56 protein-coding genes (2 of these 56 cut by a window edge) are annotated in these 54,476 nt (G+C 67.8%); 31 read left to right on the forward strand and 25 right to left on the reverse strand.

The genetic code is table 11. The annotated features are described in order from the left end of the window. Positions 1-22, reverse strand: partial view of a PLP-dependent aminotransferase family protein gene (locus tag GYM46_RS07365; RefSeq protein ID WP_008263786.1) — the 5' portion only. Its footprint begins 1,436 nt before the window's first position; the window shows 22 of its 1,458 coding nt (coding positions 1-22); it begins with the start codon at positions 20-22; the stop codon falls past the left edge of the window. A gap of 42 nt (positions 23-64) precedes the next feature. On the opposite strand from GYM46_RS07365, the gene GYM46_RS07370 reads away from it, so the two are divergent. Beyond that, positions 65-766, forward strand: coding sequence for a YczE/YyaS/YitT family protein (locus tag GYM46_RS07370; protein ID WP_197019752.1), 702 nt, complete (start codon positions 65-67; stop codon positions 764-766). On the opposite strand, the gene GYM46_RS07375 is transcribed toward GYM46_RS07370, so the two are convergent. Beyond that, positions 679-1,365 carry a response regulator transcription factor gene (locus tag GYM46_RS07375; protein ID WP_008263939.1) on the reverse strand — a complete coding sequence of 229 codons (687 nt, stop codon included), beginning with the start codon at positions 1,363-1,365 and terminating at the stop codon, positions 679-681. The two genes, GYM46_RS07370 and GYM46_RS07375, sit on opposite strands and share 88 nt — an antisense overlap. A gap of 80 nt (positions 1,366-1,445) precedes the next feature. Continuing rightward, positions 1,446-2,144: a YggS family pyridoxal phosphate-dependent enzyme gene (locus GYM46_RS07380; RefSeq protein ID WP_008264309.1), complete on the reverse strand. Its 699-nt coding sequence runs from the start codon at positions 2,142-2,144 to the stop codon at positions 1,446-1,448. Here GYM46_RS07380 and GYM46_RS07385 point away from each other — a divergent pair. Continuing rightward, positions 2,143-2,790 carry a thiamine phosphate synthase gene (locus GYM46_RS07385; protein WP_008260325.1) on the forward strand — a complete coding sequence of 216 codons (648 nt, stop codon included), beginning with the start codon at positions 2,143-2,145 and terminating at the stop codon, positions 2,788-2,790. The genes GYM46_RS07380 and GYM46_RS07385 overlap by 2 nt on opposite strands. Positions 2,791-2,839: 49 nt before the next feature. Here GYM46_RS07385 and GYM46_RS07390 read toward each other — a convergent pair whose 3' ends face one another. Further along, the gene (locus GYM46_RS07390) at positions 2,840-3,235 is read right to left on the reverse strand and encodes an NtrZ family periplasmic regulatory protein (protein ID WP_008262093.1); all 396 of its coding nucleotides are present in this window, start codon (positions 3,233-3,235) and stop codon (positions 2,840-2,842) included. Between the two features lie 371 nt (positions 3,236-3,606). Between GYM46_RS07390 and GYM46_RS07395 the strand changes: the two genes are divergently transcribed. The 4 genes from GYM46_RS07395 (at position 3,607) to holA (ending at position 8,310) form a co-directional block, all read left to right on the forward strand. Further along, the gene (locus tag GYM46_RS07395) at positions 3,607-4,059 is read left to right on the forward strand and encodes a DUF3576 domain-containing protein (protein ID WP_008259790.1); all 453 of its coding nucleotides are present in this window, start codon (positions 3,607-3,609) and stop codon (positions 4,057-4,059) included. Positions 4,060-4,220: 161 nt separating this feature from the next. After that, the gene (leuS, locus tag GYM46_RS07400; protein WP_008259812.1) at positions 4,221-6,770 is read left to right on the forward strand and encodes a leucine--tRNA ligase; all 2,550 of its coding nucleotides are present in this window, start codon (positions 4,221-4,223) and stop codon (positions 6,768-6,770) included. Then, entirely contained in the window at positions 6,770-7,261 is a 492-nt protein-coding gene (gene lptE, locus GYM46_RS07405; protein ID WP_035308316.1) for an LPS assembly lipoprotein LptE, read from the forward strand. Before leuS ends, lptE begins: the two co-directional genes overlap by 1 nt. After that, on the forward strand, positions 7,258-8,310 hold the full coding sequence (holA, locus tag GYM46_RS07410; protein WP_008260001.1) for a DNA polymerase III subunit delta: 1,053 nt from the start codon (positions 7,258-7,260) through the stop codon (positions 8,308-8,310). Before lptE ends, holA begins: the two co-directional genes overlap by 4 nt. A gap of 36 nt (positions 8,311-8,346) precedes the next feature. Here the strand turns inward: holA and GYM46_RS07415 are convergent, their stop codons facing one another. From GYM46_RS07415 to hemE, 11 genes are all read right to left on the reverse strand, one after another. Then, on the reverse strand, positions 8,347-8,529 hold the full coding sequence (locus GYM46_RS07415; RefSeq protein WP_008258835.1) for a hypothetical protein: 183 nt from the start codon (positions 8,527-8,529) through the stop codon (positions 8,347-8,349). Positions 8,530-8,569: 40 nt separating this feature from the next. Beyond that, positions 8,570-9,451, reverse strand: a complete 882-nt coding sequence (locus tag GYM46_RS07420) for a ParB/RepB/Spo0J family partition protein (protein ID WP_198004257.1) — start codon at positions 9,449-9,451, stop codon at positions 8,570-8,572. Positions 9,452-9,499: 48 nt separating this feature from the next. Next, positions 9,500-10,297 carry a ParA family protein gene (locus tag GYM46_RS07425; protein ID WP_035308345.1) on the reverse strand — a complete coding sequence of 266 codons (798 nt, stop codon included), beginning with the start codon at positions 10,295-10,297 and terminating at the stop codon, positions 9,500-9,502. A 4-nt stretch (positions 10,298-10,301) separates the two neighbouring features. Then, complete coding sequence (gene rsmG, locus GYM46_RS07430; protein ID WP_008259488.1) at positions 10,302-10,934, reverse strand: 16S rRNA (guanine(527)-N(7))-methyltransferase RsmG; 633 nt, start codon at positions 10,932-10,934, stop codon at positions 10,302-10,304. Continuing rightward, positions 10,934-12,826, reverse strand: a complete 1,893-nt coding sequence (mnmG, locus tag GYM46_RS07435) for a tRNA uridine-5-carboxymethylaminomethyl(34) synthesis enzyme MnmG (RefSeq protein WP_008263004.1) — start codon at positions 12,824-12,826, stop codon at positions 10,934-10,936. Before mnmG ends, rsmG begins: the two co-directional genes overlap by 1 nt. Positions 12,827-12,930: 104 nt before the next feature. After that, positions 12,931-14,238: a tRNA uridine-5-carboxymethylaminomethyl(34) synthesis GTPase MnmE gene (gene mnmE, locus GYM46_RS07440; RefSeq protein ID WP_040349862.1), complete on the reverse strand. Its 1,308-nt coding sequence runs from the start codon at positions 14,236-14,238 to the stop codon at positions 12,931-12,933. Positions 14,239-14,283: 45 nt separating this feature from the next. Then, positions 14,284-14,508, reverse strand: a complete 225-nt coding sequence (locus tag GYM46_RS07445; protein ID WP_008262646.1) for a DUF6489 family protein — start codon at positions 14,506-14,508, stop codon at positions 14,284-14,286. 40 nt (positions 14,509-14,548) lie between these two features. Then, the gene (rho, locus tag GYM46_RS07450; RefSeq protein WP_008263632.1) at positions 14,549-15,982 is read right to left on the reverse strand and encodes a transcription termination factor Rho; all 1,434 of its coding nucleotides are present in this window, start codon (positions 15,980-15,982) and stop codon (positions 14,549-14,551) included. 203 nt (positions 15,983-16,185) lie between these two features. Beyond that, the gene (locus tag GYM46_RS07455) at positions 16,186-16,653 is read right to left on the reverse strand and encodes a CopD family protein (protein ID WP_008260975.1); all 468 of its coding nucleotides are present in this window, start codon (positions 16,651-16,653) and stop codon (positions 16,186-16,188) included. Beyond that, positions 16,650-17,711, reverse strand: coding sequence for a ferrochelatase (gene hemH, locus GYM46_RS07460; RefSeq protein WP_008264052.1), 1,062 nt, complete (start codon positions 17,709-17,711; stop codon positions 16,650-16,652). Before hemH ends, GYM46_RS07455 begins: the two co-directional genes overlap by 4 nt. Next, the gene (gene hemE, locus GYM46_RS07465; protein ID WP_008263212.1) at positions 17,708-18,766 is read right to left on the reverse strand and encodes a uroporphyrinogen decarboxylase; all 1,059 of its coding nucleotides are present in this window, start codon (positions 18,764-18,766) and stop codon (positions 17,708-17,710) included. The genes hemH and hemE overlap by 4 nt, the downstream gene beginning before the upstream one ends. Before the next feature lie 450 nt (positions 18,767-19,216). On the opposite strand from hemE, the gene GYM46_RS07470 reads away from it, so the two are divergent. From GYM46_RS07470 to dnaQ, 5 genes are read left to right on the forward strand one after another with little or no spacing between them, the layout of a single operon-like run. Beyond that, positions 19,217-20,098, forward strand: coding sequence for a pyruvate, water dikinase regulatory protein (locus GYM46_RS07470; protein ID WP_008262696.1), 882 nt, complete (start codon positions 19,217-19,219; stop codon positions 20,096-20,098). Then, a complete protein-coding gene (locus GYM46_RS07475) occupies positions 20,095-20,718 on the forward strand; it encodes a Maf family protein (RefSeq protein WP_008261380.1) in 624 nt (207 codons plus the stop codon). Before GYM46_RS07470 ends, GYM46_RS07475 begins: the two co-directional genes overlap by 4 nt. Then, the gene (locus tag GYM46_RS07480; protein ID WP_008260314.1) at positions 20,715-21,545 is read left to right on the forward strand and encodes a shikimate dehydrogenase family protein; all 831 of its coding nucleotides are present in this window, start codon (positions 20,715-20,717) and stop codon (positions 21,543-21,545) included. The genes GYM46_RS07475 and GYM46_RS07480 overlap by 4 nt, the downstream gene beginning before the upstream one ends. After that, positions 21,542-22,192, forward strand: coding sequence for a dephospho-CoA kinase (gene coaE / locus GYM46_RS07485; protein WP_008263609.1), 651 nt, complete (start codon positions 21,542-21,544; stop codon positions 22,190-22,192). The genes GYM46_RS07480 and coaE overlap by 4 nt, the downstream gene beginning before the upstream one ends. Before the next feature lie 6 nt (positions 22,193-22,198). Next, entirely contained in the window at positions 22,199-22,924 is a 726-nt protein-coding gene (gene dnaQ, locus GYM46_RS07490; RefSeq protein ID WP_008262038.1) for a DNA polymerase III subunit epsilon, read from the forward strand. Positions 22,925-22,959: 35 nt separating this feature from the next. Here the strand turns inward: dnaQ and secB are convergent, their stop codons facing one another. Continuing rightward, positions 22,960-23,490, reverse strand: coding sequence for a protein-export chaperone SecB (secB, locus tag GYM46_RS07495; protein ID WP_008264365.1), 531 nt, complete (start codon positions 23,488-23,490; stop codon positions 22,960-22,962). A 188-nt stretch (positions 23,491-23,678) separates the two neighbouring features. On the opposite strand from secB, the gene timA reads away from it, so the two are divergent. Together timA and GYM46_RS07505 are read left to right on the forward strand one after the other, a co-directional pair. Continuing rightward, positions 23,679-24,320: a TIM44-related membrane protein TimA gene (gene timA / locus GYM46_RS07500; protein ID WP_008259166.1), complete on the forward strand. Its 642-nt coding sequence runs from the start codon at positions 23,679-23,681 to the stop codon at positions 24,318-24,320. After that, positions 24,320-25,432 (forward strand): MltA domain-containing protein, encoded by a 1,113-nt coding sequence (locus GYM46_RS07505; RefSeq protein ID WP_008263705.1) that lies wholly within the window; start codon positions 24,320-24,322, stop codon positions 25,430-25,432. The genes timA and GYM46_RS07505 overlap by 1 nt, the downstream gene beginning before the upstream one ends. An 88-nt stretch (positions 25,433-25,520) precedes the next feature. Here GYM46_RS07505 and GYM46_RS07510 read toward each other — a convergent pair whose 3' ends face one another. From GYM46_RS07510 to GYM46_RS07520, 3 genes are all read right to left on the reverse strand, one after another. Further along, positions 25,521-25,988 (reverse strand): universal stress protein, encoded by a 468-nt coding sequence (locus GYM46_RS07510; RefSeq protein ID WP_008263601.1) that lies wholly within the window; start codon positions 25,986-25,988, stop codon positions 25,521-25,523. Positions 25,989-26,032: 44 nt separating this feature from the next. Next, the gene (locus tag GYM46_RS07515; RefSeq protein ID WP_008263991.1) at positions 26,033-30,904 is read right to left on the reverse strand and encodes an NAD-glutamate dehydrogenase; all 4,872 of its coding nucleotides are present in this window, start codon (positions 30,902-30,904) and stop codon (positions 26,033-26,035) included. 347 nt (positions 30,905-31,251) lie between these two features. Then, the gene (locus GYM46_RS07520; protein WP_035309423.1) at positions 31,252-32,382 is read right to left on the reverse strand and encodes an AI-2E family transporter; all 1,131 of its coding nucleotides are present in this window, start codon (positions 32,380-32,382) and stop codon (positions 31,252-31,254) included. 108 nt (positions 32,383-32,490) lie between these two features. On the opposite strand from GYM46_RS07520, the gene GYM46_RS07525 reads away from it, so the two are divergent. The 12 genes from GYM46_RS07525 to GYM46_RS07580 all read left to right on the forward strand — a co-directional run bounded on the left by GYM46_RS07525 (position 32,491) and on the right by GYM46_RS07580 (position 42,353). Beyond that, entirely contained in the window at positions 32,491-34,029 is a 1,539-nt protein-coding gene (locus tag GYM46_RS07525) for a helicase HerA-like domain-containing protein (protein WP_008264045.1), read from the forward strand. Positions 34,030-34,067: 38 nt separating this feature from the next. Then, positions 34,068-34,625 carry a NifU family protein gene (locus GYM46_RS07530; RefSeq protein WP_008263738.1) on the forward strand — a complete coding sequence of 186 codons (558 nt, stop codon included), beginning with the start codon at positions 34,068-34,070 and terminating at the stop codon, positions 34,623-34,625. Between the two features lie 56 nt (positions 34,626-34,681). Next, a complete protein-coding gene (locus tag GYM46_RS07535; protein WP_008260822.1) occupies positions 34,682-35,266 on the forward strand; it encodes a helix-turn-helix domain-containing protein in 585 nt (194 codons plus the stop codon). Positions 35,267-35,311: 45 nt separating this feature from the next. Further along, on the forward strand, positions 35,312-35,719 hold the full coding sequence (locus GYM46_RS07540; RefSeq protein WP_040349165.1) for a helix-turn-helix domain-containing protein: 408 nt from the start codon (positions 35,312-35,314) through the stop codon (positions 35,717-35,719). A gap of 10 nt (positions 35,720-35,729) precedes the next feature. Further along, positions 35,730-36,410, forward strand: a complete 681-nt coding sequence (tsaB, locus tag GYM46_RS07545; RefSeq protein WP_008263863.1) for a tRNA (adenosine(37)-N6)-threonylcarbamoyltransferase complex dimerization subunit type 1 TsaB — start codon at positions 35,730-35,732, stop codon at positions 36,408-36,410. Further along, the gene (locus GYM46_RS07550; protein WP_008261686.1) at positions 36,407-36,850 is read left to right on the forward strand and encodes a GNAT family N-acetyltransferase; all 444 of its coding nucleotides are present in this window, start codon (positions 36,407-36,409) and stop codon (positions 36,848-36,850) included. The genes tsaB and GYM46_RS07550 overlap by 4 nt, the downstream gene beginning before the upstream one ends. A 27-nt stretch (positions 36,851-36,877) precedes the next feature. Further along, positions 36,878-37,375 carry a Fur family transcriptional regulator gene (locus GYM46_RS07555; RefSeq protein WP_008259871.1) on the forward strand — a complete coding sequence of 166 codons (498 nt, stop codon included), beginning with the start codon at positions 36,878-36,880 and terminating at the stop codon, positions 37,373-37,375. Positions 37,376-37,452: 77 nt separating this feature from the next. Continuing rightward, positions 37,453-38,838 (forward strand): tRNA (N6-isopentenyl adenosine(37)-C2)-methylthiotransferase MiaB, encoded by a 1,386-nt coding sequence (miaB, locus tag GYM46_RS07560; RefSeq protein WP_040349164.1) that lies wholly within the window; start codon positions 37,453-37,455, stop codon positions 38,836-38,838. Beyond that, on the forward strand, positions 38,838-39,824 hold the full coding sequence (locus GYM46_RS07565) for a PhoH family protein (protein ID WP_008264329.1): 987 nt from the start codon (positions 38,838-38,840) through the stop codon (positions 39,822-39,824). Before miaB ends, GYM46_RS07565 begins: the two co-directional genes overlap by 1 nt. Continuing rightward, the gene (gene ybeY, locus GYM46_RS07570) at positions 39,821-40,285 is read left to right on the forward strand and encodes an rRNA maturation RNase YbeY (RefSeq protein ID WP_008262441.1); all 465 of its coding nucleotides are present in this window, start codon (positions 39,821-39,823) and stop codon (positions 40,283-40,285) included. The genes GYM46_RS07565 and ybeY overlap by 4 nt, the downstream gene beginning before the upstream one ends. A 2-nt stretch (positions 40,286-40,287) precedes the next feature. After that, positions 40,288-41,919: an apolipoprotein N-acyltransferase gene (lnt, locus tag GYM46_RS07575; protein ID WP_008261455.1), complete on the forward strand. Its 1,632-nt coding sequence runs from the start codon at positions 40,288-40,290 to the stop codon at positions 41,917-41,919. Between the two features lie 20 nt (positions 41,920-41,939). Beyond that, complete coding sequence (locus tag GYM46_RS07580; RefSeq protein ID WP_035310355.1) at positions 41,940-42,353, forward strand: helix-turn-helix domain-containing protein; 414 nt, start codon at positions 41,940-41,942, stop codon at positions 42,351-42,353. Between the two features lie 6 nt (positions 42,354-42,359). On the opposite strand, the gene greA is transcribed toward GYM46_RS07580, so the two are convergent. Continuing rightward, positions 42,360-42,839, reverse strand: coding sequence for a transcription elongation factor GreA (gene greA, locus GYM46_RS07585; RefSeq protein WP_035310353.1), 480 nt, complete (start codon positions 42,837-42,839; stop codon positions 42,360-42,362). Between the two features lie 63 nt (positions 42,840-42,902). On the opposite strand from greA, the gene GYM46_RS07590 reads away from it, so the two are divergent. Beyond that, positions 42,903-44,117, forward strand: coding sequence for a TIGR03862 family flavoprotein (locus tag GYM46_RS07590; RefSeq protein ID WP_008264096.1), 1,215 nt, complete (start codon positions 42,903-42,905; stop codon positions 44,115-44,117). Between the two features lie 38 nt (positions 44,118-44,155). After that, positions 44,156-45,805: a M28 family metallopeptidase gene (locus GYM46_RS07595; RefSeq protein ID WP_008261495.1), complete on the forward strand. Its 1,650-nt coding sequence runs from the start codon at positions 44,156-44,158 to the stop codon at positions 45,803-45,805. Here the strand turns inward: GYM46_RS07595 and GYM46_RS07600 are convergent. After that, on the reverse strand, positions 45,802-48,150 hold the full coding sequence (locus GYM46_RS07600; protein WP_008260927.1) for a sensor histidine kinase: 2,349 nt from the start codon (positions 48,148-48,150) through the stop codon (positions 45,802-45,804). The two genes, GYM46_RS07595 and GYM46_RS07600, sit on opposite strands and share 4 nt — an antisense overlap. Before the next feature lie 127 nt (positions 48,151-48,277). Between GYM46_RS07600 and GYM46_RS07605 the strand changes: the two genes are divergently transcribed. After that, positions 48,278-48,688, forward strand: a complete 411-nt coding sequence (locus GYM46_RS07605) for a metallopeptidase family protein (RefSeq protein ID WP_008263498.1) — start codon at positions 48,278-48,280, stop codon at positions 48,686-48,688. A 4-nt stretch (positions 48,689-48,692) separates the two neighbouring features. Here GYM46_RS07605 and GYM46_RS07610 read toward each other — a convergent pair whose 3' ends face one another. Then, positions 48,693-49,388 carry a MarC family protein gene (locus GYM46_RS07610; RefSeq protein ID WP_035310495.1) on the reverse strand — a complete coding sequence of 232 codons (696 nt, stop codon included), beginning with the start codon at positions 49,386-49,388 and terminating at the stop codon, positions 48,693-48,695. Between the two features lie 88 nt (positions 49,389-49,476). Here GYM46_RS07610 and pyrF point away from each other — a divergent pair, with 88 nt between their 5' ends. After that, positions 49,477-50,208 carry an orotidine-5'-phosphate decarboxylase gene (gene pyrF, locus GYM46_RS07615; RefSeq protein ID WP_050771580.1) on the forward strand — a complete coding sequence of 244 codons (732 nt, stop codon included), beginning with the start codon at positions 49,477-49,479 and terminating at the stop codon, positions 50,206-50,208. Here the strand turns inward: pyrF and GYM46_RS07620 are convergent, their stop codons facing one another. Together GYM46_RS07620 and GYM46_RS07625 are read right to left on the reverse strand one after the other, a co-directional pair. Continuing rightward, the gene (locus GYM46_RS07620; protein WP_008262453.1) at positions 50,209-51,120 is read right to left on the reverse strand and encodes a hypothetical protein; all 912 of its coding nucleotides are present in this window, start codon (positions 51,118-51,120) and stop codon (positions 50,209-50,211) included. A 64-nt stretch (positions 51,121-51,184) separates the two neighbouring features. Continuing rightward, the gene (locus GYM46_RS07625) at positions 51,185-51,442 is read right to left on the reverse strand and encodes a DUF1674 domain-containing protein (protein ID WP_008263466.1); all 258 of its coding nucleotides are present in this window, start codon (positions 51,440-51,442) and stop codon (positions 51,185-51,187) included. Positions 51,443-51,536: 94 nt separating this feature from the next. On the opposite strand from GYM46_RS07625, the gene htpX reads away from it, so the two are divergent. Next, a complete protein-coding gene (gene htpX / locus GYM46_RS07630) occupies positions 51,537-52,508 on the forward strand; it encodes a zinc metalloprotease HtpX (RefSeq protein WP_040349858.1) in 972 nt (323 codons plus the stop codon). A gap of 173 nt (positions 52,509-52,681) precedes the next feature. Here htpX and GYM46_RS07635 read toward each other — a convergent pair whose 3' ends face one another. Continuing rightward, on the reverse strand, positions 52,682-53,857 hold the full coding sequence (locus GYM46_RS07635; protein ID WP_008264253.1) for an acetyl-CoA C-acetyltransferase: 1,176 nt from the start codon (positions 53,855-53,857) through the stop codon (positions 52,682-52,684). 157 nt (positions 53,858-54,014) lie between these two features. Here GYM46_RS07635 and trhA point away from each other — a divergent pair, with 157 nt between their 5' ends. Continuing rightward, on the forward strand, positions 54,015-54,476 hold the 5' portion of the coding sequence (gene trhA, locus GYM46_RS07640) for a PAQR family membrane homeostasis protein TrhA (RefSeq protein ID WP_008261552.1). It continues 252 nt past the right edge of the window; 462 of the gene's 714 nt are visible here — the first part of the coding sequence; its start codon is at positions 54,015-54,017; its stop codon lies off the right edge, out of view.

The following is a 54,476-nucleotide window of genomic DNA, read 5'->3' on the forward strand; positions in this document are numbered from 1 at the left end:
GACTGATGGATCGCGGCGACATAAGGCCAGAATGGCATAACTGGACCTTTTTTTAATAGCCAGTTTGTCGCAATTCGACGAAATGACCCGTCGCCTGATCCAATTGTTCGTCGGCCTGATCCTCTACGGCCTGTCCATCGCCCTGATCGTGCGCGCCGATCTGGGGCTGGACCCGTGGGACGTCCTGACCCAGGGCGTATTCGAACGGTTCGCCGGCCCGGCGGGTATCAGCTTCGGCCTGGTCGTCAACCTGATCGGTATGGCGGTGCTGGTCCTGTGGATTCCGCTGCGCCAGCGGCCAGGAATCGGCACTCTGGCCAATGTTCTGGTCATCGGCGTGGTGGCGGGGTTTGGTCTGGACTGGCTGCCGACAGACCTGGGCCTACCCGTCAGGGCCGTTCTATTAGGTGCAGGAATCCTGCTGAACGGTGTGGCCAGCGGTGCCTATATCGGCGCGGGTCTCGGTCCGGGGCCGCGCGACGGCCTGATGACCGGGATTTTCGCGCGCACCGGCTGGCCGGTGAAATGGGTCAGGACGACGATAGAAGTGATCGTGGTGGCCGTCGGCTGGACCCTTGGCGGATCCGTGGGCCTGGGCACAGTGGTCTACGCCGTCAGCATCGGCCCGCTGGTCCACGTCTTCCTGCCGATGTTCACGATCCGGACGCCAGCTGAGCCTCAGGGCTGCAAACGGTACCCGCCGGCGTCGGTCAGCAGCAGGCGGGCCTGGCCGGGTTCGGGCTCGATCTTCTGGCGCAGGCGATAGATATGGGTTTCCAGCGTGTGGGTGGTGACGCCGGCGTTATAGCCCCAGACCTCGGTCAGAAGTTCCTCGCGCGACACGGGCTTGGCGCCGGCGCGGTAGAGGTATTTCAGGATGTTGGTTTCCTTTTCGGTCAACCGCACCTTCTTGCCCTTGGCGTCCATCAGCACCTTGGCGGCGGGCCGGAACTCATAGGGGCCGATGGAGAAGACGGCGTCTTCCGACTGTTCGTGGCTGCGCAGATGGGCGCGGATGCGGGCCAGCAGGACGGCGAACCGGAAGGGCTTGGTCACATAGTCGTTGGCGCCCGCGTCCAGGCCCAGGATGGCGTCGGCGTCGGCGGCCTGGGCCGTCAGCATGATGACCGGGGTGGAGACCCCGTCCTTGCGCAGCAGGCGGCAGGCCTCGCGCCCATCCATGTCCGGCAGATCGACGTCCAGCAGGATCAGGTCGGCGCGGATCTCGCGCCCCATCCTCACCCCGTCCGTAGCGGTCGCTGCCTGCTGGGTCTTGAACTCCTCGTGGAGGTTCAACTGCTCGGCCAACGCCTCGCGCAGGTCGTCGTCGTCGTCGATGATCAATATGGTCTTGGGCGTGGGCATGTTCAGACAATGGCGAGGCTTGGCCCCCGCGCCAAGGCTTGGGGGTGCGAATTCACGTCGGGTTACGGCCTAGAGGCGGTTTAAGGTCGATTTCGTTCCCCAAACAACGCCGTTCCCACCCGGACATGGGTCGCGCCGCAGCGGATCGCAGTCTCGTAGTCGCCGCTCATCCCCATCGACAGGACCGACAGGCCGTTGCGTTCGGCCATGTCGCGCAGCAGGGCGAAATGCGGTTCGGCCGCCTGATCCGCAGGGGGAATGCACATCAGACCCTCGACCGTCAGGCCGTAGGTCCGTCGCGCCGTGTCGATCAGGGCGGCGGCGGCCTCGGGCAGGACGCCGGCCTTTTGCGGCTCGGCGCCGGTATTGACCTGAACCAGAACGCGCGGCGATCGGCCGCGCTTCTGCGCCGCCTCGGCCAGGGCGCGGGCCAGCTTCTCGCGGTCCAGGGTCTCGATCACGTCGAACAGGACGACGGCGTCCTCGGCCTTGTTGGTCTGCAGGGGGCCGATCAACCGTAGCTCCAATCCGTCCAGACCCGACAGCCGTTCGGTCCAGCGCGCCTGCGCCTCCTGCACCCGGTTCTCGCCGAACACCCGCTGACCCGTCGCCAGGATGGCGTCGATCGCCTCATCCGGCTGGGTCTTGGAGACGGCCGTCAGGGTGACGGCGGCGGGATCTCGTCCAGCGGCGTGGCAGGCCGCGTCGATCCGGGCGCGGACGCCGGCGACCCTTTCGGCGATGGACGGGAGGGGCGAAGCGGGGGAAGAAGGGGTCATGATCCTGCCGGCCGGTTACAGCGACGACGCGCGCGCGCTCTGGGATGCGGCGACCGCTCTAAACCGCGCCGCCGCCGCTGTCAGCCCGAGCGTCGCCCGGTTGCCGCCGCTGCTGTTCTTCACCGACCCGGACCGCACGTCCCGCCCGTGGGAGACCGTGGCCCGTCTGCCGGCCGGATCGGGGGTGGTCTATCGCGCCTTCGGAGCGGCCGACGCCATCCAGACGGGCCGTCGGTTGCGGGAGGCGACGCGGGGCGCCGGGGTGAAACTGCTGGTCGGGCGAGACGCTGATCTGGCGGAGATCCTGGAAGCGGACGGGCTGCATCTGCCCGAGCGCGAGGCGAGACAGGCGCGATCGGTTGGCCGGGCTCATCCCGATTGGCTGCTGACCGCCGCCTGGCATGGGGGCCGGCCCATAACCGAAGGTCTCGACGCCCTGGTTCTGTCGCCGGTGTTTCCGGCCGGCGGCGCTTCGGCGGTAAAGCCCGCGCTGGGCGTCGCCGAATTCGGACGATGGATTCAGGATGTCGATCTGCCGGTCTATGCCCTGGGCGGGATCGGACCGGATAATGTCGCGTCCTTGACGGGATCGGGGGCCTGCGGACTGGCCGGGGTGGAGGCGATACAGTCCGCCTTCCATAGTTGAGCCCGTCTCGGCGCTTCGCAGAAGCCGCGCCGTCGGTGTCGATCGCGAATCAGAAGTTGAAGATGGTCTCGAGCCGCACACGGGGCTGGGTTCGGCCATTGGTCTCAGGCGCCCGGGCCGGATCCGCTTCGCGCGAAGCCACAGCAGCGGCGGCGCCGACGCGCAGACGATCGTTCAGACGGTAATAGGCGCCCGCCTCGACATCGCCCCAGTCAGTCTCGCGCCCGACCGGTTGGTTCAGATTGAAATCCAAACCCCACCGACCCTGGTCGTTCAGGCGCAGACCGCGACGCTGTTGCGACGGCGCATTGCGCTGGGCGGCCTGGGCTTCCGACAGGGTGACGCTCGGCGCGCGCGTCGGCGCAGCGTTCTGGGCAAGCGCCGGCGCAGAGACGGCGAGCGCCATCGTCGCAAAAATCACAGCCGAGACATCGCCGAAACGCATTCTGAACCCTTTGAACGCCCTCGAGTGAAGACGTCCTACCCTGAACCGACCTTGATATGGTCGTGGACGCCGCGATTAGACACCGGGGGTCCGCCCGGTCAACGCAACGTGGTCTTGATGTCGGGGTTCCGCTGCATTGTTGCAGTGCGATGTGGCTCAAGCGTCACGGGATTTGACGCCAAATGGAGCGTTGCTGTCAGCGACCTGTCACGGAACGGCGCAACTCGTATCGCCGCGGGGCCGCACTTCGCCTTGTCATCGCCCCTTTTGCCCGTGTTATAGAGCCACGCAGCGGCGCGAACTTACGCGCGGCGCCCTGCGCGCGTGTGGGCGAGGGCCTTCACGTCCCTGAGTTTACGGAGACTTCCTTGATGAGCCTCAACAAGGCCCTGGTTCGCGGCGTCGCCATCGCCCTGGTCTCGGGCGTCGCCCTGAGCGCCTGCTCGAGCATCCCCTTTGTCGGCGGCGACAAGAAGACCCCCAAGACGAACGTGCAGCAAGGCATCGGCGTCAACGGCTATCTGTGGCGCGCCTCGCTCGACACCCTCAGCTTCATGCCGCTGCTGACCGCTGATCCCTGGGGCGGCGTGATCAACTACGATTGGTACACCAATCCCCAGACGCCGAACGAGCGCTTCAAGGCGACCGTCTTCATCCTGGACACCCGTCTGCGCGCCGATGCGCTGAACGTCACGGTAACCAAGGAAGTGAAGGGCGCGGACGGTCAATGGACCGCCGCCCCGGTCGCCGCCCAGACCGAGGCGGACCTGGAAAACGCCATTCTGACCAAGGCGCGCCAACTGAACCTGTCTAACGCAGGCTGACTTTCTGGTTGGCGCTGCCGCCCTTCGGGCTAGTTGAGCGCCGATTGGTCTGAGTTCGGTCGTCGTTGAGGCGACGAGAACGCATTTTTCTTGGGCGCTGTCGTCCTTCGGGCTAGTTGAGCACGGAGGGCGGCAGCGCCCTTTTGACTTTCAGGACGACCGTGGCCCGTTACGAACCCAAGACCGCCGAACCCCGCCAACAGGCCCGCTGGGCCGAGGCCTCCGCCTTCGTGACGAAGGACACCGGCCGGCCGAAATACTATGTGCTCGAGATGTTCCCCTATCCGTCGGGCAACATCCACATGGGCCACGCCCGCAACTATGTGATGGGCGATGTGGTGGCGCGGTCCAAGCGCGCCCAGGGCTATGACGTCCTGCACCCGATGGGCTGGGACGCCTTCGGCATGCCGGCCGAGAACGCGGCCATGGAACGCGGCATCCACCCCAAGGGCTGGACCTACGACAATATCGCCCAGATGCGGGACCAGCTGAAACTGCTGGGCCTGTCGCTGGACTGGTCGCGCGAGTTCGCCACCTGCGACCCGGAATATTATGGCAAGCAGCAGGCCTGGTTCCTGGAGCTGTATCGGCGCGGCCTGGTCTATCGCAAGGACGGGGTGGTCAACTGGGACCCGGTCGACAACACCGTCCTGGCCAATGAGCAGGTGATCGACGGGCGCGGCTGGCGTTCGGGCGCGGTGGTCGAAAAGCGCAAGCTGAACCAGTGGTTCCTGCGCATCACCGACTATGCCGACGACCTGATCGACGGTCTGAAGACCCTGGACCGCTGGCCCGAGAAGGTCCGGCTGATGCAGGAGAACTGGATCGGTCGGTCCAAGGGTCTGCAGATGACCTGGAAATGGGCGGGCGAAGCGCCGGCGGCTTCGCCTGACGGTCTGGAAATCTACACCACCCGCCCGGACACGCTGTATGGCGCGTCCTTCATGGGCATCGCGCCGGACCATCCCATCGCCAAGGCCCTGGCGGAGGCCGACCCGGCCGTCGCTGACTTCGTCGCCAAATGCCGTGCCGGCGGCACGTCCCAGGCCGACATCGACCAGGCCGAGAAGATCGGCTGGGACACGGGCCTGAAGGCCGTCCATCCCTTTACAGGGGCGGAAATCCCCGTCTGGATCGCCAACTTCATCCTGTCCGAATACGGCACGGGCGCCATCTTCGCCTGCCCGGCCCACGACCAGCGCGACCTGGACTTCGCCCGCAAATACGGCCTGCCGGTGATCCCCGTGGTCCGCCCCGAGGGCGCCGGCGACGACTTCGCCGTGGGCGACGAGGCCTATACGGGCCCGGGCTCCATCTTCCATTCCGACTTCCTGGACGGCCTGGACATCGAGGCCGCCAAGGCCGAGGCGGTCCGCCGCATTGAGGCGGCCGGCACGGGCAAGGGCGCGACCATCTATCGCCTGCGTGACTGGGGCGTGTCGCGCCAGCGGTATTGGGGTTGCCCGATCCCGATCATCCACTGCCCGTCCTGCGGGCCGGTGGAGGTTCCCGCCGATCAGTTGCCGGTCGTCCTGCCCGACGACGTGACCTTCGACGTGCCCGGCAATCCGCTGGACCGCCATCCCAGCTGGAAACACGTTCAATGCCCGTCCTGCGGCCAGGACGCGACGCGCGAGACCGACACGCTCGACACCTTCGTCGACTCCAGCTGGTATTTCGCCCGCTTCACCGACCCGACGGCGGCCGAGCCGATCAACACCGAGGCGGCGAACCGCTGGCTGCCTGTGGATCAGTATATCGGCGGGGTCGAGCACGCGGTGCTGCACCTGCTGTACGCCCGCTTCATCACCCGCGCCCTGTCCGACGCCGGCATGCTGTCGGTGAAGGAGCCCTTCGCCGGCCTGTTCACGCAAGGCATGGTGGTCCACGAGACCTATCGTCGCGAGAACGGCCAGTGGGTCGAGCCTACCGACGTCGAGCTGACCAATGCTGACGGCGTCCGCTCCGCCCGCCAGCTGTCGACCGGCGAGACCCTGATGATCGGCGACATCGAGAAGATGTCCAAGTCCAAGAAGAACGTCGTCGCGCCCCAGGAAATCCTGGAATCGCACGGCGTGGACGCCGGCCGTCTGTTCGTCCTGTCGGACAGCCCGCCTGAGCGGGACGTGCAATGGACCCCCGGCGGGGTCGAGGGCGCCAGCCGATTCGTGCAGCGCACCTGGACCCTGTTCGACGCCTATGACGCGGGCTTCGCCGGCGAGGACAAGGCCAACGCCGAACTGCTGCGCGAGACGCACAAGGCGATCAAGGCCGTGTCCGAGGGCGTGGAGGGCTTCCGCTTCAACTCGGCCATCGCCAAGCTGTACGCCTTCGTCGCCACCGTCCGCGACAGCGCCCAGGCCGGCGGCGACGCCAAGCGTCAGGCCCTGTCGGCCCTGGCGCGATTGATCGCTCCCTTCACCCCGCACCTGGCCGAAGAATGCTGGACGCGGCTGGGTGAAGACGGGATGGTTCTGGACGCGCCGTGGCCTGTGTGGGACGCTGCGCTGGCGGCCGACGACGAGGTGGTTCTGCCCATCCAGATCAACGGCAAGCGTCGCGCGGAAATCCGCGTGCCGCGCGGCATGGAGCCCGCCGAGGTCGAGGCCATGGTTCTGGCCGACGAGACCGTGCAGGCGCGGCTGGAGGGTCTGAGCGTGAAGAAGATCGTCGTGGTCAAGGACCGGATCGTCAATCTGGTGGCCGGCTGATGCGGGGCGCGGCGGCCTTTGCGGCTCTGACTGTGCTGGGGGCGTCCCTGGCGGTCTCGGCCTGCGGCTTCACCCCGATCTACGCCGAGCCGGCCATGGGGTCGTCCCTGCGCAGGATCGCCGTATCCACTCAGGATGACCGTCTGGGCTATCGTCTGCGCGAACAGCTGGAAGACGCCTTGGCCTGGGATCAGTCGGCCACGCCCCTGTATCGCCTGACGACACAGGTCGAACAGAGCCGCCGCTCGCTGGGCCGTCGGATCGACGATACGGCCACCCGCTACGAACTGACGGTCAAGGCCGCCTGGACCCTGACGCCGGCGGCAGGCGGAACGCCCGTCACCGGCGTGGAGACCGTCACCACCACCTATGCGACCGCCGACCAGCCCTATGCCGCCATCGCCGCCCAGCAGGACGGCGAGGAGCGCGCCGCGGCGGAACTGGCCCGCCTGATCCGACTGGACCTCATGCAGGCGCTGTCGAACCGGTGATCCTCGCCAAACGCCCAGAGATCGATCGCTTTCTGAAGGCGCCCGATCCGGCTGTCCGGGCGGCCGTCATCCACGGCAAGGACCGGTCGGGCGTCGCCGAACGGGCCGAGGTCCTGTGCCGCGCGATCACGCCGGACCTGAACGACCCTTTCAACGTCACGGTCCTAACCGACAGCGACATCGACAGCGACGAAAGCAAGCTGGAGGAGGCCCTGACGGCCATGTCCCTGATGGGCGGGCGTCGTCTGGTGCGGATCCGTCTGTCGGCGCTGAAACCCGGCGTGGACAAGGCGGTCGCCGCCGCCGTGAAGATTCATGCCGAGGGCGGCTATAACCCCGACGCCATGCTGGTGGTCGAGGCCGACCAGCTGGGCCGCGAATCCGCTCTGCGCAAGACCGCCGAGAAGGAGGCCGGGGCCGTCGGCATCGTCTGCTACGAGGACGAGACCGGCGACATCGCCCGCATGACCCGCGAGGCCCTGGCCGCCGACAAGGTGGGGCTGACGGCGGACGCCTTGGACCGGTTTGTCGGCCGACTGCCGCGCGAGCGGGGCCTGATGCGCCAGGAGATCGAGCGCCTGGCCCTGTTCATCGGCCCCGGCTCGGGCCGGACCATTGATGTCGAAGAGCTGGAGCAGCATCTGGGCGTCGAACCCGACGCCTCCCTGTCCGATGCGGCGCTTCAGGCCTTCGGCGCCCGGCCCGGCCCGGCCCAATCGGGTTTGAGACGGGCCTTCGCCGAGGGTGAATCCTCGGTCCTGGCCGTGCGGTCCGCCGCCCTGCACCTGGGAAGGCTGCGCCGGATCAATATCCTGCAGGCCAATGGAGCGGGGGCCAAGGAGGCGGCCAAGGCGGCTGGGGTCTTCTGGAAGCAGGAGGCGGAGATGCTACGCCAGGCCCGGGCCTGGCGGCTGGAGGCGCTGGACGAGGTGCTGGACAGTATCAACACCGCCGACGTCGCCACCAAGACGACCGGAATGCCGGATCAATTGATCGCCGAACGCCTGCTGCTGGAAATCGCCGGCCGCGCGCGCAGGCTCGGTCTTTAATGTCCCTCCTCCCACGAAACGGGAGGAAACGAAGCCTCAGCCCCGCTTCGAAGCCTTTCGGAAGGCCGGTTGGGCCATGGCGACATTCCGCGCCGAGACGCTCTTTTCCTCAGCCTTGGCGCCGACCTGGGCGTTAAAGCCATGACCCGCCTTGGCCTTCTTGGCGGCCACGGCCTGTTTCAGTTTGTCGGCGGCGGAGGGGGCGGTTTCGTCGGTCATGGATTGATCCTAGCACGTCCTCGGCGATGAGTCTGGCGTCTCAGGCGCGCATCAGCCGCCGGCAAAGGTCGTCCAACTGTTCCAGCGAGCCGTAGCGGATCGTCAGTTCACCCTTGCCGCTGCGGTCGTTCAGCTGGACATTCAGGCCCAGAGCGTCGGCAAGATCCTGTTGCAGGGCGGCGACATCGGCCGCCCCCTCCCCGCCCTCGGCCGGCTTGGGCTTGACCGGCTTGGGGCCTTCCGCCGCGCGCCGCGCCAGGGCCTCGACCTGACGCACGTTCAGCCCTTCATTGTAGGCCTGTTCAGCCAGGGCGGCGGCGTGGGGCGCGGTGATCAGGGCGCGGGCGTGACCGGCGGTCAGCTTGCCGTTTCGGACGTACCAGAGCACTTCCTCCGGCAACTGCAGCAGCCGCAGGGTGTTGGCGATGTGACTGCGGCTCTTGCCGACGATGCCCGCCACCTGGTCCTGGGTGCGTCCGAACCGTTCCATCAGCACCCGATAGGCGTCGGCCTCTTCCAGCGGATTCAGGTCGGCGCGCTGGACGTTTTCGATTATTGCGACTTCGAACACCTCGACGTCGTCCATCTCGTGGACGACGATCGGCACCTCGGTCAGCCGAGCGGCCTGGGACGCACGCCAGCGGCGCTCACCGGCGATGATCTGCCAGACCCCGTCCTCGCCGGGCTGCGACCGGACCAGAATGGGTTGCAGCACGCCCTTGTCGCGGATCGAGGCCGTCAGCTCTTCCAGATGTTCCTGGGTGAAGATCTTCCGCGGTTGATCAGGATTGGGCTTCAGGCTCTCGATCGGCACGCGTTGAACGCCCGAAGGCAGGGTCGCGCCCGCCGCCGTCGGCGCTTCGACAGCCTCGCCCATCAGGGCCGAAAGACCCCGTCCAAGACCTCTTTGTCGTTCAGCCAAGATACTGTTCCGTTTCTTCTTTTAAACTCGTGGACCGGTCGGTCGGGATCAGGCGGCCAGCTTCAGCCGCTGGCGTTCGCGCTTCACCACTTCCTTGGCCAGACGCAGATAGGCCTGGCTGCCCGCGCATTTCAGATCATATATCAGGGCCGGCTTGCCGAAGGACGGCGCCTCCGCCACCCGGACGTTGCGGGGGATGACGCTGTCATAGACCTTGTCGCCGAAATGGGCTCGCACGTCATTGGCCACCTGGCCCGACAGGGCGCTGCGGCGGTCATACATGGTCAGGACCAGACCCTGGATTTCAAGGGCGGGATTCAGGCTTTGCTTGACCATGTCGATGGTCCGCATCAGCTGGCTGAGCCCCTCCAGAGCGAAGAACTCGCACTGAAGCGGCACCAGGACCGCATCGGCCGCCGCCATCGCGTTCAGGGTCAGGAGGTTTAGAGAGGGCGGACAGTCGATCAACACATAGTCATACGCGGTAGGGCCGTGATCATGGGCCCGCAAGGCGTCACGCAAACGATAGGACCGACGGTCGGCCTGGCTCAATTCGATCTCGACACCGGACATGTCGGCGTCGGCCGGCACGATCCACAGACCGGGCACTGTCGTCTGCACGGCAGCGTCATCGACCGAGCGCTGATCGACAACCACGTCATAGATGGTGACGCGGCGTGTTTCACGTGGAACACCCAGACCGGTCGAGGCATTGCCCTGGGGGTCCATGTCCACGATCAGCACGCGCTTGCCGATGGCGGCCAGGGCGGTGCCGAGATTGATGGCGGTCGTCGTCTTGCCCACGCCGCCCTTCTGGTTGGATACGGCGAGGACGCGGGCAGGCAGTTTGTTAGTGCTTGGGGCGGGCACGTCGAACACTCCGGACTGTCACGATGCGGCCGCGCGGGTCGCTTTGCGACGGGGCCAGTTCAGCGTCGAGATGCCAGGATTTCCGCGCCTCAATCAACTCGGATTCGGCCTTCTCCCCCTTCAGGAACAGACCTTGTGCACCCCTTTGGAAGTAGGGCTGTGCATAACCCAGCAATCGCTCCATCGGCGCGACAGCACGGGCGGTGACGATATCGCATTTGACCGCCTGCTCCTCCGCCCGACCGTTGATCACGGTCGCCGGCAGATCCATGACATCGACGATCTCCTGCAAGAACCGACACCGTTTCCCGAGGCTGTCGATTAGCCAGACATGCGCGCCCGGGGCGTCCTTCAGCAGAATAGCCAGAACCACGCCCGGGAACCCCGCCCCAGCGCCGAGATCAGCCCAGGTGCGGGCCCCAGGCGCATGGGTCAACAGCTGGGCGCTGTCCCAGGCGTGGCGGTTCCAGAAATCCGGGAGACTGTCCGGGCCGACCAGGTTCATCACCGAATTGGCTTCGCTCAGCCGGATACGGAAATCATCCAGATCCGCTATCTGCTGCGACGTCGCGCCGGCCTTGCCCTGAAAGAGGGTCTTTTCGGCATTCAGCATCAGGCCGCCACCCCTCCCTGGACCGAGGTCTTGGGCGCCCTCTTCACATGCGCCAGCAGGGCCGTGAGAGCGCCAGGCGTCATGCCCTCGATCCGGCCCGCCTGGCCGAGGGTGCGGGGCTGCACTCGCGCCAGCTTTTCCTTCACTTCATTCGAAAGACTGCCGATGGCGGCATAGTCGAGGTCCGTGGGCAGAAGCAGACCCTCTTCGGTGCGCAAGGCCTCGGCGTCGATCAACTGCCGGTCCAGGTAGTTGGCGTAGCCGGCGTCTATTTCCACCTGCTCCCGCACCTCGGCGTCCCAAGAGGCGACGACCGGATGGGTCTGGACGAAATGATCCAGCGTCACATCAGGAAACGCCAACAGTTCCCGCATGGAACGCCGTCTGCCATCCGCGTTGACTGGAATTCCAATGGCGTTGGCTTCCTTCGGCGTGAACAGGGTTTCACGTGAAACAATGCCGGCCTCGGACAGTTTTTGGGCCTTAAGCTCAAAACATTTCCGGCGCTCAGGTCCCACGATCCCAAGCGCGATAGCCAGCGGCGTCAGTCGCTGATCGGCGTTGTCCGCCCTCAGGGTCAGCCTGTACTCGGCCCGGCTGGTGAACATCCGATAGGGTTCAGTCACCCCCCGCGTCACCAGGTCGTCGATCATCACACCGATATAGGCCTGGTCACGACCCAGGATCACCGGCGCATCCTCCCCAGCCGTGCGGGCCGCATTCAGGCCGGCCATCAAGCCCTGGGCCGCCGCCTCCTCATATCCCGTGGTGCCGTTGATCTGGCCGGCCAGATAGAGACCGGGCCGCTTCTTGACCTCAAGGGCGGGGCTCAGCTCGCGTGGATCGACGTAGTCGTATTCGATGGCGTAGCCGTAGCGGAACACCTCCACCGCCTCCAGGCCGGGGATGGTCCGAAGGAACGCCAATTGGGTCGGTTCCGACACCGAAGTGGAGATACCGTTGGGATAGACGGTGGGATCATCCAGACCTTCTGGTTCCAGGAAGATCTGATGGCTCGTCTTGTCGGCGAACCGCACGACCTTGTCCTCGATCGACGGGCAATAGCGGGGTCCACGGCCCGACAGCTTGCCGCCATAGACCGCGCTCTCGCCCAGGTTCTCGGCGATGATGCGATGAGTTTCCTCGGTCGTATGGGTAACGCCGCAAGCGATCTGCGGCACGTCGATCCGGTCCGTCATGAAGGAAAAGGCGGACGGCGTCTCGTCCGCCTGCTGCATCTCCAGCCGGTCCCAGGCGATGGTTCGTCCGTCCAGCCGCGCCGGCGTTCCGGTCTTCAGCCGCCCCATCATCAGGTCGGCGGCGTGAAGATCAGCGGCCAAACCGGTCGAGGGATCCTCGCCGTGACGACCTGCCGGAATCCTTTCATCGCCCCGGTGGATGACGCCGTTCAAGAAGGTGCCGGTCGTCAAGACCACGGCCCCTGCCCTCACCCTCTCCCCGGTCCCGGTCGTCACGCCGACCACGCGATCGCCGTCCAGGATCAAACCCTCAGCCGTTCCCGCCATCAGGCTCAGGTTCGGCGTCCGAGCCAACTCCGCCTGCATGGCCTCGCGGTACAGACGGCGATCGATCTGGCTTCGGGGACCGCGCACGGCCGCGCCCTTGGACCGGTTCAGGAGACGGAACTGGATTCCTGACACGTCCGCCAGACGTCCCATGATCCCGTCCAACGCATCGATCTCACGCACCAGATGGCCCTTGCCCAGGCCGCCAATGGCGGGATTGCACGACATTTCGCCGATGGTTTCCAGCTTCTGGGTCAGCAACAGAGTCCGCGCGCCAGCACGGGATGAAGCGGCGGCGGCTTCACAACCGGCGTGACCGCCGCCGATGACGACGACGTCGTAGGAAATCTCTAGGGGGGAGTTCATCCCCGCCACATAGTCCAGATGGACGGTTTTCGCTACACCACAGACCGGCGCCCGGTTCGAAGATCGGTGGTATTACCTAAGGTGTTTCACGTGAAACACCGGTATTACTTGCCGATGCAGAAGGTCGAAAACACCTCGCCAAGGATATCTTCAACCCCGATCGCCCCCGTCACCCTCGACAGGGCCTCGGCCGCACGCCGCAGGTCCTCGCCGGCCATCTCTGGCCCGGCATCCAAGGCACGCCGCCCGGCCTCCACCGCCTCCAGGGCCTCATTCAGGCGCAGACGGTGACGCTCCCGCGTAACCGCCGGAAAATCGGCGCCCGATAGATCCTGCGCCAGCCGCGTCGCAATCCAGTCGCGCAGAAGCAACAGACCCTCCCCACTGCGGCTGCTGACCTCGATTCGGTCGAAGCCCCCGCTTGGAACAGACCCACCGAGGTCGGCCTTGTTCGCCACGACCAGATCGCCTGGTCTGGCATAGGCCGCCGCCACGCCATCGGGATCGCCTGGCGCCCTGACCCAAAGACGCAGATCCGCCTGTTCGGCCCGCATCCGCGCCCGCCGCACGCCTTCCGCCTCGACAGGATCAGCGCTCTCTCTCAGGCCCGCCGTGTCGGACAGGGTCACGGCATAGCCGCCGATCACCAGGTCGGCGTCCAGCACATCCCGCGTCGTACCGGCGATGGGCGTGACGATGGCCGCCTCCCGTTCGACCAGGGCGTTGAACAGCGATGACTTGCCGGCATTGGTTTCGCCGATCAGGACGATGCGATAGCCGTCGCGCACCCGCTCGCCCCGTCGCCCCGTATCCACGGCGCGCCGCAAATCCTCGGCCAATCGGTCAAGAACCGGTCCGGCCGTCCGGGCCAGATTGTCGGGTACGTCCTCATCCGGAAAATCGATCTCCGCCTCGACCAAGGCCAGGGCGTGGAGCAGATCCCGGCGAAAGCCCGCATAGGTCTCGCTGAGCTTCCCGTCGAGCTGGCCCAGGGCCTGCCGCGCCTGGGCGGCCGTCTCGGCGTCGATCAGGTCAGCCACCGCCTCGGCCTGGGCCAGGTCCATCCGCCCGTTCTGAAAGGCGCGGCGGGTGAACTCCCCCGGTTCGGCCGGCCGTACGCCCAGAGCGATCAGGGCGCCGCTGGCCGCTTCCACGACCGCTCGGCCGCCATGCAGATGGAGTTCGGCGGAGTCCTCACCGGTATAGGAATGAGGCGCGACGAAACGAAGCACCAGGGCCTGGTCGATGTGGTCGCCGGCGTAGGCCAGGTCTCGGACCGAGGCCATTCGAGGCTTCAATCGAGTGGCGCCAAGCGCCGTCAAGGCCGCATCAACGCCCGGCCCCGACAGACGCATGACGGCGATGGCCCCACGGCCGGGCGGCGTCGCAAGGGCGAAGATCGTATCTTGCATCATCGGATTATGCCTCCCCTCCGGTCGGGAGGAGACGCGGCGTCTTCATTTCACCGCCGCGTCCATCATCCGGCGGAACTGGTCCTGGGCCTGAAGGCCGAAGCTCGTCCAGGTCTTCATCAATTCGTCGGGCTGCATGGCGGCGACATTGACCTGCATCCGCTTCTGCATCTCGGCGACCATGGCGTCGTTCAGCGGCGTGACGTCCGGCAGCCCCAGGAAGGCGCGCGCCTCCGCCGGGGTGCAGTCCACTTCGACATTGACCTTCATCGAACCGTCTCCTGTTTCACGTGAAACGTCCGAAGACGGATCAGGTGTTCATCGACTGGAAGAAGTCCGAGTTGTTCTTCGACTGACGCAGCTTGTCGAGCAGGAATTCGATCGCGTCCTGCGGACCCATGGGGTTCAGGATGCGGCGCAGGACATAGGTCTTGGCCAGCTGATCCTTCGGCGTGATCAGGTCTTCCTTGCGGGTGCCGGACTTCAGCACGTCGATCGCCGGGAAGATGCGCTTGTCGGCGACCTTGCGGTCCAGCACGATTTCCGAGTTGCCGGTGCCCTTGAACTCTTCGAAGATCACCTCGTCCATCCGGCTGCCGGTGTCGATCAGGGCCGTGGCGATGATGGTCAGCGACCCGCCCTGCTCCACATTCCGCGCGGCGCCGAAGAAGCGTTTCGGCCGTTGCAGGGCGTTGGCGTCCACACCGCCGGTCAGCACCTTGCCCGACGATGGGACGGTCGCGTTATAGGCGCGGCCCAGGCGGGTGATGGAGTCCAGCAGGATCACCACATCCTTCTTGTGCTCGACCAGACGCTTGGCCTTTTCGATCACCATCTCGGCGACCGCGACGTGGCGCGTGGCCGGCTCGTCGAAGGTCGAGGCCACGACCTCGCCCTTGACCGTCCTCTGCATGTCGGTGACCTCTTCCGGCCGTTCGTCGATCAGCAGGACGATCAGGATGACTTCCGGGTGGTTCTTCTCGATCGACTTGGCGATGTTTTGCAGCATCACCGTCTTGCCGACGCGCGGCGGCGCCACGATCAGGCAGCGCTGCCCCTTGCCCAGCGGCGCGACGATGTCGATGACCCGGCCCGACCGATCCTTCAGGGTCGGATCCTGAATCTCCATGTGCAGCCGCTCTTCGGGATAGAGGGGCGTCAGATTGTCGAACAGGACCTTGGTCTTGACCATCTCGGGGTCTTCGAGATTGATCGTGTCGACCTTCAGCAGGGCGAAATAGCGCTCGCCTTCGCGCGGCGCCCGCACCGCGCCATGGACGGTGTCGCCCGAGCGCAGGCCGAAGCGGCGGATCTGCGACGGCGACACATAGACGTCGTCCGGTCCCGGCAGATAGTTGGCGTCCGAACTGCGCAGGAAGCCGAACCCGTCAGGCAGGATCTCCAGCACCCCGTCGGCGATGATCTCCACTTCCTCGTCGGCGAGGGCCTTCAGGATGGCGAACAGCAGGTCCTGCTTGCGCAGGTTCGAGGCGTTCTCGACCTCCAGCTGTTCTGCGAAGGCGACCAGATCGGCCGGCGTCTTCTCGTTCAGCTCGGCCAGGGTGATCCGGCCGTTGGCGACGACGGGTTCACCGTCGTCCTCGTCGTCGGCCGTGGTGTCCACGCCGGAATCCGCACCAGCGACGTCGCCGGCTTCGTGTTCGTCCCCGTGATGCGTGGGGGTCTGGACCTCGAGGTTTTCGGTCTCGGGGGCGGTGGGATCGGTGTCGCGGACGTCGGTCATGGTACAGGCTCGCAGGCGCGCGCAACGGCTGTCGCGGCGTCATGTCTCTGAAAATGTCTGGCCGAGAGGCCGAAGGGAGGCGCGGCGGGCTCCCGCTGGTCAAAACCTGCAGGCGTCGCGAAGAGAGAGGGACCGCCGACGAAACGCCGAACGGTTCACTGTCAGCGGAACCACAGGCGGCGGTTCAGGTCAAGCGGAGCCGCTCAACCGAACGTCCATTCGGTCGTTACCGAAAGCACCATGACGATGGCCAGGACAAACGGAACCTCGTTGGTCATACGCCAGAACTTGCCGGAATATTTGGACGTCCCCGCCGCAATCTTCTTCCGCTGCGCCGCCAGGAAGCCATGCCAACCGCTCAACAGAAACACCCCGATCAGCTTGGTGACCATCCAGGGCTCAGCCAGAAACGCCGCGCCGCGCGCCGAGACGTCGATATGGATCAGCCACAGGCCGAAACCCCAGGCCAGGATCATGGCCGGATTGACGATGATCCGCAGCAGCCGCGTCTGCCACAGCCTCAGCAAGGCCTGCATCTCGCTGCGCAGCGGCTCGGGCTTGGCGTCCTGTTCGACGTCATAGGCGTAGAGCCGCGGCAGGAACAGCAGGCCGGCCATCCAGGCGATCACCGCCAGAATGTGCAGGCCGCGTGCGAGGTCATAGGGGTTCATGCCGCGTGTTTCCCTTTGCGATACGGACAGGCCTTCCAGTCCGCCTTGCAGCCCTGACCGAACGGGGCGACGCCCGCCCGACCCAGGGCGCCGACGGCCGCATCGGCCAGAGCGTCGATGAACGGGGGGGCGATCCCGACGGCCGGCGCCCGCAGATAGAGACTTACCCCTTTTTCGTGGGCCAGTTCTCCATATTCGATATCCAGCTCCACCAGGGTCTCGATATGTTCGGAGACAAAGGCGATGGGGGTGATGACCACGCCCACCCCGTCCGCGCCGGCCCGGGCGATGGCCTCAGGCGTGGACGGGCCCAGCCATTTCATCGGCCCGACCCGGCTCTGGTAGCAAAGGGCGTGGTCGATGGGGCCCCGGTCGCGCTCGATGGCGGCGACCACCGCGGCGACGGTCGTCTCGACCTGTTCCTGATAGGGGTCGCCCTTGCCGCTGACCAGTTTCTCGGGGATGCCGTGGGCCGAGAACAGGACCCGCACCGGCCCCTCGCCGGCTTCGTCCAGCTTCGACCCGATGGCATGGGCCTGGGCCTCGACCCAGCCTGTGGCGCTGGGATAGCAGCAGACGGCGCGACTGACGCCCGATCCGGCATAGGTCTCATTCCAGATTTTCAGCGAGGATTCGGTCGTCGTGGTCGAAAACTGGGGGTAGAGCGGCAGCAGGACCACCTCGTCGGGTCCAAAAGCCGCCACCTCGACCGCCGTCTCCTCGGTGAACGGCCGCCAGTAGCGCATGGCGATGAAGACCTGGACCTCGTCTCCGGCCAGACGTGCGTTCAACTCGGCCTCCAGGGCCTCAGCCTGGCAGCGCGTGCCCGGCAGCAGGGGCGAACCGCCCCCCATCAGGGCGTAGTTGGCCTGGGCGCTGGTCTCGCGCCGGCTGGAGATCAGCTTGGCCAGGGGCGTGCGTAGAACGCCCGGCAGACCGATGATGGCCGGATCATTGAACAGATTGAACAGGAACGGCTTCACCGAGGCCTGATCATCCGGTCCGCCCAGATTGAACAGCACCACCGCGATGCGGCGGCCTTTCAGAGTTTGGGTCATTGGGCGCCGATCCGTTTCAGAACCCGTTCGACATGGTCGATGGGCACGTCCGGCAATATGCCATGTCCCAGGTTGAACACCCATGGCCCCTGGCCCCAGGCCTCCATCAGTTGATCCACGCGGCGATCCAGCCGTTCGCCGCCGGCGCGCAGCAAAAGGGGGTCCAGCGCGCCCTGGATCGGCTTGATCTGCTGCACCCGTTTGCCGACCTCCAGCGGGCAGGCAGTGTCCAGGGCGACGGCGTCGACCTCGACCTCCTCCGCATACCGCTCTGCAAGCGCCGCAGAGCCCCGTGGGAAGCCGATCAGGGGCACGGTGACGCCCAGCTCCCGCGTACGCCTCACAAGCGCCTGGTGGGGCTTCAGGACCAATCTTTCGAACAGGTCGTCCGGCAGGCCCTCGGCCCAGCTCTCGAAGATCTTCAACACCTGGGCGCCGGCGTCGGCCTGCATCTTCAGATACCGGGCCGTGGCCTCGACCAGAACCTCCAGGGTTTCGTCGACCCGCCTGGGATCGGCATAGGCGTAGGTCCGGGCCTGGGCGCGCTCGCCCTTGCCGATGGTCCGGTGCTCGCCGTCCAGCATATAGGTGGCCACCGTCCAGGGCGCGCCGGCGAACCCGATCAGGGCGCGTTCCGGCTCCAGGGCCTTGCGCACGATCGACAGGGTCTCGCCCACGGCCGACAGATGCGCGCCCGCATCCGGCGCCAGTTCCGCCATCCGACCGGGAATAGGCATTTCGCCCAGCCGAGGCCCCTCGCCCGTCTCGAACCAGACGTCCTGGCCCAAGGCGCGCGGGATCAGCAGGATGTCGGCGAAGACGATGGCCGCGTCGAAACCGAACCGACGCATCGGCTGAAGCGTCGCCTCGGCCGCCATCTCGGGGTTCAGACAAAAGGCGATGAAGTCCGGCGCCTCGGCCCGGAGCCGTCGGTATTCGGGCAGGTACCGTCCCGCCTGGCGCATGAACCAGACCGGCGGACGATCCAGCGTCTCCCCTCGGAGAGCCCGGATCATCAGGGGCGTCTGAACGTCGTGCTGGGTCGGATCGGTCATGCCGGACGATTAAGGTCACAGGCCCCCGCTCTCAATCCCTAATCAGATTAAGAATTAAAAGATTCGAAGTGGCAGGTAGGGCGGTGGAACGGCGGGGACGGTTTGGCCGACGCCAGCAGAACAAAAGCGGATATCCACGCCGCGCCAAGGCTTACCGGGGATGTCGAACAGCCCTATCCCCTCGGTGGACAATCCCTAATGAAACCTTAACGCCCAAGGCTTTGCGGGGGGCCGGGGCTGTGAACGGGGTTAAGCGAACTTAACCTTCCATTAGGATTTTCCACAGCCAAGCCCAAACCTGTTGTCCGCCTTGGGATGAACCACCCTCGAACCGAAGGCGCCGTCCACCGTCATCCCCGCTCGCCGCCTTGTCGATGACCCGCTAAGGAGAACGGCGCCCTGACGGTCCCCCGCCGTCCCCCATTTTTCAACAGGGAGTCGACAGACCGAATGAGCCCCGCGCGACCTTCCGGCCCCCGACCCGGCCCCACCCGTCTGGCCACCTATTTTCACGTCCATCTGGTCTCGGATTCGACCGGAGAGACCCTGAACGCGATGGCCAAGGCGGTGACGGCCCGCTTCGACGGCGTCATTCCGATCGAACATATCTACGCGCTTGTCCGATCGGAGAAGCAGATGGAGCGTGTGCTGCAGGAGGTGGAGGCGGCGCCGGGCGTGGTTCTGCACACCCTGGTCGACCGCCATCTGCGCGAACAGCTGGAGGACGGCTGCCGGCGACTGGACATGCCCCAGATCGGCGCCCTTGATCCTCTGGTCGGGGCCATGTCCCGCTATCTGGGCGCGGCCTTGTCGACGCGGGTCGGGGCTCAGCACGCCCTGGATCATGATTATTTCAACCGGATCGCGGCGCTAGACTTTGCGATGGCCCATGACGACGGCCAGGGCACGACCGAACAGCTGGAAGGCGCCGATGTGGTCCTGTGCGGGGTCAGCCGGACCTCCAAGACCCCGACCTGCATCTATCTGGCCCATCGCGGAATCCGCGCCGCCAATGTCCCGCTGGTGCCTGGACAGGAGGACGGCGAGCGGCTGACGCGGCTGAAGAATCCTCTGGTCGTCGGCCTGACCGTATCGCCCGACCGCCTGATCCAGATCCGGCGCAACCGGATCGACAATCTGAACGCCAGCCAGTCCTCCAGCTATACGGATCAGGACGCCGTCCGCGACGAGACGATCAAGGCCAAGCGCGCCTTCGCCCGGCGCGGCTGGCCGACCATCGACGTCACCCGTCGGTCGGTGGAGGAAACGGCCGCCGCCATCACCAACCTGCTCAGCGAGCATCGCAACCAAAAGATCGGGACAAGCTGGTGAGCGACATATCCCTGTCCAGCCCGGGAGGGCGCGAGACCCTGATCCTGGCGTCCAAGAGCGCCGCCCGCCGCGCGATGCTGGAAAACGCCGGCGTGCCGTTCGAGGTCCGCGTCGCCGGCGTGGACGAAGACGCGATCAAGGCCGTCTCGACCGACCTGGATCCCGCCGGCCTGGCGGTGCGGCTCGCCGAGGCCAAGGCCCTGGCCGTTTCGCGCGATGACGAAACCGCCTGGGTGCTGGGCTCGGATCAGACCCTGGCCTTCGACGGCGGGCTGATTTCCAAGGCGAAATCGCTCGACGCCGCCCGCGAACGGCTGAAATCCATGCGCGGCCGCATCCATCACCTCCATTCCGGCGCCGCCCTGGCGGTGAAGGGCGAGATCGTCTGGTCGGGCGTGGACACGGTCGAGATGCGGATGCGTGACTTTTCCGACGCCTTTCTCGACGCCTATCTGGCGGCCGAGGGCGAGGCCCTGCTGGCCTGTGTCGGCTCCTATCGGCTCGAGGGCATGGGATCCCAGTTGTTCGCGGCCATCGACGGCGACTATTTCACCGTCCTGGGCCTGCCGCTGTGGCCGGTCCTGGCCGAGCTGCGCCGGGCGGGGGTCCTGTCCGCATGAGCCGTCATCGCATCACGGGCGCGGCCCTGGTCGCCGGGATCGCCGGCAATCCGGTGGCCCATTCCCTCAGCCCCGTCATCCACAACGCCTGGCTGGCGGCCGGCGACATCGACGGCGTCTATGCGCCCTTCGCCCCCGCCGATGCGGCGGGGTTCGAGGCCCTGGTCGCGGCGGGCCGCGCCGGACTGATCCTGGGTCTGAACGTCACCGCGCCCTTTAAGGAACAGGCCTTCGCCCTGGCGGATCAGGCGACCCCGGCGGCCCGGCTGACAGCCTCGGCCAATATCCTGACCTTCGACGCCGGCCGGGTCTCGGCCGACAGTTCGGACGGGATCGGCCTGATGCTGGGCCTGAAGGAACAGGCGCCGGATCTGACCCTGGCAGGTCGACCGGTGGTCATGCTGGGGGCGGGCGGCGCGGCGCGGGCCGGCTCAGGCGCCCTGATCGAGGCTGGGGCCGAGGTTCGGATCGTCAATCGGTCGCGCGACCGGGCCGAAGCCCTGGCCGCCGATCTGGGCCCTTCGGTCCGGGTCATGCCGGCGTCCGAGGCTCTCGACGGCGCCGTCCTGGTGATCAACGCCCTCAGCATCCAGCCGGATCTGGATTTCGACGCCGTCGCCCCGGGCACGGTGATGATGGACATGACCTACAAGCCCCTGGCCACCCCCTTCCTGACGGCGGCGCGGGCGCGCGGCCTGCCGACGGTGGACGGTCTGGCCATGCTGATCGGTCAGGCGGCGCCCTCGTTCCAGGCCCTGTTCCGTCGTCCGCCCCCGCCGCTGGACCTGCGCGCCCTGCTGACGGCCCATCTGGGCGAAGTGACATGATCCTGCTGGGTTTGACCGGCTCCATCGGCATGGGCAAGTCGACCACGACGGCCATGTTCGCCGATCTGGGCGCGGTCGTCTGGAACGCCGACGACGCCGTGCACAGGCTCTATGCGCCCGGCGGCGCTGCGGTCGAACCGGTCGGCGCCGCCTTTCCGGGCGTGGTCGTGGAGGGGGCCGTGGACCGCACCCGCCTGGCCGAGGCCCTGGGCCGGGACGAAACCGCCTTCCGCCGGCTTGAGGCCATCGTCCATCCCCTGGTGACGCGGGGGCGGGCGGCCGATCTGGCGGCGGCCCGGGTCATGGGGGTGAAGCTGGCCGTGCTGGACATCCCTCTGCTGTTCGAAACCGGCGGCGACGCCCATGTGGACGCGGTGGTCGTGGTCACCGCCGACCCAGAGATCCAGGCCGAACGCGTCTTGGCCCGCCCCGGCATGACCCGCGAGCGGTTCGAAGCCATTCTGGCCCGCCAGATGCCGGACGCCGAAAAGCGCGCCCGCGCCGATTTCGTCATCGATACGGGCCGTGGGCTCGAAGCGGCGCGTGCCGATGTGGCGGCCATAGTCGAGACCGTGCTGGATCCGGCGTGGATATCTCCGCGTCACGGTAAAGCCGGTCTTCCGCAAAGCGACGAACGACTCCATTAAGAGCCAATGGCGCGCGAGATTGTTCTGGACACCGAAACCACCGGCTTCGACCCCAAGACGGGCGACCGGCTGATCGAGGTCGGCTGTATCGAGATTCAGGACCTGCTGCCGACCGGCCGCACCTTTCACCGGTTCGTCAATCCGGAACGCCTGATCCCTCCCGACGCGATCCGGGTTCACGGCATCACCGACGACAAGGTGAAGGACGCCCCCAAATTCCACGAGATCGCCGACGATCTGATCGAATTCATCGGCGACGCGCCGATGATCGCCCACAACGCCGGATTCGACCGCAACTTCATCGACTTCGAATACAAGCTGTGCGGCCGGCCGATCACGGGCGAGACGCGCTGGATCGATACGCTGAAACTGGCTCAGGCCCGGTTCCCGGGCATGCCCAATTCGCTGGACGCGCTGTGCAAGCGGTTCAAGGTGTCGCTGGTCGAACGCACGCTTCACGGCGCCCTGATCGACGCCCGCCTGCTGGCCGAGGTCTATCTGGAGCTTCGCGGCGGCAAGGAGCGGGTGCTGGACCTGTCGTCGGCGCCGGTCGCGGGTCGTTCGGCAGGCGTCGCCGTCCCGACCGCCGCCTACGGCCCGCGTCCCCAGCCGCTGGCCCTGCGTTCGAGCCCGGAGGAACAGGCCGCCCACATCGCCTTCCTGGCTAAGGCTCTGAAGGACCGCGCCCTGTGGGAAGCCTATGGAGTCAGGGTCGAGGAAGAGGCGGCTTAGTCAAATTCCCCCCATGAGAGGAGGGGGAATTGTGCTTACGCCTGGCCCGTTTCGACCGGCTGCTGGGCGATCTGCTGCTGGCGCGCGATATAGATGGCGGCGAAGTCGATCGGGTCCAGCATGAAGGGCGGATAGAAGCCGCCGTCCGCGGTGGCGCGCGAGATGATTTCGCGGGCGAACGGGAACAGATAGCGCGGGCATTCGATCAGCAGCAGGGGCTCGATGTCCTGCTCCTGGACATTGGCCAGCTGGAACAGGCCGCCATAGACCAGCTCGACGTGGAAGACCGCCTGGTTTTCGTGGCTGGCCTTGATCGACAGCTTCAGGTCCAGTTCGAACAGACCGTCGGGACGGCCCTGGGCCGACATTTCGACGCCCAGGTCGATGGCCGGCTTGCCGTCGATACGCAGGGATTCCGGCGCGCGCGGGTTCTCGAACGAGAAGTCGCGGACATATTGCGCCAGGATGCGGAAGCCGGGACCGGCGGGCTGCCCTTGCTGCGGCTGGGTCCCGTTCGGGGCCCCGTTTTGGGCGTTGGTGTCGGCGGGCGGAGCGGCGTCGGTCATGGGCGTCTTCGATTACGGAAAAAGGCCGATTGGGCCGGAATAAGGCGCCGCGACTACCACGCCGAGACGCTTGGCCGCAACGTCGCTTGCTCGACAGGGGGCGCGCGCCGCCTTGCGCCGTCCTATATGAGCCCGTAATCGTCTCCATGGCGCACCCTCGCTCACGCGCCGACAGTCAGGAAGTCCCCTTGCCGGTCCAGTTCCAGATCGTGATTTTCGCCGTCATCGCGGCGATCGTCCTGTTCCAGCTCTATAATGTGCTGGGCAAGAGAGTCGGCCGTCAGCCGCAGGAGGACGCCAAGGCCCTCCCCTCGTCGCCGACCTCCACGGCCGAGGCCTCCAAAACCCCGGCCCTGGACGCCGCCACCCTCGCTTCCATCGCCGGGCTGAAGGCGCGCGATCCGGCCTTCGACCCCAATCGTTTCGTCGAGGGCGCGCGTCAGGCCTATGAGACCATCGTCCGCGGTTACGCCGCCGGCGACCGCGCGGCCCTGACGCCGCTCCTGACGCCCAATGTCATGGCCTCGTTCGACGCCGGCATCGCGGCGCGCGAGACGCGCGGCGAGACCGAGACCGTCGAATTCCTCTTCCCGCCCCGCGCCGATCTGGAAGGCGCCACCGTCCAGGGGGACAAGGCGGTGGCCAAGGTCCGCTTTCTGGCCGAACTGCGCAGCCGCGTGACCAAGGCCTCGGGCGACACCGCCGATTCCGTCACCGGCGAGCCCCTGGTCGAGGAACGCCGCACCGCCGAACACTGGACCTTCGAACGCACCCTGGGCGCCGCCGATCCCAACTGGGTCCTGGCCCGCGTCGAGCCGGCCAACGCCTGATGTCGGCCGTTCTGCGGCGGGTCCGGGAGACGTCCCTTCTGGCGTCGGTCCTGGCCGTCGCCGCCTGTTCCACCGGCCCCGCGACGCCGACCGTTCCGGGAATAGGGCCCACGCCCTATGTCCCCTCGCCCGGTCCGGCCGCTCCCCCGCCCTCGCCGTCCGATGCTCTCAGTCCCGCCGTCTTGCCGGGTTGGAACGACGAAGATCATCTGGCGGCCTTCCGCGCCTATCTCGATGGATGCGGCGCGGCGCGCGACGTCGCCGCTCGGGGGGTCTGCGGCCAGGCCAAGACCATGGCGGCTACGACGAGCGTGACGCCGTCTAGCGCACGCGCCTTTTTTGAAGCGAACTTCAGCGCCGTTCCCGCCGCCGCCGCCGACGGCCGCCCGGGCCTGTTGACGGCCTATTTCGCGCCGGAATATCCGGCGCGCCGTGTCCCGGACGACGAGTTTTCTGCGCCTGTGCTGCCCAAGCCGGCCGATCCGCGCGGCGCCGGCGACCGGGCGATGGTGGAATCCAACGCCCGCCCCGATCAGGCCCTGGCCTGGATGCGGGCCGAGGACCTGTTCTTCCTGCAGATCCAGGGCTCCGGCTATCTGACGTTCGAGGACGGGTCGCGCGCCCGCGCCGCCTACGCCGCCGACAACGGCCGGCCCTTCGTCGGCATCGCCCGACCCATGGCGCGCCAGGGCCTGTTGCCGGAAAACGGAACCTCGGGGGACGCCATCCGCGCCTGGCTGGCCGAACACCGGGGTTATGAAGCCCAGACGGTCATGGCGCTGAATCCACGCTACATCTTTTTCCGGCTCGACCCGGATGACGACGGACATCCGGCCGGGGCGGCGGGTGTTCCCCTGACCGAGCGTCGGGCTGTCGCCGTCGATCCGTCCCAGTGGCGCTATGGCGAACTGGTGTGGCTGGACGCGGATGGCGGAAACCTGCGCGGCGCCACGGCCTCGTATCGGGGCCTGGCCATGGCGCTCGACACCGGTTCAGCCATTCGGGGCCCGGTCCGCGCCGACCTCTATATGGGCCGGGGCGACGCCGCCGGGGCCGAGGCAGGCACAGTGCGTCACCCTCTGCACATGTGGCGACTGGTGCCGAAAGGCTAGGCGACGGTCAGGGTCGCCGCGATATTGCCGAGCGTGGCGTGGCAATAGGGGCAGACCGTGTCCGCCTCGGCCTAAGGCCCGGCTACGTCTAGGCCAGGTCCTCGATCTCGGCCTCGGTCAGCTCGCCGGGAACGATGGTGACCGGCAGCTTGCGCCCGCCCAGCTGCGCCCCCTGTTTGATGATGGCCGACACCAGCGGCCCCGGTCCCCGCGACCCGGTCCCGGCGGCCAGAACCAGAATCTTGATGTCGGGATCGTCGCCGACCACCTTCTTGATCGCGCCCTGGGCCTCGCCCTGTTCGATCAGGAAGACGGGCGGTGCGCCGGATCGCTCCAGCGCCTCCTCCCCCAGCCGGTTCAGCAGGGTTTCGGCCTCTTCCCGCTGCTGGCGTTCGATTTCCTCACGAACGCCAGACCAGTGGGCGTCGCTGTTGGACGGGAGAACCCGCAGCATGACCACCCTTCCGCCGGTCGAGCGCGCGCGTCGGCAGGCGAAGCGCAGCGCCGCCTCGAACTCGGGACTGTCATCGACGACGACCAGGAATTTTCTCGGCATGCCGGCTCCCCTGCCCGCCTATCGGCCCAGCGCCGAAGACGTCTTCAAGAACTCACCGCTGCGGACGCCAGATCGCGGATCGCTGCATTGGCGATGGTCAGCTTGGCGAAGGTCCAGCCCGATCCGGACTGTTCGATCTCGTCCACCGAGGCGCGCACGCCTTCGACCACGGCCAGTTTCGAACCGATCCAGGCGTCCACGGCGCCCTCGGCCGCATCCTCGCTGACCCCGACCGCGGCGTCCGAGACCCGGGCCACGGCGCGGGTCAGGATCGACTGTTCGTTCATCAGGTCCTCGATCATGCGACGCACGGCCAGCCGGTCGAAATGATCGATCGACGGGATCGAACCGGCGGCGGCGCGCAACCGGTCGAAGTCGAAGGCGGCGCCGACCTGGTGATACAGCCGCGCCATGGCCGCGACCGGCCAGCCGCTCTCCTGGGCCAGATCGCCGATATCGGCGGCGGCCACCAGGGGGCGCATGATGGCGATGCGGCGGGTCAGATCCTGCGGCGCTCCATGATGGGCGAAGATGGCGACACGATCATCCAGACGGCCCTGTTCGAACCGCGACAGAACCGGCGCGCCCTCGGCCTGAAGCGCGTCGGCGGTCGGACGATAGCGGTCGATCAGGCCCTGGACCGAAGCCCCGGCCTTGGCGCGACGCGCCAGCCAGAAGGTCTGGCGGCGCAGCACCACGGCGATCTCGCGATAGAGGGCGGTCTGGGCCTCGGCCGAGATCTTCAGGTCCAGGGCCGAGACCGCGTCCCAGGCTTCGTCCAGGCGGAACACGCGCCGCGCCGCCTCGAAGGCGATGATCAGGGCGGTGGTGTCGCACTCGGCGGAGCCGCGCAGCCGGTCCGGGAAGGTCGGACCGCACATGTTGACGACTTCGTTGGCCATGACGGTGGCGATGATCTCGCGCCGCAGACGGTGGCTCTTCATCTCCGGCTCGAACCGGGCCAGGGCCTGCGGGAAATAGCGGACCAGGGTCTGTTCGAAGAAGGGGTCTTCCGGCGCGCGTGAGGCGACGATCTCTTCCGACAGCTCCAGCTTGGCGTAGGCGGTCAGGACCGCCAGTTCCGGCCGGGCCAGCGGAACCCCGGCCGCCATCATCTCCTTGATGCGGGCGTCGTTCGGCAGGCCTTCGACCTTGCGGTCCAGTTTGCCGCGCGCCGACAGGGCCTGCATGAAGCGTTGCTGGGCGTCCAGGGCGGTCGCGCCTTCGGCCTGTTGCAAGGTCAGGGCCAGGGTCTGGTCATAATTATGGGCCAGCACCTTCAGGCCCACCTCCTCGGTCATCGAGGCCAGCAGCGGGGCGCGGTCCTCGGCCGGCAGGACCCCGTTGGTCACGGCCGACCCGACCAGGATCTTGATGTTGACCTCGTGGTCCGAGGTGTCGACCCCGGCCGAGTTGTCGATGGCGTCGGTGTTCATCCGGCCGCCGCCCTGGCCGAAGACGATGCGGCCCGCCTGGGTGAAGCCCAGGTTCGCGCCCTCGCCCACCACCTTGACCCGCAGCTCGTCGGCGTTGATCCGCAGGGCGTCGGTGCCCTTGTCGCCCACCTGGGCGTCGGTCTCGGCCGCCGATTTCACATAGGTGCCGATGCCGCCCAGATACAGCAGATCCGCCGGCGCCTTCAGGATGGCCCGGATCAGGCTGACCGGATCCAGTTCGTCTTCCGTGATGTCCAGCGCCGCCTTGATTTCAGGCGTCAGCTGGATCGACTTGGCGGACCGCGAGAAGACGCCGCCGCCCTGGGAAATCAGACCCTTGTCATAGTCCTGCCAGGACGAACGCGGCAGGTCGAACAGCCGTTTGCGTTCGGTCCAGCTGGCGGCGGGGTCGGGCGTGGGATCGATGAAGATGTCGCGGTGATCGAAGGCGGCGATCAGCTTGGTCGCCTTGGACAGCAGGGCGCCGTTGCCGAAGACGTCGCCCGACATGTCGCCCACGCCCACCATGGTGAAGGGTTCGGTCTGGATGTCCCAGACCTTGGCGCGCGGACCGATCTCGCGGAAGTGGCGTTTGACGGCCTCCCAGGCGCCGCGCGCGGTGATGCCCATGGCCTTGTGGTCATAGCCGATCGACCCGCCGCTGGCGAAGGCGTCGCCCAGCCAGAAGCCGTAGGCGGCCGAGACCCCGTTGGCGATGTCCGAGAAGGTCGCCGTGCCCTTGTCCGCCGCGACGACCAGATAGGGGTCGTCGCCTTCCCAGGCCACGACATGGGCGGGGCGGGCTACAGAACCGTCGGCGGCGATGTTGTCGGTGATGTCCAGCAGGCCCGACAGGAAGGTGCGATAGGCGCGGATGGCCTCGCCCTGGATGGCCTCGCGATCGGTCGTGCGTGGAAGCTGCTTGGGATAGAAGCCGCCCTTGGAGCCGACCGGAACGATGACGGCGTTCTTGACCTGCTGCGCCTTGACCAGGCCCAGCACCTCAGTGCGGAAGTCGTCGCGCCGGTCTGACCAGCGCAAACCGCCCCGCGCCACCGGTCCGAAGCGCAGATGCACCCCCTCGACGTGCGGCGCCCAGACGAAGATCTCGCGATAGGGCTTGGGCAGCGGCAGATCTTCCAGCTCGCTCGAGGCGATCTTGATCGAGATGTGCGGCTTGGCCAGGCCGTCGGAACCCAGCTGGAAATAGTTGGTTCGCTTGATCGCGCCGATCAGGGCGGCCATCCGGCGCAGGGCCTTGTCGTGGTCCAGGCTCTTCACGTCCTGCAACAGGGTCGTGATCTTGGCGTTCAGTTCGGCTACCGCGCCTTCGCGGGCCTCAACGGCGCCGTCCGCAGGGTCGAACCGGGCCTTGAACAGCGACAGCAGGGCTCGCGACAGGTCGGGATATTCGCGCAGGGCTTCTTCCTGCACCGACTGGGACGGATCGAGGCCTGTCTGCTGGCGATAACGGGCCAGGGTGCGGATCAGGGCGGCCTCGCGCCATTCCATGCCCAGTTCGACCACCAGACGGTTGAAACCGTCGCTCTCGGTGCGGCCGTTCCACACGGCGGCGAAGGCCCGTTCGAACGGGCCTTTCACATCGGCGAAGACCAGGGCCTCGCCGCGGGGATCCTCCATCAGGAATTCGTGGACGTGGATCTCTTCCTCGCCCAGCGGCCGGATCGGATAGCCGTACTCCTCCAGGGTCTTCAGACCCATGTCGGCCATGATCGGCAGGACGTCCGACAGGGGCACCGACGGGCCGCGGCGATAGAGCTTGAAGCGGAACTGCAGACGGCTGTCGTCGGCGTTGCGGAAGGCGCGGACCGCCACCGATTCTCCGGCTCCGACCTGTCCCGTCGCGTTCAGCCGGTCCATCTCGCCCAGATCGATCGCGGCCTCGTCGGCGTCATAGCGGTCGCGATAGGCGGCGCCGAAGGCGCGGGCCCAGCGGGTGCTCAGCGGCCCGACCTCGACATCGGCCACGTCGGCGCGGCGCAAGGCGGCTTCGAACCGCTCGACCCAGCCGCGCCCGGCCTCGGCCACATCATGTTCAAGCTGGGCGGCGTCGGGGACCGGATGGTCGCCCGGCGTCACGCCGATGATGAAATGGACCCGCACAAGGGGGGCGTCCGACAGTTGCGGATACCAGGCCGAGATCCGGCCGCCCCAGGCGCGGGCGACGATCTGGCCGATCCGCTCGCGCACCGAGGAATCGAATTTTTCGCGCGGGACGAAGCACAGGACCGAGACGAACCGGTCGAACGGATCCTGGCGGGTGAACAGGCGGATGCGCGGCCGGTCGTAGAGGTGAAGTATGCCCAGGGCGATGGAAAGAAGCTCGTCCTCACCAATCTGGAACAGTTCGTCGCGCGGATAATTCTCGAGAATATTGCGCAGCCGCTTTTCGTTATGGCTGCCAGGCGCCTTGTCGGCACGGCTCAGCACATTGGCCACCTTGCGGCGGATCAGGGGCGTTTCGATCGCCAGCTGGTCATAGGCGTCGGAGGTGAACAGGCCGACGAACCGCGTCTCGCCCGTCGCCTTGCCGTCCGCGCCGTAACGCTTGACCCCGACATAATCCATGTAGGCGCGCCGGTGAACGCGGGACCGGGCGTTGGCCTTGGCCACCGTGACGGGGTCGCTCAGATCCAGCTGCCGGCGCATCTGACGGGTCAGGACGGCGGGTTCCGACGCGCGACGCAGAACGGTGCGGTCGGGGTCGGCCAGTATGCCCAGACCGGCGCTCGACTGGCTCAACGGAGCCTCGGCCTCGTAGTCGCCGTCGGCCTTCAGGGGGTAATTATAGTCGCGAGCGCCCAGGAAGACGAAATGATCGCTCTTCAGCCATTTGAGGAAGGCGATGTTTTCGGCCAGAACCGCGGGATCGACGCTTGGCGGCGTCGCCTCCAGCCTTTGCATGGCCTGACGCATCAGGCCGGTCATGGCCTCGTGGTCGGCCACGGCGGCGTGGACGTCGGTCAGGCACTCGGCCAGGCCCTCGCCCAGGGCGTCACGCCGTTCCTGCGGAGCGCCGTCGATCACCAGCATGATCACCGACAGACGGCGATCACCCAGCTCGACCACCGGGTGGAACAGGGCGCGCACCGAGACCCCGGCCTCGGCCAGGGCGCCCATGACGCTGTCGACCAGGAAGGGGGCGTCCGTCTGGACGATGCGGACCAGGTCATAGTCCAGGGCCTGGCCATCGGCGCCGGCCAGGGGGCCGACGGTGATCAGGGGAGCGGAACCGGCCGGATAGTCCTTGGCCGCCCGCCACGAGGCGGCCAGGAGCGCGGCCAGATCCTCGCCGTCCAGCTCGGGGGTCTCGTCTGCGGCGTAGTCCTCGTACGCCTGGGCGAGGAAGGATTGCTCCGGCTTGCCGGGGCTGGTGCCGAGAATCCGCGCGAATGAGGTTTCCAGGGCGGCCGGGGAGATCGGCTGAACCGGGACGGGGCGCGGATCGAGGGCGGTCATGGACTACAGTCTCGGGCGACGCGGCCTTGGCCGCAAGGGGCACGGCGCGACGAGGCGCCACAGCGTTGACTAGGCCAGGTCCGGTCGCGCGGGAAGCCCCCGATGATCGAAGATTCTCATGAACAGCGTTCAGGTTGGAAGAATTGTGCGGCGCCACAAACGAGAAGGCCGCCGAGCGGGGGAACTCGGCGGCCTGCGCGAACGACGCTCGGGGAGGGGAGTGTGCGTCGGTCGCTTCGCTGCGGTTCGGAGGGGAATGTCCCGCAGCGGTAAGGATCAGATGGGAAGCCTTGTTTGAGGTTCAAGAGACGAAAACACGGCTTTCGATGTGGCGCGGCGCCGCAGGTTCAGGCTCCGGCCCTGCCCTCTGTTTCCGTCTCGGTCTCGCCCGCCTTCTTCCGGTTCGACTTGCCCTCGTCGGCATAGGGTTCGCCGTCGCCCGACAGCAGGATGGCCATCCAGCGTGATCCCTGGAATTCAGCCAGGATCGCCATGGCCATGACCGCCAGAGGGGTGGACAGGAACATGCCCACAACGCCCCACAGCTTGCCCCAGAAGGCCAGGGACAGCAGGACCACGACGGGGTCGATGTTCTGGTTGTCGCCCTGCATCCGCGGCTGGATCATATTGCCGACGATGAACAATATGGTCTGAAGCCCGACCAGCAGGATCAGGGCCGGCCAGTAGCTGGGGAATTGCACCAGGGCGAACAGGGGGGGCGCCAGTCCCGCCACGGCCCCGCCCAGCACGGGAATGAAGCCGACGATGAAGATGACGAAGGTCCAGAACTCGGCGTTCTGAAGCCCCACGGCGCGCATCAGGATCCAGGCCACGACGCAGATCATGGCGCCGGTGACGGTCTGGACCCAGATATAGCCCTCGACCCCGCCGCGAACCCGTTCGAACACTGCGATCGCTTCGTCGCGCTGGCGCTTTTGCGGGAACATGGTGACGATCTTGCGTCGGAAGCCGATCTGCGAGGCCAGGAGAAAGCCCAGGTAGACCATGACGAAGAAGGCCCCGGAGGCGATGCCCTGGGCCTGTATGGCGATGGAGGCGACATAGCCGCGAATATCGACGCCGTTGATCAGCTCCTGGGCCGTCGGCGGATTGTTCAGGCGCGCCATGCCGTAGACGTCGCGGATGATCTGATCGATGCGCGGTCCGATATTCTGCGAAACGCCCGAGGCTTCTCCGAAGAAGCCCGCCGCACCGTTCACGATGATGCCGATGGAGGCGAAGAAGGCCAGAACCACCAATACGAGGGCGGCGACACCGGCCCAGCGGTCGTTCAGCGGGGTCCGGGCCGCCACGGTCCGCTTCACCCCGTCGATCATGATCAGCAGGAACAGGGCCATGGCCAGAGGCGTCAGTATGTCCCGAAGCCAGTAGACGGCCGCGCCCGCAGCGACGGTCGCGATCAGGGCGGCGGCGTTCCGCGATACGGCCGAAGACTGCATGGTGAGGGGGTTCTTCATGGCGATCCTTGTCGGCGGCGGGCCGAGCGGCGTCAACACGCACGAACAGCGACGGTTCCGACGCGCGGGGCTCTGCGCTAGACCTAGCCGGTTCTCTGGAGACTTTTCATGTCCGACGCCCCTGCCGGCCTATTCCTCGGCCAGTCCGACGCCGCCCAGCCGGAAGCCCTGCTGTTTCACCGCGCCAACCGACACGGCGTGGTCGCCGGCGCCACGGGCACCGGCAAGACGGTCACCCTTCAGATCATGGCTCAGGGCTTCTCTGACGCCGGGGTGCCGGTCTTCTGCGCCGATGTGAAGGGGGACCTTTCGGGCATTTCCCAGGTCGGAACGCCGAACGAGAAGCTGATCGCCCGGGCGACCGAAATGGGCCTGACCCTGACGCCGCGAGCGGCTCCGACCGTCTTCTGGGACCTGTACGGACAGAAGGGCCACCCGATCCGCACGACCGTGTCAGAGATCGGTCCGGTGCTGATGTCCCGGATGCTGGGCCTCAACGAGGTGCAGGAAGGCGTGATGACCGTCGTCTTCCATATCGCCGACAAGGAGGGCCTGCTGCTGCTGGACCTGGGCGATCTGCGCAGTCTGCTGGTCTATGTGGGCGAGAACGCCGAGCGGATCGGCCGCGAGGTCGGCAATGTCGCCCCCGCCTCCATCGCCGCCATCCAACGCGCCCTGCTGCAGCTTGAACAACAGGGCGGCGACGCCTTCTTCGGGGAACCGGCCCTGAAGCTGGAGGACATGATCCGCGTCGGCCTCGACGGGCGCGGTCAGGTCAATGTGCTGGACTCCACGCGGCTGATGAACAGCCCGCGCCTGTATGGGGCCTTCCTGCTGTGGCTGTTGTCGGAGCTGTTCGAACAGCTGCCTGAGGTGGGCGATCCCGACCGGCCGCGCCTGGTCTTCTTCTTCGACGAGGCCCATCTGCTGTTCGACGACGCCCCGCGCGCCCTGCTGGACAAGGTCGAACAGGTGGTGCGGTTGATCCGGTCCAAGGGGGTGGGCGTCTATTTCGTCACCCAGAATCCAGCCGACATTCCCGACAGCGTCCTGGCCCAACTCGGCAATCGTATCCAGCACGCGCTCCGGGCCTATACGCCGTCGGAACAGAAGGGGTTGAAGGCCGCCTCGCAGAGCTTCCGCGCCAATCCCGCCTTCGATACGGCCGAGGCCATCCAGGGCCTGGGCGTGGGCGAGGCCCTGGTCTCGGTCCTGGACGAGAAAGGCGCCCCGACCGTCGTGGCCCGCACGAAGATCCGGCCGCCGGCCTCGCGCCTGGGCCCGGCGACCGAGGCCGAGCGCGCCGCCGTCATGGCCGCCAGCCCGGTGCGCGGCCTCTATGACCAGACGCTGAACCGCGAATCCGCCGAGGAAATCCTCGCGGCCCGCCATGCCGCCTCCGATCGGGCCGAGACTCAGGCCAGGGCGCAGTCGGACGCCGCCAAGGCCGCCGAAGCTCAGGCGAAATCGAACGAGAAGGCGGTAAGGGCGGACGTCAGGGAACGGGCCCGGACGACGCCGCGCGCCAGAACCTCCAATCGTCAGACCCCGATGGAGGCCCTGACCAAGTCGGTGTTGCGCACGGCCGGGTCCACCCTCACCCGCGAACTGTTGCGGGGATTGCTGGGCGGGCTGAAGCGGCGCTAGGTCTTGCAACGGGGCGGGGGCGAGCGCATCTCCCGCCCATGTTCATTCAGACCGAACCCACGCCCAATCCCAATGTGCTGAAGTTCCTGCCGGGCCGCGAGGTTTCTCCGCTCGCCGTGCTGGACTACCGCACCATCGACGCGGCGACCGCCTCGCCCCTGGCCGAGGCCCTGTTCGAACTCGAGGGCGTCGACGGCGTCTTCTTCGGCGCCGACTATGTGTCGGTGACCCGACAGGAGCGCGGGCCGGACTGGTCGGAGATGAAGGCCCCGATCCTGGGCGTCATCATGGATCATTTCGTCTCGGGCCGGCCATTGACCGTCGCGGGGTCTGAAACCGAGACCCATGCCGAGGACGACAGCGAGATCGTGGCCGAGATCAAGGCCCTGCTGGACAGCCGCATCCGACCCGCCGTGGCCCAGGACGGCGGCGACATCCTGTTCGACGCCTTTGATGAGGCGACCGGGGTGCTGAGCCTGCGGATGCGCGGCGCCTGTTCCGGCTGCCCTTCCTCTTCGGCGACGCTGAAGGCCGGGGTCGAACAGATGATGCGCCACTATGTGCCCGAGGTGACGCGGGTCGAGCAGACCCTCTGACCGACTGACGTTTTCGTTCTCGCCAGACGTGCGGCGGGGCGCCATCCTCGTCCTCCATGCCGCGTTTCGTTCCTGATCCTGAAGTCCTTTGTCTGGGCGAGGCCCTGGCCGCCCTGCGCCGTCGGCGCGGCCTGTCCCAGGCCGAGGCCGGAGCGCGTCTGGACATGACCAGCCAGGGCTGGGGCCTCTATGAATCCGGTCGCCGGCCCGGCCTGTTCCGGCCCGATGTCCAGCGTCGCCTGACCGGGGCGCTGGACGCCACGCCCGAAGCCCTGGCCTTGCTCGTTTCGGGCGCCCAGACGCCGCACGTCGATCCGGCCGCGACAGGCCTGGAAAGCCGGGGACGCGGCTTCGACGGCCCGCCGCCTGTCGTCGTGAAACACCTGAAGGTTCGCGATGACGCCCTCTCCCCCTGGGCCGAACCGGGCGTCATCCTCGAATACCAACCGGACCTGTGGCCCAGGGGCGGCCAGGGCTGCGTCATCGAGATGAAGGACGGCGATCTACGCCCGCGCCTCTTTGACCGGTCCGAGGACGACCGCCTCCATGTCCGGGGGGCGGGCGCGCTGGACCGGGCGGAGGTGATCGACCGCCAGTCCGTGGCCCGCATCTCGGCCGTGATCGCCCGCCGCGAATCATGAAACGAAAAGGTTGCATACGCGGAAAGGTTGTGAGATCGTTCCGGCATGGACAGGACGCCCCCTACTGCTCGCCAGACGGCCCGCGCGCCGGAACCCTTGGACGCCGTCGTCGGCGCCCGGATCGCATCACGACGCACGGCCCTGGGTCTGTCGCAGACCGCCCTGGGCGCCCTGATCGGGGTCAGCTGCCAACAGGTTCAGAAGTACGAAGGCGGTCAGAACCGGATTTCGGCCTCGCGGCTGCACAATCTGGCCCTGGCCCTTGGACTGCCCGTCGGAGCCTTCTTTCCCGAGCCGGCGGACGAGGCCGAAATCCCCGAACTGTCGATGATGCGGACCATGGCTGCGACACCGGAAGGCCGGGCGATGGCCGCCGGTTTTTCCCGCATCGAAGACCGCGCGGTGCGTCAGGCCCTGACGCGACTGGTGGAGGTTCTGTCTCGCGCGGCCTAGAAGGCGCGCCATGAGACTTCTGGTGATCGATACGGCGCTCGGCGCCTGCACGGCGGCGGTGTTCGAGGACGAGCGACCCTTGGCCGTTCGTTTCGAACCCATGGCCAAGGGCCATCAGGAACGCCTGGGCGGTCTGGTGCGCGACGTCATGGCCGAGGCCGGCGGGGGGTTCGATGCCCTGGATCGGATCGGGGTCACTGTCGGACCCGGCTCCTTCACCGGCTTGCGGGTCGGTCTGGCCTTCGCCCAGGGGCTGGGCGCGGCCCTGGATCGGCCGGTGGTCGGGGTGTCGGCCCTGGATGGACTGGCCGCGTCTGTGGATTCGGCCGGACCGCCGGTCGCGGCCCTGATCGACGCCCGGCGAGGCCAGGTCTACGCCAAGCTGTTCATCGACGGCGCGGCCGTCGGTCCGGACGAGGCCTTGTCGCTGGACGAGGCGGCGCGACGAATCACCGCCCTGGGGAAAGAGGTTCGACTGGTCGGCTCCGGCGCCGCCGTCCTGGTCGAGGCCTTTCCTGACTTGAGCATGGCGTCCATGGACCCCCGCGTCGCGCCGTCGGCCCAGGCCCTGGGGCGACTGGTCGCCGCGGCCGATCCCGCCGACCATCCGCCCCGCCCCTTGTATCTTCGCGCGCCGGACGCCACGCCGCCCACCCGCCTGCCGGGTCAGCCGCGCCAGCCGGTCCCATGACGCCCGCCGACCCGGCCCTGCTGGCGCGACTGCACGCCCAGGCCTTCGCCGCGCCGTGGAGCGAGGCCGAGTTTGCGGACCTTCTGGGCCAGGCCGGGGTCTTCGCCGTGGTCGAACCCGACGGTTTCATCCTGGTTCGGGTCGTGCTGGACGAGGCCGAAATCCTGACCCTGGCGGTCCGGCCCGAGGCGCGCCGGGCCGGTCTGGGCGGGCGTTTGACGGGGCGGGGGGCGGTGGCCGCCGCCCAGGCCGGAGCCTCGCGTCTGTTTCTGGAGGTGGCCGAAGACAATGTCGCCGCCCGCGCCCTGTACGACCGAGCCGGCTTTCGGCCCCTCGGCCGTCGCAAGGCCTATTACGCCGCGCCGGACGGGGGACGGACCGACGCCCTGGTCCTGAGTCTGGACCTCGCGGCAGATCCTGAAAAGCCGGCGCTTCCCTGAAACGGTCCGACGTCCTATTCTAGGGTCATGGACCGGATCGAAAAACTCTGCGCCGACCGCGGCATGCGTATGACCGAACAGCGTCGGGTGATCGCCCGGGTGCTGTCATCGGCGGAAGATCACCCGGATGTGGAGGAGCTGTATCGCCGCGCCTCCTCCATCGATCCGCACATCTCGATCGCCACCGTCTATCGCACCGTGCGCCTGTTCGAAGAGGCGGGCGTGGTCGAGAAGCACGACTTCGGGGACGGACGCAGCCGCTATGAGGAGGCGGGCGACGACCACCATGACCACCTGATCGACACCAAGACGGGCGAGGTGATCGAGTTCTTCGACGCCGAGATCGAGAAGCTGAAGACCGAGATCGCCGACCGGCTGGGCTTTGAACTGATCGGTCACAAGCTGGAACTGTACGGCGTGCCGATCGAAGGCGCTGAACCGTCCAAGCGCGAGGGGCTGATCTTCAAGCGCCATGCCGCCCGCGTAAACCCCGCCGATCTGCCCGCAGACGTGGATGCGGGCTGAGCCTCGGTCTTGTCGTCGCCTGTCCGGGCGATCATAAGCCCGGCATGACCGAAATCCGGGTTCAAGAAGCCGAAGCGATGCTGGAGGCGCCGTCAAAGCGCCTTTTCATCAAGACCTACGGCTGTCAGATGAACGTCTATGATTCAGAGCGCATGGCCGACGTCCTGCGCCCTCTGGGCTATGCCGTCACCGAGGATGTCCGGGCCGCCGATTTCGTCATCCTGAACACCTGCCACATCCGCGAGAAGGCGGCGGAGAAGATCTATTCCGAGCTGGGCAAGCTGCGCGAACTTCGCGACATCAAGCGCGAGACCGGCGGCGACCTGACCATCGCGGTCGCCGGCTGTGTGGCCCAGGCCGAGGGCGAAGAGATCATGAAGCGCCAGCCCGCGGTCGACATCGTCGTCGGCCCCCAAGCCTATCATCAGCTGCCCGAACTTCTGACCCGCACGGCGCGGGCGCGAGGCGAACGGATCGGCGCCGACTTCGCCCCCGACGACAAGTTCGACGCCCTGCCGGCCGCCCGCTTTACCGAGGGCCCGACCGCCTTCCTGACGGTGCAGGAAGGCTGCGACAAGTTCTGCACCTTCTGTGTGGTGCCCTATACGCGCGGCGCCGAATGGTCGCGTCCTCTGGCCTCGGTGCTGGAAGAGGCGCGGGCCCTGGCCGGCCGCGGCGTGCGCGAAGTCACCCTGCTGGGCCAGAACGTCAACGCCTATGACGGCGAACGGCCCGATGGCCGAAAGTCGAGCCTGGTCGAGCTGGCCTACGCCCTGGCCGAGATCCCCGGCCTGGACCGGATTCGCTATACGACCAGCCATCCCAACGACATGTCGGACGACCTGATCGCGGCCCACGGCGATCTGGACGCCCTGATGCCCTATCTGCACCTGCCGGTTCAGGCGGGCTCCGACCGGATTCTGCGGCTGATGAACCGCAAACACGGGCGTCAGACCTATTTCGACCTGATCGACCGCATCCGCGCGACCCGGCCCGACATCGCCATGGCCGGCGACTTCATCGTCGGCTTCCCCGGCGAGACGGACCGCGAGTTTGAGGACACGCTCGATCTGGTGCGGCGGGTGAACTACGCCTCGGCCTTCGCCTTCATGTATTCACCCCGCCCCGGCACACCGGCCGCCGGCATGGGCAAACAGGTCGAGCCGGAGGTCGCCAAGGATCGGCTGCACCGTCTGATCGAACTGCTCACCGAACAGCAGATCGCCTTCAACGCCGCGCAGGCGGGGCGGACCCTGAATGTGCTGTTTGATCGCAAGGGCCGTCACGGCAGCCGTCGCCAAGCGGTCGGACGATCCCCATATCTTCAGTCGGTCCACGTCGATGGCGCGGATCATCTGATCGGCCGGATCGTTCCGGTCGAAATCATCGCCGGCCAGCACAACAGCCTGACCGGTCGGCTCGTCGCCCCGGAGGCGGCGGCCCCAGCAGAAAAGGCCGCTTGATGGCGCGAGAATCCGAGTTCGTCCCCCTGAACGACGCCGAACTGCGCGCCGTCATCGGGCCGAACAGTCGTCACGTCGCCCTGATCGAGGACGCCTTCAAGGTGCTGGTCGAGGCGCCGGGCGGCGGGGTCTCGGTCAACGGCGGCACCCGCGACCGCTCGGACGCCCGCCAGGTGATCGAGGATCTGGCCAAGCGCGCGGCCCTGGGCGCCGAGGTGACCGAGGCCGATGTCCGCGCGGCCCTGGGCCAGGCGCGGGGCGGCAAGGGCACGCCGGGCATGGCGGCGGCGGGGGTGTCGCTTCCGGGCGGCAAGCGCGGCGCCATCGTGCCCAAGACCAAGGCCCAGGCCGCCTATCTGGACATGCTGGGCCGGTGCGAACTCAGTTTCGGCGTCGGCCCGGCCGGCACCGGCAAGACCTTCCTGGCCGCCGCCTATGGCGCCTCCCTGTTGCGGCGCGGCCAGGTGGACCGTCTGGTCATCACCCGGCCGGCGGTCGAGGCGGGCGAGAAACTGGGCTTCCTGCCCGGCGACCTGAACGAGAAGGTCGATCCCTATCTGGCCCCGATCTGGGAGGCCCTGAACGACATCCTCGGCGCCGAGGACGTGCAGCGCCGCCGCGACAAGGGCGAGATCGAGGCCGCCCCCATCGCCTTCATGCGCGGCCGCACCCTCAGCCACGCCTTCGTCATCGTCGATGAGGCGCAGAACACCTCGCGCCTGCAGATGAAGATGGTCCTGACCCGCCTGGGCGAGGGCGCGCGGATGGTGGTGACGGGCGACCCGTCGCAGATCGACCTGCTGAATCCCCGCGATTCCGGCCTGGCCCACGCCCTGCGCATACTGGACGGGGTCAAGGGCGTCGGCATCCTGAAGTTCGAGGCCTCGGACGTGGTGCGTCACGCCATGGTCGAGCGGATCGTGCGCGCCTATGACGCCGACGCCGCAAAAGGTCGCCCGACTCCGGACCTTGAAGACCCCGCATGATCGAGATCGAAGTCGAGGCCGAGGCCTGGACCGGCGCCCTGCCGGAAACCGAGGCGGTGGTGACGAAGGCGGCCGAGGCCGCGCTTGGCGCCGTCGCGGGCGATGTGGTCGTACTTCTGACCGACGACGAGGCGGTGCGGGAACTGAACGCCCGGTTCCGGGACAAGGACCGGCCGACCAATGTCCTGTCCTTCCCCGCGCCCGAAAGCGCCGCCCCGCACCTGGGCGACATCGTCCTGGCCTACGGCGTCTGTGCATCCGAAGCCCAGGCCCAGGGCAAGACCCTGTCGGACCATCTGAGCCATCTGGTCGTCCACGGCGTCCTGCATCTTCTGGGGCGTGACCACGAGGACGATGCGGAGGCCGAGGAAATGGAGGCCGAGGAGCGCGAGATCCTGGCGGAACTGGGCGTCTCCGACCCTTACGCCGCCGATTCCTCTGACTCTGGGCAGGACGCCTGATCATGTTTCCCGACGCCGCCCTGGACCGGTTCGCCGCCCGTATCCGCGCCCTGCCCGAGCGGCGGCGCGCCCTGACCTGGCGGTTGATCCGCATCGGCCTGGCCCTGGTGGCCGGTGCGGGAACAGCCCTGGCCCATCCGCCGTTCGGCCTGCTGTTCGGCCTGTTGGGCTATCCGCTGCTGATGATCCTGTCCGAGCGGTCGGACACGACGCGCGGCACCTTCTGGATGGGCTGGCTGGCGGGCTTCGCCTATTTCTTCATCGGCTGCTGGTGGGTGGCGGAAGCCTTTTTCGTCAATCCAGAACAGGCCTGGATGGCGCCCTTCGCCGCCAGCCTGCTGCCCGCCGGGATCGGCCTGTTCTGGGGGGCCGCCTGCGCCCTTTATCGCCGGCTCGCCCCCGTCGGGGTGGTCCGGGTCCTGCTGTTCGCCGCCCTGTTCTGCGCCGCCGAATGGCTGCGCGGCCATGTGCTGACCGGTTTTCCTTGGAATCCGGCCGGGGCGACCTGGCGGGCAGGGGGCGGCATGTCGCAATTCGCCTCGGTCGTCGGCGTCTATGGACTGAGCCTCGTTACGGTCGCGGCCACCGCCGCCCTGGCCCCTCTGGTCGGCCCCGGCGCGACGCGCAGCCGTCTGATCTCGGCAGGACTGGGCGTCCTGGCCCTGGTTTCGGCGGGCGTCTTCGGCGCCGTGCGGCTGGCCCAGGCCGATCTGCAGTTCACCGACACCCTGGTCCGCCTGGTCCAGGCCGATGTGAAACAGGAGACGAAATGGTCGCCGGAGACCTATCGCTCCATTGTGGATCGCTATGTGGCCCTGACCGGCCAGCCCGGAGCCCGGGTTCCGAATGTCGTGGTTTGGCCCGAGGGCGCCCTGCCGGCTTCGGCCAACGAGGTTTTCGCCTCGACAGATGCGACGGCCATCGCCGACGCCCTGCGGCCGGGTCAGACCCTGTTGATGGGGCTGGCGCGCGGCGAGGCGGATCTGACGGCGCCGGGAGGCGGCCGCTACTACAACAGTCTGTTCGCCCTGGCCGATGAAGGCGGGCCCGGCCTTCGGATCGCCGCCGTCTATGACAAGCACCGGCTGGTCCCGTTCGGCGAATATCTGCCGCTGGGTTCGGTCATGACCGCCATCGGCCTGCGCAGCCTGGTGCATATGCCCAGTGATTTCACCGCCGGACCGACCCCGGCGCCGATCCGGATTCCAGGCGCGCCGCCGGTCCAGGTGCTGATCTGCTATGAAAGCCTCTATCCCGGCTTCACCCCCGGCGCGGCGGGTCGGCCGGACTGGATCGTCAACGCCTCCAACGACGCCTGGTTCGGGGCGACCTCGGGTCCCCGCCAGCATCTGAACCTGGCCAGCTATCGCGCCATCGAAACCGGACTGCCCATCGCCCGGGCCACGCCGACGGGAATTTCGGCCATGATCGACCCCTGGGGCCGGATTGTGGACGGGCAGCGTCTGGACCCCGGCGTCATGGGGGTGATCGACGCCCCCCTGCCGCGCCCGACCGGCGTCACCCCCTATGGACGACTGGGCGACTGGCCTTTCCTGGCGGCCCTGCTGGCCGCCGCGCTCGCCGGCTTGTGGCCGCTGATTCTAAGAACTAGGGTTCCTCGAATCGGTCAGTGATTTGAGTGGGCGGGGACGGCATGGCGCGTGAGAAGCTCGAGGAGCCGCATCCCGTTGATCGCCACGTCGGCCGCCGCGTTCAGGAAAAACGCCTTGATCTGGGACTGACCCAGACCGCCCTGGCCCGCGCGGTCGGCGTCAGCTTCCAGCAGGTTCAGAAGTACGAGAAGGGCGCCAACCGCGTCTCGGCCTCGAAGCTGTTCGAGATGGCCGAGTTCATGAAGGTGGACATCCCCTTCTTCTTCCAGGGTTTCCACGACGCCCAGCCGGGCGTGGGGGAAGAAGAGGCGCCCGGCTTCGACCACGAGCACAAGCCGACGAAACACAGTGTCGAGATCGCCCGCCTGGCCCCGCGCCTGCCGGCCCGGAACCAGAAGCTGATCCTGGACATGATGCGCGAAATGCTGGGCGAGGGCGCCGACAAGCCGGGCTGAGCCCGATCAGCCGACGGCTGTGATCTCTACCGACTGTCCCGCCACCACGGCCTCGTCCCCGATCCGCTTGCCCAGCAGGGCGCGGGCCAGCGGCGAGACATGGCTGACCGAGCCCTTGGCCGGATCCGCCTCGTCCTCGCCGACGATCCGCCAGGTCTGGGTCCGGCCGTCCTCGCGTTCGATGGAGACTGAACCGCCGAAGCGCACTCCGCCGTCGTCTGCGGTGGGCTCCTGCAGTTGGGCGGAGGCGCGGCGGGCGGACCAGTAGCGCAGGTCCCGCGTCGCGCGCGCCATGGCGGTGCGGTCGCTTTCGATCGAGCCCTTCACCTGGGCGGCGGTATAGGCGGCGCGGGCGGCGGCCAGTTCGGCTTCGATCAGGGCCAGGCCTTCGGGCGTGACCAGATTGGGGTGGGGTGAGATCGGCCGGTCCGCCAGGTCGGCGGCGGTGGCTTCCAGATCTTCTTCTCGGGTGAATGCAACGCTCATGGTTCGGAACATAGCGACGCCGGTCCCTATAGCCAGCGTCGCCGCGAGCGGGCAAAGCGGGGGATGACCCAATCCAAACGTGAAGTCCATGTCATCGGCGCCGGCCCCGCAGGACTGATGGCGGCTGAACGCCTCGCCCAGGCGGGTCTGAGCGTCGTGGTTCACGAGCGGATGCCGTCCGTCGCGCGCAAATTCTTGATGGCCGGTCGCGGCGGACTGAATCTGACCCATTCGGAGCCGCTGGATCGGTTCCTGACCCGCTATGGCTCGGCCCAGGCGCCGGTCGCGCGCTGGATCGACGCCTTCACGCCCGCCGACCTCACCGCCTGGGTCGAGGGCTTGGGCCAGCCGACCTTCATCGGGTCCAGCGGGCGGGTGTTTCCCCGCGCAATGAAGACCTCGCCCCTGCTGCGGGCCTGGTTGGCGCGACTGGGTGATCTGGGCGTCGAGATCCGCATCCGGTCGCGTTGGGTCGGCTGGCGCGACGGGGCCCTGGCGTTCGAGACGCCGGACGGAGAGCGGCTGGAACGGCCGGACGCCGTGGTCCTGGCCCTGGGCGGCGCCAGCTGGCCGCGCCTGGGTTCGGACGGCGCGTGGAAGCCCTGGCTTGAGGCCGGCGGGGTCGCCGTCGCGCCCTTCCGCCCCGCCAATGTCGGCTTCGATTTCGCCTGGTCCTCCCTGTTCCGCGACCGGTTCGCCGGTCAGCCGCTGAAGGGCGTCGCTGTGACGCATGGGAGCAGGACAGCGCGCGGCGAGGCCATGATCGCCCGCTACGGCCTCGAAGGCGGCGCTGTCTACGCCCTGTCGGCCGCGCTGCGGGCGTCAATAGAGGCGGACGGGCGGGCGGATGTCCACATCGATCTGAAGCCGGACGTCGCGGTCGGAAAACTGACCGACCGGCTGTCGAAACCCCGGGGCAAGGCCAGCCTGTCCAACCATCTGCGCAAGGTGGTGGGGCTTGAGCCGGTCGCCGTCGCCCTGCTGTATGAAGCCGGCCCTCTGCCGGTTTCCCCCCGAGCCCTGGCCGAACGGATCAAGGCCATGCCCCTGACCTTGACCGGCGTACAGGGTTTGGAGCGCGCGATTTCCTCCGCCGGCGGGGTGGCGCTGGACGGGGTGGACGAACGGCTGATGCTGGTCGCGCGACCGGGCGTTTTCGTCGCCGGCGAGATGCTGGACTGGGAGGCCCCGACCGGCGGCTATCTGCTCCAGGCCAGCTTCGCCTCGGGCGCCCAGGCGGCGCGCGGCCTTGTCGATTGGCTCGACAGCCGGGGCTGAGAGGGGCAGGGTCGAGGGCTCGCCGTTAGGAGTTCCCAATGCGCCACGCCCTGCCCGCCGTTTCCGCCCTCGCCCTGATGATGGCCTGTTCTTCGGCCCAGGCCGGTGACGCCGCCGCGCCCGACATCGACGCCGCCCGGATGAACGAGGCGGTGCGGGTGCTGGCCTCGGACGAATTCGAAGGCCGCGCCCCCGCGTCGCCGGGTGAGGAGAAGACCGTCGCCTGGCTGGTCGAACAATTCCGCGCCGCCGGCGCCGAGGGCGGCGGCTCGGACGGGTCCTTCGTCCAGATCGCCCATCTGTCGCGCACGCGCCAGGACGGCCCCGCGACCGTCGCCGCCCAGGTCGGCGGCCGTACGATCGCACTGGAGCGGGGGCCGGACGTCCTGGTCTCCAGCGACCGTCCCACCGACCATATCGCCGTGACCGACGCCCCCGTCGTCTTCGTCGGCTATGGCGCCACTGCGCCCGAGCGCCAGTGGGATGATTTCAAGGACGTGGACGTGCGGGGCAAGGTCCTCATCGTCCTGGTCAATGATCCGGATTTCGAAGCCCCGGCGGGGGATCCGGTGGCCGGCAAGTTCGACGACAAGGCCATGACCTTCTACGGCCGCTGGACCTATAAATTCCTCGAGGCCGGCCGTCGCGGCGCGGCGGGCGTGCTGGTGGTGCATGAGACGGCCGGCGCCGGCTATGGCTGGTCGGTGCTGCAGAACTCATCGGCCGCGCCTAAGTTCGACATTGTCCGCGCCGACCCGAACGCCGAGCGCGCCCCCTTCCAGGGTTGGATCCAGCGGGCCAAGGCCGAGGAACTGTTCACCGCCGCGGGCCTGGACTTCGAAGCCTTGAAGGCGGGCGCCCGCAGCGCGGACTTCAAACCTGTCGTCCTGCCGGGGATGACGATGAGCGTCGATTTCGGACAGATCGCCGACCGGGTGGAGACCAGGAACGTCATCGCCCGCATACCCGGCTCCGAACGACCCAACGAGACCGTCATGTACGGCGCCCACTGGGACGGTTACGGCGTGGGCACGCCCGACGCCTCGGGCGACACGATCTATAATGCGGCGGTGGACAATGCGACCGGGGTGGCGGCCCTGCTGGAGCTGGCCCACGCCTTCGCGGACGCGCCGCGTCCGAAACGTTCGGTGGTCTTCGCCGCCTGGTCGGGCGAGGAGGCGGGCTTGCTGGGTTCGACCTATTACGCCGCCAATCCGGTCTGGCCGCTGGAGACGACCGTGGCCAACATCAATGTCGACAGCCTGCTGCCGGGAACGGAGATCGACCCCAATGTCGTCGTCATCGGCAAGGGCAAGAACCAGCTGGACGAGGTTTTGGCCCGCCATGCGACCGCGACCGGCCGCACCCTGATCGCCGATCCCGCGCCCCAGGCCGGCGCCTTCTATCGCTCGGACCACTTCCCCCTGGCCCTGAAGGGCGTGCCGGCCCTGTTCCCGGCCGCCGGCTTCACCGGCGCCAGCGCCGCCAGCCGCGACTATGTCCAGAACCGCTATCACCAGCCGTCGGACGCATGGGATGCGACCTGGCGCATGGACGCCGCCGCTGCGGACGTGGCCCTGATCTACGCCGTCGGCCGCGACCTGGCCCAGTCCGACGTCTGGCCCGAATGGAACCCCGGCGCCGAGTTCGGCCCTGCGCGGGCTCAGTCCAAGGCTCTGCGGCCCTAAGAGGCCGCCGTCTGGAAGGAGGGCACGACGAGCTGCAGCTCGGGCGCGGCGGCGCTGGTCGCGGCGCCCAGCGGCAGGTGCAGGATGAAGGCGGCGCCCTTGCCCGGCTCGCTCTCGACCTCGGCCCAGCCGCCGTGCAGCTCGACCAGGGCCTTGACCAGGGCCAGGCCGACGCCGGGGCCGCCGCGCTCGCGCCGCACGAACCGGTCGAAGACGTGGGCCTGCAGGTGATAGGGGATGCCGCGTCCCGAATCCGACACGGTCACCCGCATTTCCGACGGGGCCATCTCGGCCGACAGGGTCACGGCGCCGCCTTCGGACACGGCGCGGGCGGCGTTCTCCAGCAGGTGGTTCAGGGCCTGGCCGATACGGTGGTCGTCCGCGCGGATCGGCTTCAGACCAGGCGGGCAGGTCACGGTCAGGGTCGCGCCCCGGCCCTCGACCTTGGCGCGCACCCGTTCGGCGGCCTGCTCCAGCAGATCCTGAACGCGCACGTCGCCCAGCGACAGCTCCATCTCGCCGGCGTCGATCTGGGCCATGTCCAGGACGTCGTCGATGGATCGGGCCAACTGGCTGGCGGCGACGCGGATGGCGCCGGCGTGCTGGCGGCCGCGTTCCGGCAGGTCGCCCATGGTCTCGAGCAGCTCGGAATAGCCGACGATGGTCGTCAGCGGCGTGCGCAGCTCATAGGAGACGCTGCCGACGAACTCGCGTTTCAACGCCTGACTCTCGGCCAGAGCCTGTTCCCGCTGAACCAGGGCCTGTTCCAGACCGCGCCGGGCCGTGATGTCCGAGAAGGCGACCAGGGTGGCGCCGTCGGGCAGGGGACGGGTCTGCCAGGCCGCGATCCGGCCGTCGATGGTGCGGCCTTCGCCCGATATGGCGACCCGGCTTTCGGGATCGGGATCGGCGACGCGGGCCTTCAGACCCAGCCACAGGGCAGGATCGGGCAGGACGGCCTTGCACAGTTCGGCCAGGGCGTCGAAGTCGGTCGAGCCGGCGATCTGTTCCGCCGACAGTTTCCAGAAGGTCTCGAACGCCTCGTTGTGCAACCGCAGCCGTCCGTCCGAACCGAACACCGCGACGGCGTCGTTCAGCTTGTCCAGGGTCGCCGTCTGGACCTGAATCTGGGCGTTGAACCGGCTTCTCAGGTTCAGTTCGTCGGTGATGTCCGAGAAGATCAGCAATATGCCGCCCAGCGGATGGGGCTGGCGCACGACCCGCAGGGTGCGGCCGTCCGGAAGCGACCAGCTGTCGTCGGGCGAGGCCTGGGACGCGCCATAGAATTCCAGCTCGCGCGCCTTCCAGCCCGCATAGTCCATGACCTCGGGCAGGCGGCGGCGCTGACGCAGCCGATCCAGCAGTTCGGCGTGGGTCGGGCGTTCATCCAGCCAGGCGGGGTCGATGTCGAACAGGGTCTGGAAGGCGGTGTTGTGGAAAGCCAGCCGCTTGGATGGGCCGAAGATGGCCACGGCGTCAGCCAGATGGTTCAGCGTCTCGTCATGGGCGTCGACGTGGCGACGCAGGGTGTCGCGTGTCTCCTCCGCCTCGGTCACCTCGATGGCGAAGGCGGTGACGGCGCCGCCGCCGGCTGGTTCGGCGATGATGCGCCAGGCGCGGCGATGGCCGCCGCCGGTGGTCCAGCGGAAGCCCTCCTGGCGCACGCCCAGCCGCCCGGCTTCTGCGACCAGGGCGTCGGCGCCCCGGTCGAACGACAGGCCCTTGTTCCGCGCCGTCTCGACGCTGTCGGCGCCGATCTCGTGCAGCCAGACCCGGTTGGCCCAGGCCAGCTTGCCGGCGCCGTCCACCACCCAGGTCGGGATCGGCGAGGCGTCGCCCAGCAGGGCCAGGCCGCTCTCGGTCGCGTCGGCGCCGGTCAGCATGACGCGCGACGCCGGTGACAGTCTCAGCCAGGCGCCGCCGCCGGCCACCCGTCCCTCGATCCGCCAGGGTTCGACGTCGCCCAGTTCGATCAGACCTTCGAACGCCTTGCCGGCCGTCACCAGACCGTCGATCAGCACCACATAGGAGGTCTTCAGCCGGGTCAGCAGGGCGTGTCCCGCCGTATCGCCGCTGGCCTCGGTCAGGCGATCGATCAGTTCGGGCGGGCCGATGGGGGCGCCGCTGGCTTCGCCTTCGGGGGTCAGGGCCAGGCTGACGTCGTCGAAGGCGCGCAACATGCTGTCGTGGCGGCTGAGATCGGCGACGGCCGCCGCCCGCTCGCCCTCAGCCAGGGCCGTGGCGGCGTTCAGCCTGGCGCGCAGACGCAGAGCCCAGGCGCTGACCGCCAGGGCTAGCCCGGCTGCGCCCGCAGTGGCGACATAGGCGATGTCGGCCTCGGCCATTCTTGTCCCTGGGTCCCGCGACCTGATTCGGCGTTCACCATACCGCAAACCCGGCCAGAAAAAGTCAGTCTTCGTCGCGTCATCGCGCCCCGTTGCATGGCGGGCCCCAGACGGCGATAGCGGAGGCATGACCGACGCGACCGCCGATCTCTTCGCCCCCTCCCTCGACGATTTCGCCCGACTGGCGCGCGAGGCGTTCGACGCCCTGCCGGCCGAGTTCCGGGCGGCGGCGGGCGAGGTGGTGTTCCGCATCGACGATTTCGCCGACGAACAGACGCTGGCGGATCTGGAGATCGAGGATCCGTTCGAACTGACCGGCCTGTATCATGGCGTGGACATCGGCCGACGCGACAGCCTGGGACCGGCGGCGGAGCCGTCGCGGGTCTTCCTGTATCGCCGTCCGATCCTGGACGAATGGTGCGAGCGCGGCGACGTCGGCCTGGCCGAACTGATCGCCCACGTCCTGATCCACGAGATCGGCCACCATTTCGGCCTGTCCGACGACGATATCCACGCCATCGAGGATGACGCCGACTGAAGCCTTATTTCGTGGCCGGGTAGGGGGTCGTCACCGCCCCCGAGATCATGCCGGGGATGGCCTCGCCCAGACCCAGCAGGATGAACTGGATCGCCAGGGCGCACAGGATCAGGCCCAGGACGCGCACGATGATGGCCATGCCCACCTCGCCCAACAGGCGGCTGAGCGATCCGGTCATGGCGAAACAGACGAAGGAGACGGCGCAGGCGGCCGCGATGGCGACCAGCGATCCCATGGTTCCGGCATAACCCAGCTTGGCCGCCTCGCCCGCCTGGATGATGACCGCCGAAATGGCGCCGGGGCCGATCATCAACGGTATGGCGAAGGGCACGACCAGGCGCTGGAACCGGCGACGGGCGTAGCCGCGCACATCCTGGCTGTCGGCGATGGCGTCCTTGTCCGCGAACAGGGCCAGGAAGTCGCCGCGCGCCATGTCCAGGCCGAGGAGCAGCAGCAATATGCCCCCCGCGATCCGGAAGGCCGCCAGCGAAATGCCGAAGAACTGCAGCAGGCCCAGGCCGGTGAACAGGAAGAAGGCCAGGAAGACGGCGGCGAAGGTGCAGATCAGGGCCGAGACCGAAATCCGCTGGCGCAGCGTCGCCCCGGCCGTGGCGGCGGCGAAGATCGGCAGATTGCCGATGGGATCCAGCAGGGCGAACAGGGTCACGAACAGGTTGACACCCAGATCGACCGCGTTCATCGCCTCGCCTCGCTCTTGAAATTCAACACGCCGGCCGCGCCGACGCACCCCTTGCGTCCTCGCATAGCCGCTCAGCGCGAGTCCGTCGATGACCCAGACCGAAACCTTGGCCCCCAATCGCGGTCCAGACGAACGGATCATCTGCGCCCTGGACGTCCCGACCATCGCCGAGGCGGCCGCCCTGGTCGCGCGGGTCCAGGACGCGGTGGGCTTTTACAAGATCGGGCTGCAGCTGTTCGCGGCGGGCGGCATGGACCTGGCGCGTGACCTGAAGACCGAGGGACGCAAGGTCTTTCTGGACTGGAAGCTGCACGACATCGGCGCCACGGTCGAGAAGGCGGCGGCCAATCTGGCGGACGCCGGCTGCGACCTGCTGACCGTTCACGCCCGGCCCCAGGTGATGGCGGCGGCGGCGCGCGGCGTGGCGGGATCGGGCTTGAAGGTGCTGGGGGTCACGGTCCTGACCAGTCTGACGGCCGAGGATCTGGCCGCCGACGATCACAGCCTGTCGCCGGCCGACCTGGTCGAGCGCCGGGTCCGACAGGCGCTGGAGGCGGGGATCGATGGCGTCGTCTCCAGCCCTCATGAGGCGGCGCGCGTGCGCGAGATCGCGGTCGAGGCCGGCCGTCCGGACTTTTTGATCGTGACCCCAGGGGTCCGGCCCGCGGGCTCGGCCCTGGACGATCAGGCCCGGGCCGCGACGCCCGAAGCGGCGCTCCAGGCCGGCGCGACCCATCTGGTGATCGGCCGCCCGATCACGGCGGCGGCCGATCCCCGGGCCGCCGCCCTGGCGGTCGCCGAAAGCATCGCCCTGATCTGATCAGCCGCGCTCGCCCGGCTCTTGGGCGTAATGCTGGCGCGGCGGGGCTTGCGGCGCGACATAGCCGGGGGGCGGCAGGTCGCCGTAATAGTCCTGGACGGGCGGCGGCGCGTGGACTTCGGGCGGCGCGACATGGATCTGGGCCGGGGCGATTTCGACCGGCGGCGCCTGCACATAGACGGGCGGCTGTTCGATATAGACCGGCGGGCCGGTCACGATCTCGGGCGGCGCGATGTTCACCTGAGAGGGGGCGACATAGATCCGCTGCGGCGCGACATAGACGGGCGGACCCTGAACCTGGATCGGAGCCTGCACATAGGCGCGCTGCTGCTCGTAATAGCCGCCTTGTTCGTAGCCGCGCTGCTCATAGTGTTCGTACCGCTCCTGATAACGGCCTTCGTACCGGTCTTCGCGATGGGCAGGGCGCGGGGCGGGGCGGCAGTCGCAATCGACCGGGCGTTGCGGCTGATAAGGGCGCCAGCCGATATAGTCGCGCCCGAAGCCATAGGTGGGATAGCCGACCGGGGCGCTGACCGGGGCCGGGCCGACGAAGTTCACGGGCGGGCCGGGAATATAGCCGCCCGAATATCCGCCGTCGGCGTAACCGCCCCCGCCGACATAGGTCACGCCGCCGCCGCCGCCGCGGCTGAAGCTGGACGAATGGGAATAGGCGCGGGCGTTGACGGCGGAATAGGAAGCGGCGCCGGCATGGGCCGAGGCGTTGGCCCCGGCATTCACGTTCACATTGACGTTGCTGTTGTGGCCGCCGCCGTAATGACCCCCGCCCCCGTGTCCGCCGCCGCAGCTTCCACAGCCGCCGCCATGGCCGCCGGACGGTCCACCGGCGAGGGCGGGAGCGGCGAAAAGCAGAAGGGCCGCCGACGCGGCCGCGATCGTGGACTGTATCGTCACGGGACAGACTCCTCTGAATTGTCTCCGTTCAGGCAAGTCCCGCGCCCCGCGAAATTGCGCCGCGTCAGAAGTCGATGGCCAGGCCCTTCTTCTCCCAATCGCCGTAACGGGTGGGTTCGGGACCGCTCGGCCCGCCGTGTTCCGGATCGGTCTGGGCGACCTGTTCGGCCGCGCGACGATCAGCCGCTTCCAGCAGGGCGCGGCGCGCGACGTCGCTTAGCGGCTTCTCCGGCGTCGCATGGGGGATTTCGGCGTTGAAAACAGGCGCGTTTTCATTGTCGGGCGAGGGGGCGGCCCCCTCGGGGGTGGGATGTTCGGTCACAGGTCGGCTCCCTTGAGGGCGGCGTCTCATGGCCTCAAATAGTCGATTGAAGCCGCGACGCCAGAAAAACCGGATGATCGCGGATGGAACGACGATGAACCATCTGAAGACCTTCATCCTTCTGGCCGCCTTGACCGCCCTGTTCGGGGGTGTGGGTTATCTGATCGGCGGCGCGACGGGCATGGCCGTGGCCCTGGTGTTCGCCGGCGGGATGAACCTGTTCAGCTACTGGAACGCCGACAAGATTGTGCTGAAGATGTACCGGGCCCAGCCGGTCGACGAGCAACATCCGAACGCGGTGGTGCGCAACTATGTCGCCGACGTGCGCCAGATGGCCCGCGACGCCGGCCTGCCCCAGCCCCAGGTCGCCATCATCCCCAGCGACCAGCCCAACGCCTTCGCCACCGGCCGCAATCCGGAACGGGCCGCCGTCTGCGCCACCACCGGCCTGCTGGACATGCTGACGCGCGAGGAGGTGCGCGGGGTGATGGCGCACGAACTGGCCCATGTGAAGAACCGCGACACCCTGATCATGACGGTGACCGCCACCATCGCCGGCGCCATCGCCGCCCTGGCCAATTTCGCGCTGTTCTTCGGCGGCGGCGAGGACCGCGAGCGACCGGGCGGCGTCATCGGAACCCTGGCCCTGATGATCCTGGCGCCCATGGCCGCCGGCCTGGTGCAGATGGCGATCAGCCGCGGCCGCGAATACGAGGCCGACCGTATCGGCGCCGAGATCGCCGGCGACCCCCAGGCCTTGGCCTCGGCCCTGCAGAAGATCGACGCCTACGCCAAGCGGATCCACAATCCGACCGCCGAACGCAATCCGGCCTCGGGCCAGATGTTCATCATCAACCCCCTGGCCGGACGCGGCGCCGACAACCTGTTCTCGACCCATCCGGCCACGGCCAACCGGGTGCGCGCCCTGGCGGAGCTGGGCGCGAAGACGGGGATTCGTCCTCGCGCGGCGGCGACGCCGTCCGTCTCGGCGGTTCCTGTCACGCCACGTCGCGCGACCACAGGCGTGCCGACCACGCCGATCGAGCCGCGCGGCCCCTGGGGCTGAACGCGGCGTTTTGACCCGTCTTTGCCGTGTACGCTCGGCGCGGGATCCATTCAGACGGAGGCCTGACCAATCAGGGTGCATGTCGCGTCTGCGCTCGGCGCGTGAACCCCGACCGTCAAGTCCCGTCACACTTGGGACCGGCCCGAGGGCGACGGATCAAAGGAGAGGGCGGCTCAGCTCCGCTCCACGCACATGGCCACGCCCATGCCGCCGCCGATGCACAGGGTCGCCAGGCCCTTTTTCGCGCCCGACCGCTTCATCTCGAACAGCAGGGTGGTCAGGATGCGGGCGCCCGAGGCGCCGATGGGATGGCCGATGGCGATGGCGCCGCCGTTGACGTTGACCTTGGCCGGGTCGAGGCCCAGCTCCTTGACCACGCACAGGCTCTGGGCGGCGAAGGCCTCGTTGGATTCCACCAGATCCAGGTCGGCGACGGTCCAGCCCGCCTTTTCCAGCGCCTTCTTCGAGGCGGGGATCGGCCCCGTGCCCATGATCGCCGGATCGACCCCGGCCGTGGCGGACGAGACGATGCGGGCCAGGGGCTCCAGGCCGCGAGCCTTCGCCTCATCGGCGCTCATCAGCACCAGGGCGGCGGCGCCGTCGTTCAGGCCCGAGGCGTTGGCGGCGGTGACGCTGCCCTCCTTGGCGAAGGCCGGCCGCAGTTTCTGCATCAGCTCGATGGTCGCGCCGTGGCGGATGTATTCGTCCTTGTCGACGACGACGTCGCCCTTCTTGCCGGGAATGACGACCGGAACGATCTCGGCGTCGAACCGACCTGCGTTTTGCGCCGCCTCGGCCTTGTTCTGGCTGGCGAGGGCGAATTCGTCCTGGGCTTCACGGGTGATGGCCCATTTGTCGGCGATGTTCTCGGCCGTCTGACCCATGTGGTAGCCGTTGAAGGCGTCCCACAGCCCGTCCTTGATCATGGTGTCGATCAGGGCGACGTCGCCCATCTTGTGCCCGGCCCGAAGCTGCTGGGCGTGCGGCGCCTGGCTCATGCTCTCCTGGCCGCCGGCGACGACGATCTTCGCATCGCCCAGCGCGATCTGCTGGGCGGCGATGGCGACGGCGCGCAGGCCCGAGCCGCAGATCTGGTTCAGGCTCCAGGCCGGCGCCGCCTGGCGCACCCCGGCGCCGACGGCGGCCTGACGGGCCGGGCCCTGTCCGGCGGCGGCCTGCAGCACATGGCCCAGGATCACCTCATCGACCTCTTCGCCCGACACGCCCGCCCGTTCCAGCGCCGCCCGAATGGCGACCTCGCCCAGTTTCGACGCCGGCAGCGCGGACAGGGCCCCCAGGAAGGACCCGACGGGCGTGCGGGCTGCGGAGACGATGACGACCTCGGTCATGGGATTTCACTCGATGCGGAATAATGAGTTGCCGTTTTGCCGCATCCCGGCGGCTTCGTCACCTGTGGCCGAAACAGACCGCCGCAGATTCAGTCATTCGTCACCCTGTCGGCGCATTCTGGAGGAACGATACGGACGATCCCGGATTTGATTGGCCATGCTCCGCACGCTGAAACGCTTCGCCGCCCACGTCTGCACGCCGGACGAGCTGGACATGATCGAGCACTACCAGACGCGCGCCGAAAGACTGGCGGACCTCTGGGTCCATGTCGTCGGTCTGATGCTGGCGGCGGTCGGGGGCGTCATCCTGGCCGGTCTGGCGGGAGTCTACGCCGGAATCGGCGGGGTCATGGCCACGGCCATCTACGCCCTGTGTCTGGTCGGCATGCTGACCGCTTCGACGATTTACAACTGGACCAAGCCTTGCGCCGCGCGACCCGTGCTGCGACGGCTCGACGAGGCCGCCATCTTCCTGATGATCGCCGGCAGTTATACGCCCTTCACCACCCAGAGATTCGAAGGCCTGTGGTCGGTCGGTTTCACCGCCCTGATCTGGACCCTGGCCTTCGTCGGCGCCGGGGTGAAACTGTTCGCGCCGCGCATTTCCGACAAGTTCTGG

Origin of the sequence: Brevundimonas mediterranea, from assembly GCF_011064825.1 — a bacterium.
Lineage (GTDB): Bacteria > Pseudomonadota > Alphaproteobacteria > Caulobacterales > Caulobacteraceae > Brevundimonas > Brevundimonas mediterranea_A.

What these genes read in the sequence shown, in the direction of transcription:
- mnmE (WP_040349862.1), bottom strand. Translation starts at nt 14,238, where the DNA reads ATGCAAGATACGATCTTCGCCCTTGCGACGCCGCCCGGCCGTGGGGCC.
- GYM46_RS07590 (WP_008264096.1), top strand. Translation starts at nt 42,903, where the DNA reads ATGACCCAATCCAAACGTGAAGTCCATGTCATCGGCGCCGGCCCCGCA.
- GYM46_RS07510 (WP_008263601.1), bottom strand. Translation starts at nt 25,988, where the DNA reads ATGCCGAGAAAATTCCTGGTCGTCGTCGATGACAGTCCCGAGTTCGAG.
- GYM46_RS07505 (WP_008263705.1), top strand. Translation starts at nt 24,320, where the DNA reads ATGTCGGCCGTTCTGCGGCGGGTCCGGGAGACGTCCCTTCTGGCGTCG.
- GYM46_RS07385 (WP_008260325.1), top strand. Translation starts at nt 2,143, where the DNA reads ATGATCCTGCCGGCCGGTTACAGCGACGACGCGCGCGCGCTCTGGGAT.
- dnaQ (WP_008262038.1), top strand. Translation starts at nt 22,199, where the DNA reads ATGGCGCGCGAGATTGTTCTGGACACCGAAACCACCGGCTTCGACCCC.
- GYM46_RS07375 (WP_008263939.1), bottom strand. Translation starts at nt 1,365, where the DNA reads ATGCCCACGCCCAAGACCATATTGATCATCGACGACGACGACGACCTG.
- GYM46_RS07595 (WP_008261495.1), top strand. Translation starts at nt 44,156, where the DNA reads ATGCGCCACGCCCTGCCCGCCGTTTCCGCCCTCGCCCTGATGATGGCC.
- lptE (WP_035308316.1), top strand. Translation starts at nt 6,770, where the DNA reads ATGCGGGGCGCGGCGGCCTTTGCGGCTCTGACTGTGCTGGGGGCGTCC.
- GYM46_RS07395 (WP_008259790.1), top strand. Translation starts at nt 3,607, where the DNA reads ATGAGCCTCAACAAGGCCCTGGTTCGCGGCGTCGCCATCGCCCTGGTC.
- GYM46_RS07635 (WP_008264253.1), bottom strand. Translation starts at nt 53,857, where the DNA reads ATGACCGAGGTCGTCATCGTCTCCGCAGCCCGCACGCCCGTCGGGTCC.
- GYM46_RS07445 (WP_008262646.1), bottom strand. Translation starts at nt 14,508, where the DNA reads ATGAAGGTCAATGTCGAAGTGGACTGCACCCCGGCGGAGGCGCGCGCC.
- GYM46_RS07565 (WP_008264329.1), top strand. Translation starts at nt 38,838, where the DNA reads ATGGCGCGAGAATCCGAGTTCGTCCCCCTGAACGACGCCGAACTGCGC.
- greA (WP_035310353.1), bottom strand. Translation starts at nt 42,839, where the DNA reads ATGAGCGTTGCATTCACCCGAGAAGAAGATCTGGAAGCCACCGCCGCC.
- GYM46_RS07390 (WP_008262093.1), bottom strand. Translation starts at nt 3,235, where the DNA reads ATGCGTTTCGGCGATGTCTCGGCTGTGATTTTTGCGACGATGGCGCTC.
- hemH (WP_008264052.1), bottom strand. Translation starts at nt 17,711, where the DNA reads ATGACCCAAACTCTGAAAGGCCGCCGCATCGCGGTGGTGCTGTTCAAT.
- mnmG (WP_008263004.1), bottom strand. Translation starts at nt 12,826, where the DNA reads ATGAACTCCCCCCTAGAGATTTCCTACGACGTCGTCGTCATCGGCGGC.
- miaB (WP_040349164.1), top strand. Translation starts at nt 37,453, where the DNA reads ATGCTGGAGGCGCCGTCAAAGCGCCTTTTCATCAAGACCTACGGCTGT.
- GYM46_RS07515 (WP_008263991.1), bottom strand. Translation starts at nt 30,904, where the DNA reads ATGACCGCCCTCGATCCGCGCCCCGTCCCGGTTCAGCCGATCTCCCCG.
- rho (WP_008263632.1), bottom strand. Translation starts at nt 15,982, where the DNA reads ATGACCGACGTCCGCGACACCGATCCCACCGCCCCCGAGACCGAAAAC.
- GYM46_RS07535 (WP_008260822.1), top strand. Translation starts at nt 34,682, where the DNA reads ATGCCGCGTTTCGTTCCTGATCCTGAAGTCCTTTGTCTGGGCGAGGCC.
- hemE (WP_008263212.1), bottom strand. Translation starts at nt 18,766, where the DNA reads ATGACCGATCCGACCCAGCACGACGTTCAGACGCCCCTGATGATCCGG.
- GYM46_RS07550 (WP_008261686.1), top strand. Translation starts at nt 36,407, where the DNA reads ATGACGCCCGCCGACCCGGCCCTGCTGGCGCGACTGCACGCCCAGGCC.
- ybeY (WP_008262441.1), top strand. Translation starts at nt 39,821, where the DNA reads ATGATCGAGATCGAAGTCGAGGCCGAGGCCTGGACCGGCGCCCTGCCG.
- GYM46_RS07455 (WP_008260975.1), bottom strand. Translation starts at nt 16,653, where the DNA reads ATGAACCCCTATGACCTCGCACGCGGCCTGCACATTCTGGCGGTGATC.
- GYM46_RS07540 (WP_040349165.1), top strand. Translation starts at nt 35,312, where the DNA reads ATGGACAGGACGCCCCCTACTGCTCGCCAGACGGCCCGCGCGCCGGAA.
- htpX (WP_040349858.1), top strand. Translation starts at nt 51,537, where the DNA reads ATGAACCATCTGAAGACCTTCATCCTTCTGGCCGCCTTGACCGCCCTG.
- GYM46_RS07610 (WP_035310495.1), bottom strand. Translation starts at nt 49,388, where the DNA reads ATGAACGCGGTCGATCTGGGTGTCAACCTGTTCGTGACCCTGTTCGCC.
- GYM46_RS07605 (WP_008263498.1), top strand. Translation starts at nt 48,278, where the DNA reads ATGACCGACGCGACCGCCGATCTCTTCGCCCCCTCCCTCGACGATTTC.
- secB (WP_008264365.1), bottom strand. Translation starts at nt 23,490, where the DNA reads ATGACCGACGCCGCTCCGCCCGCCGACACCAACGCCCAAAACGGGGCC.
- GYM46_RS07480 (WP_008260314.1), top strand. Translation starts at nt 20,715, where the DNA reads ATGAGCCGTCATCGCATCACGGGCGCGGCCCTGGTCGCCGGGATCGCC.
- pyrF (WP_050771580.1), top strand. Translation starts at nt 49,477, where the DNA reads ATGACCCAGACCGAAACCTTGGCCCCCAATCGCGGTCCAGACGAACGG.
- GYM46_RS07470 (WP_008262696.1), top strand. Translation starts at nt 19,217, where the DNA reads ATGAGCCCCGCGCGACCTTCCGGCCCCCGACCCGGCCCCACCCGTCTG.
- lnt (WP_008261455.1), top strand. Translation starts at nt 40,288, where the DNA reads ATGTTTCCCGACGCCGCCCTGGACCGGTTCGCCGCCCGTATCCGCGCC.
- rsmG (WP_008259488.1), bottom strand. Translation starts at nt 10,934, where the DNA reads ATGCTGAATGCCGAAAAGACCCTCTTTCAGGGCAAGGCCGGCGCGACG.
- GYM46_RS07580 (WP_035310355.1), top strand. Translation starts at nt 41,940, where the DNA reads ATGGCGCGTGAGAAGCTCGAGGAGCCGCATCCCGTTGATCGCCACGTC.
- GYM46_RS07530 (WP_008263738.1), top strand. Translation starts at nt 34,068, where the DNA reads ATGTTCATTCAGACCGAACCCACGCCCAATCCCAATGTGCTGAAGTTC.
- GYM46_RS07555 (WP_008259871.1), top strand. Translation starts at nt 36,878, where the DNA reads ATGGACCGGATCGAAAAACTCTGCGCCGACCGCGGCATGCGTATGACC.
- tsaB (WP_008263863.1), top strand. Translation starts at nt 35,730, where the DNA reads ATGAGACTTCTGGTGATCGATACGGCGCTCGGCGCCTGCACGGCGGCG.
- GYM46_RS07600 (WP_008260927.1), bottom strand. Translation starts at nt 48,150, where the DNA reads ATGGCCGAGGCCGACATCGCCTATGTCGCCACTGCGGGCGCAGCCGGG.
- coaE (WP_008263609.1), top strand. Translation starts at nt 21,542, where the DNA reads ATGATCCTGCTGGGTTTGACCGGCTCCATCGGCATGGGCAAGTCGACC.
- GYM46_RS07525 (WP_008264045.1), top strand. Translation starts at nt 32,491, where the DNA reads ATGTCCGACGCCCCTGCCGGCCTATTCCTCGGCCAGTCCGACGCCGCC.
- GYM46_RS07520 (WP_035309423.1), bottom strand. Translation starts at nt 32,382, where the DNA reads ATGAAGAACCCCCTCACCATGCAGTCTTCGGCCGTATCGCGGAACGCC.
- GYM46_RS07415 (WP_008258835.1), bottom strand. Translation starts at nt 8,529, where the DNA reads ATGACCGACGAAACCGCCCCCTCCGCCGCCGACAAACTGAAACAGGCC.
- GYM46_RS07380 (WP_008264309.1), bottom strand. Translation starts at nt 2,144, where the DNA reads ATGACCCCTTCTTCCCCCGCTTCGCCCCTCCCGTCCATCGCCGAAAGG.